This is a genomic window from Enterobacter cloacae complex sp. HYC042_NIDB (genome assembly GCF_056673315.1).
This window is the reverse complement of record NZ_CP109650.1, coordinates 686,605-744,067: the sequence shown is the minus strand read 5'-3', so window position 1 is coordinate 744,067 and position 57,463 is coordinate 686,605. Positions and strand designations below refer to the sequence as shown.

Genomic DNA, 57,463 nt, shown 5'->3' with positions numbered 1-57,463 from the left:
CGGCAACTGTTTCTTTTCGATGCCTTGAATCAACTCTTCAATTGCTCGCTTGTCTTCAGGACGCGGTGATTTCATTGTCGCGAGTTGGTTACGGAAGTAATCTATGGAGGCGGTCAAGAAACCGCCTGTTCCACAGGCTGGATCCATGACTGTCTCACGCTTGTCTAGACGCGGGCCGACCCTATCAACCATAAAAGCCGTGATGGCGCGCGGAGTGTAGAATTCTCCTGCATTACCTGCACCGCGTAGATCATTGAGCATTTGCTCGTACACATCACCAATATTGGCACGGATGGTAAAATCGTGAAAATTGATAGCCTCTTCCAGCTTCTCTATCACGGCCAGCATTTGCGGGCCGGATTTCATATAGTTATTAGCATCCTCAAAAACACTACGGATTACTTTGTGCTGAAGGCTCTTGTTGGCATCAATCTCTTTGAGAGTCGGGAATAACTCGTTGTTGACGAAGCTAATAAGTTCACTACCGGCAATCTGTGGTTTCTTTTTGCCATAAGCATCGACTATATAAGCAGCCCAGTTACGCCAGCGGTACTCTTCTGGCAAAGGGGATTTATACGTTGGGTTGTCGTCCGACCATTCATCCTCTCGTTGGTCGAAAACTTTGAGGAACAGCATCCATGTAAGCTGACCAAGACGCTGAGCGTCGCCATCGACGCCATCATCCTTGCGCATGATATCTTGAATGGATTTAATTGTACTGCTGAGATTCATCTTACTATTCGCTTGTCAAGGGCCTATTATTTGATTAAGCCTGTTTTGATTCAGAGATGTCGTAGAGTGCCAGTTCCAGCTCCTTTACGGCTTGAGTGTACTGTTCTAAGCCACCAAAAATGCCCCGTCGGATTTGTGTTTTACTACCAAATTGTTCAAAAGGTGGCAATTCAAGCACTTTAGCATCTTCTATGTCTTGCACACCGTGATCAGCAAACTTTTCAAGTAAGGCTTCGAGCACAGCCCTAGCTTGCTCACCGTACTTACCGAACACATCGCGCTTTTTGACGTTGTTGGCTCGTTCACGTCGAGTGAGAGGCTTCTGGTCAAAGGCGACGTGAGTTACCAGATCAAAAGCATCCAGTTCGCTGCCGTTAGCGACAGCCTGTTGTAACACCTTGAATGGTACGCCATGTTCGGCTAATTGCTCTAGCACTTCTTGTTTGCGCTCGGCGTTGCTCCAGCGGCGCAGAAAGTCGGTTAGGTTACCGAATTCAGCCTGTAGGGTACTTTTAATGTCATTTTTTAGTAGGACTCGATAATCATCAGTAATGAGCTTGCCGTCGACATCGAGGTACTGTGAGCGTTCTACTGCTAGACGCACATTGACGTCATCAATCACATACCTGATTCGGCCTGAGCTGCCACCAGCCTTATCTGTGAGGCTTGGATCATAATGTGGAGGTTCTGGCTCGTCTATACTAGGGGGCGTGACAACATCTGGCGGTAGCACTGGGTCATCAGGGCTAGGTTCGTAGATCACTACAGGTTCGCCATCGAATTCGGGATCAGCAAACAGCCGTGTAGCCCCTTTGAAATCCATGATGGTGAAGTAAAGTTTTTGATAGTCTTCACGCAGGCGAGTGCCGCGGCCAATGATCTGTTTGAACTCAGTCATCGAGTTGATATTCTGGTCCAAGACAATCAGCTTACAGGTTTTGGCATCTACCCCCGTGGTAAGCAGTTTTGAAGTGGTAGCAATAACCGGATATGGCTCATCGTTGTCAATAAAGTAGGAGAGCTGTGCTTTCCCTTCGTTATCGTCCCCGGTAATTCTCATGACGTAACGGCGATTATTTGCGGCAGCAGGTATAAGTTTTACCAGTTCTTGGCGCATCCGCTCAGCATGACCTTGATCATCACAAAAAACAATCGTCTTGGCCATCGGATCGGTTGCCTGAAGGTATTCCCATACCTTGTTGGCGACCAGAGCTGTGCGCTTCTCCAGTATCAGATTGCGATCAAAGTCTTTGGTGTTGTAGTGCCGTTGCTCAATGACCTGGCCTAGCTTGTCAATTTTTCCCTTCTCCGGTATGTAGCCAACAGCATCAACATCAGTTGCAATGCGGATAACCTTATAGGGGGCAAGAAAACCGTCTTCAATACCTTGTTTGAGCGAATAGGTATAAATAGGATCTCCGAAGTAGGTGATGTTGCTTATTTCTTTGGTTTCTTTCGGTGTGGCGGTCAGGCCAAGGTGGGTGGCAGTAGTGAAATAATCAAGTACATCGCGCCATGCCGAGTCTTCCGCAGCACTTCCACGATGGCACTCATCAATCACGACCAGGTCGAAGAAATCCGCTGGAAACTGGCGATAAACTTGCTTCCATTCTTCCTTCCCCGTTACCGCTTGGTAGAGAGCAAGGTAGATCTCGTAGTTCTTTTTTACTTCACGATTGGTTACCTTGTGCATCACTTCGCCGAAGGGGGAGAAATCCTGCTGCATGGTCTGGTCTATGAGGATATTACGATCAGCCAAGAACAAAATTCGTTTCTTGACTTTTGCCTTCCACAAACGCCAAATAATCTGAAAAGCGGTGTACGTTTTTCCCGTACCGGTGGCCATAACCAGCAACACTCGCTGCTGACCCTTGGCTACCTTTTCGATGGTGCGGTTAATCGCCACTCGCTGGTAGTAACGTGGTTCGCGGCCGCTGCCATCGGCATAACACGGTTGTTGAATCAGCTTTACAGCCTCAGGAGCATCTAATCCTTTCCATTGTTGATATACTGTCCATAAGTCGGCCAAGGTCGGGAACTGGGTAAGCTTAAGTTCTCGTTCAACAGGCAGAGAGAGACCAGTCCGGTCATGCAAAAGGAAACCCTCACCATTGCTACTGATGGCAAACGGCGCATCAAGCATTTCGGCATAGGATAGAGCTTGTTGCATACCATGCCCAATAGAGAACTTCGCCTGTTTGGCCTCTAAAACCGCGATCGGCACATTTGGACTTGCATAAAGCACATAATCAGCACGCTTGGGGCCGCCTTTAGCCTCAGGGTTTTTTACTCGAGAGGCCATCTTACCGCGTACCATCACACGACCGTCTGTGAGTTTTACCTCCTCCCGGAACTGATGCTGCTGCCAGCCAGACTGTTGAATAGCTGGTGTGATGAACTTGGTGCAGATATCACGCTCGCTGAGCTGATATTTATCCATAACAGTAAGCTCCTTCTAACGTTCCGGTGTATGTGTCTTAGGTACTATGAATATGCATCTAATGGCCAAGTTTAATAAATATCTACGCGGGCAAGAAGCTACGTCTCAATCCACGCAGAATAATTGTGTTGTTCGTGCAGATGCAGAATAGTACTCATCGTGTGCTAGAAACCATATCACGATAGTCAGCCTACTCAATTATATGATTAACCCTTTTCTAACTGACAGGTCTGCGTGGCTCGTTTTGCCGATGAGCCCCGATGGGGCTCAGCTATAACATGTCGATCTTCTACGCTGACCAACATCTGACATAAACTAGCCGTCAGATTTTAATTTAGAGACGAAAGTGCATTTATCAACAGCTCACTCGTCGTTCCCCTGATCGCTCCTCGCATTATCAAACGTCGTCATCATCTTCTCCCAGTTCGCATCCAGTAAATCAGTCCATCACTGCAACATCAGCTTACGTTCATCCATGTCTTCCGCGTTATGGTTATACTCCGCACGCACAGAGTTACGTGCCTGATGATTCATCTGCCGCTCTACCGCATTCCTCGAAATTCAGAGGACTACAAGCCATCGTCCTGAAACCACGCCCACATACTTCCGTTTTTGTGTCATGTTCCATCACTCGTAGAGCCTTGTTACCCGTAATTATACCCGCATCAGTAAGTTGATGTGATTGAATCAGGTTGACTTAGGTTGAGTGAAAAAAGCGAGGAAAGCCTAACCGATACTAGATTTCAGACACAAAAAAAGCCGCCCTTAAGCGACTTTGATTTGCATCTTATGGTGCCGAAGGCCGGACTCGAACCGGCACGTATTTCTACGGTTGATTTTGAATCAACTGCGTCTACCGATTTCGCCACTTCGGCACTGAAGGGGATGCGTAAACGTTGTGGATTATACCTGTCGCGCGCCGCCATGCAAGCGACGACGCGCTAAACCCGCGCTAAGTGCCCAAAAAACCAGCGCTACCGTCAGTCCAGCTCAGACACTGCCAGCCGAATCACTCTCGCCGCCTTCTGCTCCGGCAGCGCCAGCACCTTCGCCCACATCTCCTGCACCATATCGCAGGAGAGCTTCTCTTTACCCGCCGCCTTCTCCGGCATCTGCAGCAGCTGGATGTCCTCGCCGTACTTATCGGCAAGTTCCTTCATAATCGGCCGCACATCCTCGACGGCAGCCTCGCGCTCGGCCTGCGTCACGGTGTGGCGGTTTTTGCCGTAGGCCGCGCGCATCATGTCGGCGTCAGCCTGCATGCGCCGCGCCATCAGGTCTTTATCCAGCATGCGCATCGGATTGATGCCGCCCTTCACCATCGGGTAGAGGAAGCGGAAGCAGGCGTCGTCGCTCACCTTCTGGATGGCGGCGGTCTGCTCCATGTTGATGGTCATGTAGTTCACCACGTTGGCGTCCGGGGCGTTTTGCAGGCGCGTCATCTGCAAATGCAGGATCTGCGGCTGGATGGTGTCGATAATGTGCTGCTCCGGCTCGCCGGCCTTTTGCAGGGCGGCCATCTGGTCAAGGATGCGCTGATGCAGCACAGGCTCCTGCTCCTTGATCACCTGCCAGGCGGGCATCGCGTTGAGGGCGGTATCAATTTGCGCTTCCGGAGCGCGCTGCCTGTCGAAGAAGACCCAGAACGCCACGGCGGCAGCCGCGACAACAACAATGACCGTACTGATCAACGTTTTTTTCATCTCGCATCCTTATCCTTGCGTTATGCCGGTTTACACCGGCACGCCGCTGTGGAAGCGAAACTCGTGGTCCGGTGTCGAGATAAGTGTGGCTTCAATTTCGCCAAAATGCTGTATGCGCGGTGAGATATCGTCGTCGCTTACCTGCTGGGCCAGCGCCAGGTAGTCCTGATAGTGGCGCGCTTCCGAGCGCAGCAGCGAGAGATAGAACTTCTGCAAATCATCGTCGAGGAACGGAGCCAGCGCGGCGAAGCGTTCGCAGGAGCGGGCTTCGATGTAGGCGCCGCAGATGAGCTTGTCGATCAGCGTCAGCGGTTCGTGGGTGCGCACTTCCTTCAGCATCCCTTTGGCGTAGCGGCTGGCGGTGATTTTAACGTAGGGAATGTCGCGCGCCAGCATCGCCTCGCGCACCTGCCAGAAGTGGTGCAGCTCCTCTTTAATCAGCAGCACCATGCTGTCGATGAGCCCCTGGCCCCACGGGTCGTCGGTTTTGGGCATTACGCTTTTGCCAATCTGCTTATGCAGGGCGATGAAGTCCGGCTCCGGGCCGTCGCGGAAGGTGAACTGTTCGTAGGGCTTGAGCCACTCGAGCAGCGCGTCGGCACCGCTTTCGTCGGCGACGTATTTACGCACCAGAAGCAGCGCGGTCTGGGCGGCCTTGAGCTCGCACACCATGTGGTCGGTGAGCAGCAGCGGCAGGTTCGCCGGGTCGCGGGCTTTATCAATCCATGCTTGCGGGGTCGGGCACTGGAGGAAATTGAGTACGGGGGCGAGTATCTGCGGGTAATCCATGGTTCTGCCTTGAAAAAAGCGGTGGCGCGCGCCACCGCCTGAATCACTTAGTGACGCACGCCGTCGTCGTCTTCGTCGACGTAATCTTCGTCGTCGCCTTCTTCGCCGTCTTCACCGTTTGGATCTTCGAAGTAGGTTCCCCAGCCGTCGTACTCCACTTCAAACTTCTCGGCCAGGTTCATCAGCTGTTCTACCTGCGCGTCGATCAGCTCCGCCTTCAGCGCGCCTTCGCTCAGGATGTCGCAGCAAATGACGGTGTCGCCCTCTTCCACTTCCAGCTCTTCCGGCTCGGTCACTTCGTAACCCAGCTTGAAGGCTTCTACGGCCATTTTTTCCAGCGCGTCGAAATCATCCGCAGAGAAATGGTGCTCGATGGTGTACAGCGCGTCCGGATCGCTACCGTCTTCCAGCAGTTCTTCAATAATCAGACGCGTCTCTTCGCGTTGCTCTTCCAGTAATTCCGGGTTTGCCATGGCTCAATCCTCTTTAAAGTGCGGCAGATACTTCTATTTTCACACACGGACGGGTTTGCCTCCACCTTTGTTGGAAAGATTTGTGAAACGGGGTTGCAAATGAATAATTACACATATAAAGTGAATTTTAATTCAATAAGTGGCGTTCGCCATGTGAGGATAAAATGTCTGATTTGTACAAGAAACACTTTCTGAAATTGCTCGACTTTACCCCTGCACAGTTCACTTCTCTGCTGACCCTTGCCGCACAGCTCAAGGCCGATAAAAAAAAGGGCAAGGAAGTACAGAAGCTTACCGGTAAAAACATCGCGCTCATCTTCGAAAAAGACTCGACCCGTACCCGTTGCTCTTTCGAAGTTGCCGCATTTGACCAGGGCGCACGCGTCACGTATTTAGGACCGAGCGGCAGCCAGATTGGGCATAAAGAGTCAATTAAGGACACCGCGCGCGTACTCGGGCGGATGTACGACGGCATTCAGTATCGCGGCCACGGCCAGGAAGTCGTCGAGACGCTGGCGCAGTATGCGGGCGTCCCGGTGTGGAACGGGCTGACCAACGAGTTCCACCCGACCCAGCTGCTGGCGGACCTGCTGACCATGCAGGAGCACCTGCCGGGCAAGGCGTTTAACGAGATGACGCTAGTCTACGCGGGCGACGCGCGCAACAACATGGGCAACTCGATGCTAGAAGCGGCGGCGCTGACCGGGCTGGATCTGCGCCTGGTGGCCCCGAAGGCCTGCTGGCCGGAAGAGAGCTTGGTGGCGGAGTGCAGCGCGCTGGCGGAGAAGCACGGCGGCAAAATCACCCTGACGGAAGACGTGGCGGCGGGCGTGAAGGGCACGGACTTTATCTATACCGACGTCTGGGTGTCGATGGGCGAAGCCAAAGAGAAGTGGGCTGAGCGGATTGCGCTGCTGCGCGGGTATCAGGTGAACGCGCAGATGATGGCGCTGACCGGCAATCCGGACGTGAAGTTCCTGCACTGTCTGCCGGCGTTCCATGACGACCAGACCACGCTCGGCAAGCAGATGGCGAAGGAGTTCGACCTGCACGGCGGGATGGAGGTGACGGACGAGGTGTTTGAGTCGGCGGCGAGCATTGTGTTCGATCAGGCTGAAAACCGGATGCATACGATTAAGGCGGTGATGGTGGCGACGCTTGGGGAGTGATTGGGTCCTCTGCGGTCTGGTGCCCTCACCCCGGCCCTCTCCCACAGGGAGAGGGAGAAAACCCACCCCGTAGGCCCGTGCAAGCGAAGCGCCGCCGGGCAAACCGACTCCCCTTCATTGATTTTTCACCCCGAAAAAGGTACGTTTTCGCCTTCATTCCAGCGTGGACATGCCAGCATTATGCCGATTATTCAGTCTGTTGAACGTGCGTTGCAGATCCTCGACCTGTTCAACGAGCAGGCCACCGAGCTTAAGATCACCGACATCAGCAAACTGATGGGGCTGAGCAAGAGCACCCTCCACTCGCTGCTGAAAACCCTCCAGCTTCACGGCTATATCGATCAGAATCCGGAAAACGGCAAATATCGCCTCGGCATGAAGCTGGTCGAGCGCGGTCATTTTGTCGTGGGCTCAATCGATATCCGCCAGAAGGCGAAAGGCTGGCTGACGGAGCTGTCGCAGCGGACCGGGCAGACCACCCATCTGGGGATCCTGGACGGGCGTGAAGGGGTCTATATCGAGAAGATTGAAGGCAAGCTGGCCGCCATCGCCTATTCGCGTATCGGCCGCCGCCTGCCGGTGCACGCCACCGCCATCGGCAAGGTGTTGATTGCCTGGCTGGGCGAGGCCGAGCTGAACGCCCTGCTGGAGGGCTATCAGTACACCACCTTTACACCCGCTACCCTCGCCTCCCGCGAAGCGTTAATGGCCGCCCTGGCGCAGACCCGCGAGCAGGGCTACGCCCTGGACAGCGAAGAGAACGAGCAGGGCGTGCGCTGCGTGGCGGTGCCGGTGTGGAACCACGAATCCCGCGTGATTGCCGCCCTGAGCCTGTCGACGCTCACCTCCCGCGTGGATGACGCCGAGCTGGCCCGCTTCCGCGAGGAGCTTCAGCAGGCCGGGCTCGAGCTGTCACGCGCGCTGGGCTATACCGGCTCGTAGGTGAAGTAGTCGAAGTCCGCGTGACAGCCGTCGCCGCTGATGTCCTCGCAGTGCAGCCCCACAAACGCGCCGGTAAAGAAGCCGCGCCCTCCGATGTAGTCATCCGACAGCTTCCACGCTTCATAGGTCACCGGCACGGCGTGCCACGTCTCGCCGTCGAAGGAGTAGCTGTAGCGGTAGACCAGCGTATCCACGTCCACCCGCAGCCAGACACTCTCCGCATGTTCCGGCACCGGAATGGGCTGCTCGTGCAGCGGCCACGACGGCACGTTGTGGTCGAGCTGGATCACCTTGATGGTCCTCCCCTGCCCCTCCTCGAAATCCACAAAGCAGTAGCTCCAGTTTTTGCTGTTGTAGTAGCAGGTCAGCCCCGCGCTCTGCTGGAAGTGGACCGGCGAGAACTGCATCCGCGTCTCGGCCCGGAAGGTGAAGTGCTGCCAGCGGCGCGCCACGGTCGACTGGGTAAAGGTCGAGTTGAGCGAGTCGTTGCCGTAGAGCCGTAAGTAACCCGGGCGGGCGGTGAGCGAGCCGAGGGTGTCATCGAACGGAATGCGCAGGGTCTGCAGCTCCGGGTCAAGCGTACTGCCGTCGAAGTCATCCCGCCAGTTACCCTGAGCGGCTGCGGGCTGTTCCACCACCTGCGGGCCTTTCACGGTCAGCTGCGCGTGCTTGCCGCCCTCCACGTACGGCCAGCCGTCGCGCCATTCAATGCGGGCGATGCCGGTCTCGCGCCCCAGCGGGCAGTAGCCGCGCCCGCCGGAGGCCAGCAGCGGCACGCCGGGCAGGCGTAGCGGGCGGCTGGTGAGGTAGGCCATATACCATTCTCCGGTGTGGGTCTGCAGCAGCGAGCCGTGGCCGCTCTTTTGCAGCGGGTTCTCCGGCAGGTGCCAGCTGGTCATCATCGTTCCGTCCGGGTGCAGCTCGTACGGCCCGTCGATATTTTTGGAACGCAGTACCACGACTGCGTGCTCGTAGCTGGTGCCGCCCTCGGCAACCATCAGGTAGTACCAGCCCGCGTGGCGATAAAGATGCGCCCCTTCGGTGTAGCAGAGCGGTGTGCCGGTAAACAGCGTTTTGCGCTCGGGCGAGAGCGTGCCGGTCTGCGGGTCAAACTCCTGCATCACAATGGTGTTGTGCGGGTTGCTGTGGTGACGCGGCCCCCACGGACGGTAGAGGTAGTATTTACGCCCATCGTCGTCGTGGAACAGGGACGGATCGAACCCACCGTTGCCCATCGGGATCGGCTCGCTCCACGGCCCCTCAATGGACGGCGCGGTGACGAGGAAGTTGCGGCCATTTTTCCACGGCGAGTCGACAATCTTCACGTCGGTATAGAGCAGCCAGAATTTGCCGTCGGCGTAGCTCAGGCAAGGCGCCCAGATGCCGCCGGAGTCCGGGTTGCCCTTCATGTCCAGCATCGACACGCGGTCCAGCGGCGTGCTGACCAGCGACCAGTTTTTCAGGTCGCGGGAGTGATAGATGCGCACGCCCGGGAACCACTCGAAGGTCGAGGTGGCGATGTAGTAGTCCTCGCCCTGACGGCACAGGGACGGGTCCGGGTTGAAGCCGGTCAGGATCGGGTTGGTAATTTCCATGTTGCCTCCGGTTAATGGGATGCGGCTGTCGCGGCGTCGGGAACGGCCTCGCCCTGCGCCGCGCGGTGTTTGATCAGCTGCTGGCTGATGGCCTCCACGCGGTCGTCGGTGAGCTTGTAGAACGACAGCATGATGAACATGCCTGCGTAGAGCACCACCGGCACCACGCAGAACAGAATTTTGATGGTGGTGAGCACCTCAACCGGCTGCACGCTGCTGCTGGCGGAGTAGTTCACCCAGGCCAGGATCCAACCCACCACCGCCCCGCCAATCGCCAGGCCAATCTTCAGGCTGAACAGGTAAGTGGAGAACACCAGCCCGTCAAGGCGACGTCCGCTGCGGCTCTCCTCGTAATCCACCACGTCAGATGCCATCAGCCACTGTAGCGGCGTGGTGGTGTTGAAGACGAACAGGAACAGGATGTTGAGGGCGAAAATCAGCGCGATGTGCTCGGCCGGGGTGAAGAAAATCAGCAGGCTGATGAGCGAGTAAGCGACGATGATCCACCTGAAGGCGGTGACGCGGTCGAAGCGGCCCAGCAGGCGTGAGGAGCAGAGCGAGCCGAACATGGTGGCGAGGCTGCCGTAGAGTAAAAACTGGGTCGCCATCTCCGGGTGATCCATCACGTATTTCACGAAGTAGAGCGTCGCCCCGCCGCGCACCACGTTGGAGCAGGTCGCCATCATCTTGAACGCGCACATGATGCGCCACTGGCCGTTGCCCAGCAGCAGTTTGAGATCTTTCGCCACCGACGAGCCAGGCTGCACCTCAAAGGTGTAGCGCTCTTTGGTGGTGAAGAAGCAGACGTAGAGCAGCACCACGCCGGTCAGCCCCAGCACGCACATGGCGCCGAAATAGCCCACCTGCTCGTCCCCCTTGCCGATGATGCTGACCAGCGGCAGCGCGATGCCGCTGATGGCAAGCGAGCCCGCTGCGGCGAGGAAGAAACGCCAGGACTGAAGGGCGTGGCGCTCTTTCGGGTCGGCGGTGATCACCCCCGGCATGGCGCAGTAGGGCACGTTAACGAAGGTGTAAACCAGGGTCAGGAGAATGTAGGTCACGCAGGCGTAGATGATTTTGCCCTGCGCGGAGAAGTCCGGCGTGTAGAAGGTCAGCATGCAGACGATGCCAAACGGGATGGCGCCCCACAGCAGGAACGGGCGGAACTGGCCGTGCCGCGTGCGGGTGCGGTCTACCAGCAGCCCCATCAGCGGGTCGGTCACGGCGTCGAGCACGCGGGAGACTAAAAACAGCGTGCCCATAATGCCCGCAGAGAGACCAAACACGTCGGTGTAGAAATAGGCCAGCAGGAACATCGTGGCCTGCCAGACAAAGCCGCAGGCGGTGTCACCCAGCCCGTAGCCAATTTTGTCTTTCATGGTTAATTGCGTCATCAGAATTACACCCTTTGGTAGTGTGCTGAATTACAACATCGTGTTAATGGAGTGTAATGAGCTGTTCAATTAACCAGCAATGGTCATATCTTATTTCTGAATTACGTTATTTTGCTTTTGTGACGCCAACGATATATCGCAACTTATTGTTTAAATTAACAAATTACAGATACGAAAAAGCCGCCCACGGAATATATTCCGTAGACGACAATCGCGTGAAAAATAATTAAATGCCGAGCGCTTTTTTACCGGCGTTAATTACCTCAATAATTTTATCGGTGTCATAAATACAGCCTTTCCAGGTGCCGCCGCTCACCGACTGCAATGCCGCCCACAGCCGGGTATCGTCCGGCAAAAAGTCGTGGGCGTGCAGGTCCGGGTGCGTCTGCCGCAGCGCCAGCTCGCGCGCGCCCTCCTCCGGCGTCAGCGGGTTATCCGCCGTGCCGATAAAGTTCACGCTGCCTGTTAATGTCAGGCGGTCGACGGCAATCTCGATGATGTCGTTGTCGCGCAGCTTGCCAATCGGTCCCCCCGCCAGCGCCTCCGGCGACACGTGGCCGAAGCAGGCGCCCGTCGATACGCCCGAGAAGCGCGCATCGGTGATTAACGACACCGTCTTGCCCCACGAGATATGCTTCAGCGCGGAGGTAAGCTGGTAGGTCTCTTCCATACCGGTGCCGGACGGGCCGCCGCCGATCACCACCATGATATCCCCCTGCTTAATCTCTTCCCGCTTGATGGCCTTGATGGCCTGCGCTTCCGAGACAAACACCCGCACCCGGCCGGTGTGCCGGTAAACGCCATCGTCATCCACCACCGACGGGTCGATCGCCGTGGACTTGATCACCGAACCTTCCGGCGCGATGTTGCCCGTCGGGAAGCAGACCGTCGAGGTCAGCCCTTTCGCTTTTGCTTTCTCCGGCGGCAGGATCACGTCATCCGGCTCCACGCCGTCCTGCTCGCACAGGCACTGGCGGAAGCGCTTACGGCGCTCGGACGTCTGCCACCAGTCGAGGTTCTCGCCCACCGTCTGGCCGGTGACGGTCATGGCGTCCAGATGCAGCAGGCCGAGATCGCGCAGGTGGAGCATCACTTCCGGCACGCCGCCTGCGAGAAACGCCCGCACGGTCGGGTGGTAGTCCGGGCCGTTGGGCAGCACGCTCACCAGGCGCGGCACCCTGCGGTTGACGCGCGTCCAGTGCTCTACGTCCGGGATCGTGCAGCCCGCCGCGTGGGCGATGGCCGGGATGTGCAGCAGTAAGTTCGTGGAACCGCCGAACGCCGCGTGGATCACCATGGCGTTTTCGATGGCTTTATCGGTGAGGATATCGCGCGTGGTGATGCCGCGGTTATCCAGCTCGCTCACCGCCCGCGCCGACTGGCGGGCGATCTCCAGCCACACCGCCTGCCCGGACGGCGCCAGCGCGGAGTGCGGCAGCGCCAGCCCCAGCGCTTCCGCCACCACCTGCGAGGTGCCCGCCGTGCCGAGGAACTGGCACCCGCCGCCCGGCGACGCGCAGGCGCGACAGCCGAGCTCGGCGGCCTCCTGCAATGAGAGCTCGTGGTTGGCAAAGCGCGCGCCGATGGTCTGCACCTTGCCCGCATCTTCCCCCACGGTCGGCGGCAGCGTCGCCCCGCCCGGCACCAGAATGGTCGGCAGGTCGTGCATGGAGGCCAGCGCGATCATGGTGGCGGGTAGCCCTTTATCGCAGGTGGCCACGCCGATCACCGCCCGGCGCGTGGGCAGAGAGCGGATCAGACGGCGAAACACGATCGCCGCGTCGTTACGATACGGCAGGGAGTCGAACATGCCGTGCGTGCCCTGCGAGCGCCCGTCGCACGGATCGCTGACGAAGGCCGCAAACGGGATCCCGCCGTTGCGGGTGATCTCCTTCGCCGCCGCCTGCATCTGCATGCCGATTTCCCAGTGACCGGTGTGGTAGCCCAGCGCAACCGGGCGTCCGTCCCCGGCGCGAATACCGCCCTGGGTGCCGATAATCAGCACCTCTTTGCCGGTCAGCTTGTTGGCGTCCCAGCCCATCCCGGCGTTCTGCGTCATGCCGAACAGGTTGCCGCTGGGGGATTCCATCAGCATCTGCGGGGTCAGAGGCAGCGCGCCCTGCGGCCCCGCCGCGTGGGTGATCACCGCATAAAACGCATCGTCCTGTGGGGTGAAAATTTTCTCAATGGTCATCGTTATCGTCCGGCTCAGCAGAGCTTGAGCTGTTGCAGCAGGGTTTTCAGCTGCGCCTTACGCGGCTCGTCCAGCGGCGTGGCGGGCGGCAGCACGTGCGTGGAGACAGGACGACCACAAAGCACGATCGCCTCTTTAATGACGTTCACAAACGGCGTATCCAGCTGATACATCTGCGGGATTTGCAGCAGGGTCTGATGATACTCAGCCGCTTTCGCCACGTCTTTATCCCGCCAGGCTTTCAGAAGATTCACCGACACCTGCGGGGCAAAGTTGCCGCTGGCCGAAATCGCCCCGTCGCCGCCGAGCAGCAGGGTATTAAACAGATGATCGTCGTAGCCGCACAGCACGGTGAAGTGCGGATGAGCGGCTTTGACGGTGAGGATCATGCTGCGCAGGTGGGCGACGGAGTCGATGGTGTCTTTGATCCCGATAATATTGCTGCGCGAATCGGCCAGGGTTTTCACCAGCCCCGGGGTCAGATCCTGCCCGGTCAGCGCCGGGAAGTTATAGAGCATCACCGGCAGCGTGACGCTGTCGGCCACCTGTTCGAAATAGCGGATCAGGTTTGCTTCCGACACCTTCCAGTAGTAGGGGTTGATCACCACGATGCCGTCCGCGCCCGCCTGCTGCGCGTGCTGGCTGAGTTCAATGGTTTCCCGGGCGTTGGTGCCGCCGGTGCCGATCAGGACCGGCACCCGACGATCGACATGATCGATAGCAAAGCGGGCAATGGTCTTACGCTCTTCGGCGCTGAGCTGGGAGAACTCGCCGCCGCTGCCCAGGAAGAACAGGCCGTCAACGCCTGCTTTGATGAGATCGTCGATCAGCGCGGCGGTGCCCTGCTCATCAAGCTGGCCGTCGGCGGTAAAAATGGTGGAGACAGGGGGAATGATTCCCGTGAACAACGCGGACTGCGGCATAAGATCTCCTTGTTGAATCATTTTGTTCTACATTATAGAACAGCGTTCATTAATTTAACGATCATACTATGACGCAGAAAAAGGGGAGGTAAATGGGAGATGAGGAGGGAGTGCGGGAAGTTTAAGCTGGATCACATTATGCGTGGGTGCGGTCTGGTGCCCCAGCCCTCTCCCTGTGGGAGAGGGCTGGGGTGAGGGGAAATTACTCCACCAGCATTTTAACAACCACTTTTCTGACCTTAGCAGGCTCCCCCACCGCGCACAGCGGCTTATGCACTTCACCCGGCCAGAACACCACAAAATCCCCTTCGCTCAGCACCACGGTTTTCTCCTGCTCGCCTTCCGGCAGGAACGCGATGTCTTTATCCGCCAGCCAGTCGGTGTCCGGCGTGCCGTGCGGCAGGGTGCTGAACGTCATCCCTTCCTGGCCCTTCAGCACAATCTGGATATCCAGATAGCGCGCGTGGTACTCGGCGCGGCGCTCGGCGAACGGCTGGGTCATGTCTTCTGACACCAGATAAAACAGGCTGTTGCCGTTGATGTCGTGCTTGCCGTGCGGCGTGGCGTCGGTGACGTGGGCTTTAACGTGCTCAATGGCCTGGCGCAGCGCGTCAGGCAGCCAGGACTGCAGATGGTGAATGTTTCCAATAATCATGTTTCAATCCTCAATATAAAACAATGTTTCATTTTTACCTTTTATACGAGAATCTAGCCTGCCATACCAGCCCTTTTTCGACGAGGCTTGCGCGAGCGCATGTTTATTGGGAAAGGTGTTAACCCGCTGTTAATCCTGCCCAGGCAATTATGCAGCGGTTATGCATAACCTCATTTCGCGCACACTAAGGCTCTCACATAACCCACTGAAATAAAGAGCTTAATAACAAAACCCGCTGCCGTATCACATTTTACGACTTTGATAATTTCCGTTATAAGCCCATAATTATTTATGGATTTTCCTTAAGTCAAAAATAGTTAATTGTCATTATTGCATAGCCATTCCTTCCACTTTATTTAATCTTTTAAAATCAAATGGATAACTAATAATTACAAAATGTGTAATTCTACAAAATAATAACAACCTCAAATAATGCCACCGGATCCTGCTTAGCTATTCAACTCCCAATAATATGAAATTAATCATTATCTGATGCGAATCATGCAAATGAAAACAAACTCATTAATATCCATTTCCGCGTGAGCAATATCACATTACGGATTATTTAACTGCCTACTATAAATCACGAAATCAATTGAGCTTAGCCGCCATGTAATTAATCACACCACATGGCGCATGCCCTTTTTATTCTGAAAAACAGTTAAAGGAATAATTATGGAAAAGCATTACGTCGGTTCTGAAATTGGTCAATTGCGTAGCGTTATGCTGCACCGCCCTAATTTAAGCCTGAAGCGGTTAACGCCCTCAAACTGTCAGGAACTGTTATTTGATGATGTACTGTCGGTTGAACGGGCGGGTGAGGAGCATGACATCTTCGCCAACACGCTGCGCGAGCAGGGGGTGGAAGTCCTGCTGTTGACCGACCTGCTCACGCAAACCCTTGATATCGCAGAAGCGAAAGCCTGGCTTCTTGAAACACAAATTTCCGACTATCGCCTCGGGCCAACCTTTGCCGGCGACGTGCGCGGCTGGCTGGCGGATATGCCGCACCGCGAACTGGCGCGGCGATTAAGCGGGGGATTAACCTACGGCGAAATTCCGGCAGCCATTAAAAATATGGTAGTGGATACCCACACGGCGAATGATTTTATTATGAAGCCGCTGCCGAACCATTTATTTACCCGCGATACCTCCTGCTGGATTTATAACGGCGTCTCCATTAACCCGATGGCGAAACCCGCCCGCCAGCGTGAAACCAATAATCTGCGCGCGATATATCGCTGGCACCCGGCATTTGCCGACGGCGATTTTATTAAGTATTTCGGCGACGAGAATATTAATTACGACCACGCCACCTTAGAAGGCGGTGACGTACTGGTGATTGGCCGCGGGGCGGTATTGATCGGCATGTCCGAGCGCACAACGCCGCAGGGCGTGGAGTTCCTCGCCAACAGCCTGTTTAAACACCGTCAGGCCGAACGCGTGATTGCCGTTGAGCTGCCAAAACACCGCTCCTGCATGCACCTCGACACGGTGATGACCCACATCGACGTGGACACCTTCTCCGTCTATCCGGAAGTGGTGCGCAAAGACGCCCAGTGCTGGACGCTCACGCCGGACGGACGCGGTGGCCTGCTGCGCACCCAGGAAACCGAGCTGCTGCACGCCATCGAGAAAGCCCTCGGCATTAACCAGGTCCGCCTGATCACCACCGGCGGCGACGCCTTTGAAGCGGAACGCGAGCAGTGGAACGACGCCAACAACGTTCTGACCATCCGCCCGGGCGTAGTGATCGGCTACGAGCGTAACGTCTGGACCAACGAGAAGTACGACAAAGCGGGCATTACCGTGCTGCCGATCCCCGGCGACGAGCTGGGACGCGGTCGCGGCGGCGCGCGCTGCATGAGCTGCCCACTGGAACGCGACGGAATTTAAGGAGCCATCATGGAACGAAAACCCACTCTGGTTGTGGCCCTGGGCGGCAACGCGCTGCTCAAGCGCGGCGAGCCGCTGGAAGCGGATATCCAGCGCCAGAACATCGAGCAGGCCGCCCGCACCATCGCCGGGCTGACGGCGCAGTGGCGCGTGGTGCTGGTGCACGGCAACGGCCCGCAGGTCGGGCTGCTGGCGCTGCAGAACAGCGCCTACGACAAAGTGACGCCCTACCCGCTGGACGTTCTCGGCGCGGAAAGCCAGGGGATGATCGGCTACATGCTCCAGCAGGCGCTGAAAAACAATCTGCCGCAGCGTGAGGTGAGCGTCCTGCTCACCCAGGTGGAAGTGGACGCCGCCGATCCGGCCTTCAGCAACCCGACCAAATACATCGGCCCGGTGTACAGCGAAGCGCAGGCGAAAGCGCTGGCCGCAGAAAAAGGCTGGACGTTCAGGGCAGACGGCGCCTATTTCCGCCGCGTGGTGCCCTCTCCGCAGCCGAAGCGCATCGTGGAGAGCGACGCCATCACGGCGCTGATCCAGCGCGACCACCTGGTCATCTGCAACGGAGGCGGCGGCGTGCCGGTAGTGGAAAACGCCAACGGCTATCGCGGCGTTGAGGCGGTGATCGACAAAGACCTCTCCGCCGCCCTGCTGGCGCGTCAGATCGAGGCCGACGCCCTGCTGATCCTCACCGATGCCGACGCGGTGTACCTCGACTGGGGCAAGCCGACCCAGCGCCCGCTGGCGCAGGTGACGCCGGAACTGCTTAAAGACATGCCGTTCGACGCCGGATCGATGGGGCCGAAGGTCGCCGCCTGCCGCGAGTTTGTTGAGGCCTGCAACGGCATTGCCGGGATCGGCGCGCTGGCCGACGGCGCGGAGATCCTGGCGGGCGAGAAAGGCACGCTGATTCGTAACTGATCACTCATTTTAAAAAGGATTTAGCCATGACCATCAACCTGAAAAACCGCAACTTCCTCAAACTGCTGGACTACACCCCGGCGGAAATTCAGTACCTGATCGACCTCGCCATCGAGCTGAAGGCGGCCAAAAAAGCCGGGCGCGAAAAGCAGACGCTGGTCGGAAAAAACATCGCCCTGATCTTTGAAAAAACCTCCACCCGCACCCGCTGCGCCTTCGAAGTGGGCGCGTTTGACCAGGGCGCGCAGGTTACCTACCTCGGCCCAAGCGGGTCGCAGATCGGCCATAAAGAGTCGATGAAAGACACCGCCCGCGTGCTGGGCCGCATGTATGACGGCATCGAGTACCGTGGCTACGGCCAGGCCATCGTCGAGGAGCTGGGCGAGTACGCGGGCGTGCCGGTATGGAACGGCCTGACCGACGAGTTCCACCCGACGCAAATTCTCGCCGACCTGATGACCATGCTGGAGCATTCACCGGGCAAAACCCTGCCGGAGTTGAGCTTTGCCTATCTCGGCGACGCGCGGAATAACATGGGCAACTCCCTGATGGTCGGCGCGGCCAAGATGGGGATGGATATCCGCCTCGTGGCACCGAAATCGTTCTGGCCGGAAGCCGGGCTGGTTGAGCAGTGCCGCGCCATCGCCAAAGAAACGGGCGCGCGCATCACCCTCACCGACGACGTGGAAGAAGGCGTGCACGGTACCGATTTCCTCTACACCGACGTGTGGGTCTCCATGGGCGAGCCGAAGGAGGCCTGGGCCGAGCGCGTCAGCCTGATGAAGCCGTATCAAATCAACGCGGACGTCATGAAGGCCACCGGCAACCCGAACGTCAAGTTCATGCACTGCCTGCCCGCGTTCCACAACGAGCACACTAAAGTGGGCCGCGAGATCGAGATGGCGTACGGCCTGAAGGGGCTGGAGGTGACGGAAGAGGTCTTTGAATCACCGAACTCCATCGTCTTTGACGAAGCAGAAAACCGCATGCACACCATTAAGGCGGTCATGGTGGCGACACTCGGCGACTAATCACCGCCCGGCGCGCCGCGGGGTGCGCCGGGATTCAGGAGAACATCATGGGCAAGTTCAAGTTTCCCTCCGCTTACACCATTCTCTTTTTTCTGATTGCCGTGGTTGCCGTGCTGACGTGGATTGTTCCGGCCGGGCAGTACCATATGGCGATGAACGAGGCGCTCGGCAAAGAGGTGCCGGTTGCCGGCACCTATGCGCACGTGGCATCGCACCCGCAGGGGCTGGTGTCGGTGCTGATGGCGCCGATAGCCGGGCTGTACGATCCGGAGTCCGGCCAGGCTGGGGCGATCGACGTTGCGCTGTTTATCCTGATCATCGGGGGATTTCTCGGGATCGTCACCAAAACCGGGGCAATTGACGCCGGGATCGAGCGCGTCACCACTAAGCTGCGCGGGCGCGAAGAGTGGATGCTCCCGATCCTGATGGCGCTGTTTGCCGCAGGCGGCACGATTTACGGCATGGCCGAAGAGTCGCTGCCCTTCTATACCTTACTGGTGCCGGTGATGCTGGCGGCGCGGTTCGATCCGGTGGTTGCCGCGTCCACCGTACTGCTCGGGGCGGGGATCGGCACGCTCGGGTCCACCATTAACCCGTTCGCGACGGTGATCGCCGCCAACGCCGCCGGGATCCCCTTCACCAATGGGATCATGCTGCGCATCGCGCTGCTGGTCATCGGCTGGATCATCTGCGTGGCGTGGGTGATGCGCTATGCCCGTAAGGTGCGCAAAGATCCGTCGCTGTCGATCGTGGCGGATAAACAGGAGGAGAACCTCGCCCACTTCCTCGGCAACAAGGGCGAGCAGTCGCTGGAATTTACCCCGGTGCGCAAACTCATCCTGGTGATTTTCGCCCTCGCCTTCGCGGTGATGATCTACGGCGTGGCGGTGCTGGGCTGGTGGATGGCGGAGATCTCGGCGGTGTTCCTCGCCAGCGCCATTATCGTTGGGCTTATCGCCCGCATGAGCGAAGAGGAGCTGACGTCGACGTTTATCAACGGCGCGCGAGATTTGCTGGGCGTCGCGCTGATTATCGGCATCGCGCGCGGTATCGTAGTGATTATGGATAAGGGCATGATTACCCACACCATTTTGCACAGCGCGGAAGGGCTGGTCACCGGATTGTCGACGGTGGCGTTCATTAACGTGATGTACTGGCTGGAGGTGGTGCTGTCGTTTCTTGTGCCTTCTTCGTCCGGCCTGGCCGTTCTGACGATGCCGATCATGGCGCCCCTTGCCGATTTCGCTAACGTCAACCGCGACCTGGTGGTTACGGCTTACCAGTCGGCGTCCGGCATCGTTAACCTTATCACCCCCACCTCTGCCGTCGTGATGGGCGGGCTGGCTATCGCCCGCGTGCCCTACGTGCGCTATCTGAAATGGGTCGCGCCGCTGCTGGGGATTTTGACGGTGGTGATTATGGTGGCGTTAAGCCTGGGCGCGTTGTTGTGATTTGCCGGATGGCGCTGCGCTTATCCGGCCTACGGATCGGTGCGGTGCCACCGGTTATTTCGGGAACTGATATGGGAACTATGATGGATTACGAAGAGTACTCTTCCAAAGAGCAACTACAGCTAACGGTCTGCCAGCGTCTGATCGCGGAAAAGAGCTATCTCTCTCAGGAAGAGATCCGCCGCGACTTGCAGGAGCGGGGTTTTGAGACCATCAGCCAGTCCACCGTTTCACGTCTGCTCAAGCTGCTTGGCGTCATAAAAATTCGCAATGCCAAAGGGCTAAAGATTTATTCGCTGAATCCCCAACTGCGCCCTGCCCCCGACGCCGCGCGTACCGTCTCCGAAATGGTGGTGAGCGTGGAGCACAATAGCGAATTTATCCTTATTCATACCGTCGCCGGATATGGCCGCGCGGTGGCGCGTATTCTGGATTATCACCAGTTACCGGAAATTTTAGGCGTGGTGGCGGGAAGCAGTATTGTCTGGGTCGCGCCCCGGGTGGTGAAGCGTACCGCGCTGGTGCATAAGCAAATTAATTATTTACTCAGAATGCATTAATATTCATAAAGAACCGTTTGCATTGAGTAAAGCGTGCATTAAATCGCTTGATCCCAAAAACGAGCTGCGTATAATGCCCGACAATTTGCCGGGAGGAAGCATGGTCAAGCGTGTACGACATAACGTCTTACCGCGTCTGAAATCAGACGCTGGCCTGCCGTTTTCTTCCCGTTGCTAAACCTATTCCCAGAGCCCCTCATTTGAGGGGCTTTTTTTTGCCCGGCGTCAGGAGATAAACATGAATCCGCTTTATCAAAAACACATCATTTCCATAAACGACCTCAGCCGCGAAGAGCTGGAACTGGTTCTGGAAACCGCGGCAAAACTGAAGGCCAATCCGCAGCCGGAGCTGCTGAAGCACAAGGTGATCGCGAGCTGTTTCTTTGAAGCCTCGACGCGCACCCGCCTCTCCTTTGAAACCTCCATGCACCGCCTGGGCGCGAGCGTGGTGGGCTTCTCGGACAGCAGCAATACGTCGCTGGGCAAAAAAGGCGAAACCCTGGCGGATACCATTTCAGTGATCAGCACCTACGTTGACGCGATTGTGATGCGCCACCCGCAGGAGGGCGCGGCGCGTCTGGCCACCGAGTTTTCCGGCGGCATTCCGGTGCTGAACGCCGGTGACGGCGCCAACCAGCATCCGACGCAGACCCTGCTGGACCTGTTCACCATTCAGGAGACCCAGGGCACGCTTGAAAATCTGAACATCGCCATGGTCGGTGACCTGAAGTACGGCCGCACCGTCCACTCCCTGACCCAGGCGCTGGCGAAATTTAGCGGCAACCGCTTCTTCTTCATCGCCCCGGACGCGCTGGCGATGCCGCAGTACATCCTCGACATGCTGGACGAGAAAGGCATTACGTGGAGCCTGCACGCCAGCATCGAAGAGGTGGTGGGCAACGTGGATATTCTCTATATGACCCGCGTGCAGAAAGAGCGTCTGGATCCGTCCGAATACGCCAACGTGAAGGCGCAGTTCGTGCTGCGCGCCAGCGACCTCGACGGCGCGCGCGACAACATGAAGGTGCTGCACCCGCTGCCGCGCATTGATGAGATTGCCACCGACGTGGATAAAACGCCGCACGCCTGGTACTTCCAGCAGGCCGGGAATGGCATCTTCGCTCGCCAGGCGTTACTGGCACTGGTTCTGAATCGCGAATTAGCTCTGTAAGGGGAGACGACCATGACACACGATAACAAACTCCAGGTTGAAGCCATCAAGCGTGGCACCGTGATTGACCACATCCCTGCGCAGGTGGGCTTTAAGCTGCTGACGCTGTTCAAACTGACCGAAACCGACCAGCGCATCACCATCGGCCTGAACCTGCCGTCCGGCGAAATGGGCCGTAAAGATCTGATCAAGATCGAGAACACCTTCCTGACCGACGAGCAGGTCAACCAGCTGTCGCTGTACGCGCCGGACGCCACGGTTAACCGCATCGACGATTACGACGTGGTGGGCAAATCCCGCCCGAGCCTGCCGGAGCGCATCGAAAGCGTGCTGGTCTGCCCGAACAGCAACTGCATCAGCCACGCCGAGCCGGTTTCGTCCAGCTTTGCAGTGAAAAAGCGCGCCAACGACATCGCGCTCAAATGCAAATACTGCGAAAAAGAGTTTTCCCATTATGTGGTGCTGGCCAACTAATTGAGGTTGGTAATGAAATCCCGGCTGTTATAATGGCCGGGAACATTCTTAACGCTGTAATTCTGGAGAAAAAATGAGCAAAGCACTCGCGACGGAAAATGCACCAGCGGCTATCGGCCCATACGTTCAGGGCGTTGATCTGGGCAGCATGATCATCACCTCTGGCCAGATCCCGGTAAACCCGAAAACCGGTGAAGTACCGGCCGACGTGGCGGCGCAGGCGCGTCAGTCGCTGGAAAACGTGCAGGCTATCGTTGAATCTGCGGGCCTGAAAGTGGGTGATATCGTCAAAACGACGGTGTTCGTGAAAGATCTGAACGACTTCGCCACCGTTAACGCTACGTATGAAGCGTTCTTCACCGAGCACAACGCCACCTTCCCGGCGCGCTCCTGCGTGGAAGTGGCGCGTCTGCCAAAAGACGTGAAAATTGAAATTGAAGCGATCGCCGTACGTCGTTAATACATTTCAATAAACAGAAGGCAGCTCGGGCTGCCTTTTTTATTTCGGTTATTTTTACTCTCCGGGTAAAATGACACAGAGCCAGATCCATTATTAGACTCTCCCTCGCCTAGTAATATTCTCTAATAATGGATGAGTAATGAAACTTTCAAAAATTGCACTTGCCCTCGCAACAGTGACCGTTGCATCTTCGGCATTTGCTCACGGATATATTGAATCTCCTGCCAGCCGCGCCTATATGTGTAAGCTGGGTCAAAATATTGATTGCGGCTCCGTACAGTATGAACCGCAGAGCGTAGAGAAAACCTCCGGCTTCCCGACCGGGGCAGAGCCAGCAGACGGACACCTCGCCAGCGCGGGTATCTCTCAATATTCTCAGCTGGATAAGCAGAGCCTGAATGCGTGGACTAAAAACCCGATGACCGCGGGCCCGCATGAATTTGTCTGGCACCATACTGCGCCGCACAAAACCACCAACTGGCGTTATTACATTACCAAACAAAACTGGGACCCAAATAAGCCGCTAACTCGCGATCAGTTTGAATTAACCCCGTTCTGTACAATTAACGGAAATAGCCAGGCGCCAGCCGTAACTAAATCCATGACCTGTAATGTTCCTGAACGCACAGGCTATCAGGTAATTTACGGCGTATGGGAAATTGCAGATACCACAAACAGCTTCTATCAGGCTATCGACGTTGATTTCGGGAATGGCGGCAACGTTACCCCGGACGAAACGCCTGCGGTTGTGTCCGAGTGGAGCAAAACCCTGAGCGGCCAGATTGCCGGTAATAACCTGAACGTGGGCGATAAAGTTATCGCACGCTTCTTCGACGCCCACGGCGAAGTGACCGCCATGCGCACCGAGATGACCATCGGCTCTGCTGAACAAGGCGACGCTAACCAGTGGTCCTACGATCTGGCGCAGAAGATCAACACCGCGCAGCACGACGTGCGCGTCGGCGTGAAGGATGAAGCCGGTGACATCAGCCCGGTTCACGGCGCCAACAGCGTCTTCGTGAAAGACGGCAGCACCTTACAGTCCGTTGCTATCTCTTATGAAGAGCAGAAAGCGCAGGTGAGCGAAACCATCGCCGTTACCGATCTGCAATACAGCAAAATCGAACATGGCAACGCGACCGTGACCTTCCACGTGAATACGCAGGGTGACGTGAATTTTGAAGCACACGTGATGAACCACCACGGTGCGGAAAAAGGCTACCTGAAGCAGGACATGAACAACAGCAATCAGGACGTCACCATGACCCTGACCGACGTGACCGCCGGTCACCACATGCTGAAATACTACGCGACCAATAAAGACGGCACCCTGTTCGCGCAGGACGTCCTGAACCTGATGCTGGAAGGCGATGCCGCCGCGGATAGCACCGGCCACCACGACTTTACCTTCCCGGACAATATCGCGTCGTACAAGGCAGGTACCGTGGTGCTTCAGCCTAAAGACGGTAAGACCTACGAATGTAAGCCTTTCCCGTACAGCGGCTTCTGCGTGCAGTACAGCCCAACCGCAAACCAGTATGAGCCAGGCGTTGGCGCACACTGGAAAGAGGCGTGGGTTCTGAAGAACTGAGTGGCCTTTACGCCCGGCGGCACTGCGTTTGCCGGGCCTACACCACGTAGGCCCGGCAAGCGCAGCGCCACCGGGCATGCGTGTTACTGATTTCGCGTGGCGCGTAGCAGCGTCTCCAGCGGATAGACCGCCGCAATCACCACCTCATCCTGCACCTTCGCCGCGCTGTCCAGCTCGCTCTGGATCGACGCGATCTCTTTGTCGTCCAGCGTCCCCTGACGCGCCACCAGATCCGTCAGCCTCAGGCCAATCGAGGCCAGCTTATCCACCTCCAGAATGACCGGCTTAATGGCCTTCAGCTGATAGCTGTTTTCGCTCAAGGCCAGCACGTCGCTGATGTTGTTCTGCCAGCGGTTAAAGACGTGGCGCAGCGCCTCGGCGCTCTCCGTGTCTTCCGCGTCGCTCACCAGGCGGTCCGCCCACTTGTGCATCTGGCGCACGGTGGCGCTTTCGGCGTTCAGCGCATCTGCAAGTCTGTTAAGCGGCTCAAACTGATGGTAGTTTCCGGCCTGGAACTTCAGGTGCTGGCGGGTGTAATACTGGGCCGGCTCGAGCGCCTGGGCGAGGATTTGCAGCGGCAGGGTGTCGGCATTGTTAGCGAGGCGCGTGAACTGCACCTGCTGCTGGGTATGCTGCTGCAGCCCGACGGACACCGTCGACCAGCTGTCCATCGCCTGCAGGCGGGTATACATGTTATCGACGTCGTTGACGTCCTGCGCGGACCACAGCCGCTCCGCCACCGCAAAGGCGCGCGGCCACAGGCGGATGTCCAGCACCGGCGCGACCACGTTTTCCGCCCACAGCGCCGCTTCGCCGCCGAGCAGGTTGGCCTGATTCGCCACGTCCGGCACGACCGGAGGGGTACCTTTCGGCACGTCGTCCAGACGCGCGCCGCTAATCGGGTAGCGGGTGTTTCCCACCAGGAAATAGCCGGTGAGTTTGTCGTTATCAACGTTGACCACCGGGCGCGTTTCACCCATCCAGGTGTCGACGGTAAAGGTCACCTGGTTGTCGTCGCGCCACTGAATGTTATTCACCGCCCGACGCGATTTCCCGGCAAAATCAATAAAACCGCGCCACCCGGCGTCGCCTTTCACCAGCGTAAAGCTGCCTTCCACCGGCTTGCCCTTCAGGCGCGGCATGGAGAAAGCCCAGCTCTGGACGCTGTCGGTGTCCGCTATCACGTCCACGCCATTCAGCCCCTGCGGCACGATTTCGTTGCGGTAGTGATAGGCGGTGGATTGGGGCTGGTCGAGGTAGAAGCCGGTTGAGAGAATGCCCTTATAGCCGTTCTGCGCCACCTGCCCCAGTGCGTCCTGTCCCTGCCAGGACTGGATCAGAATGCTTTTCGGCAGATCGGGATGGTAGATCTCATCCCAGCCGACCATCTGCCGGTGGTGCTTCTCAAGGATCGTCTCCAGCTTGCGGTTGAAATACGCCTGCAGCGCGTGGCTGTCCGCCAGTTTGTTGTCGCGCATAAATCTCTGGATCGCCGCGTTTGCCTTCCACTGGCTGTCGTCCACCTCATCGCCGCCAATATGCAGATACGGATCGGGGAAGATCGCCGCCAGTTCGCTGACCATCGCGTCGGCAAAGGTGTAGGCCGCCTCTTTGGTGGGATCCAGCACCGGCTTCAGCACGCCCCAATGGCGCTCCATAGCGTACGGCCCCGGCGCGCTCATCAGTTCTGGATAGGCGACGGCAATCGCTGAGGCGTGGCCCGGCATATCGATTTCCGGCACCACGCGTATGCTGCGTTCGGCTGCGTAACGCACAATCTCGCGCATCTGCTCAGGGGTGTAGAACAGCCCGTCGCTGGCAAGCTGGGTTAATTTTGGATAACGCTTCGAGGTAAAGCGCCAGCCCTGATCGTCAGTCAGATGCCAGTGCAGGACGTTGAGCTTAGCCGCGGCCATACCGTCGATCTGGCGTTTGATATCGGGTAACGGGATGAAATGGCGCGCCGAATCGAGCAGCAGCCCGCGCCACGGGAAGCGCGGCGAATCTTCGATGGTTACCCACGGAATCGAGGTGTTTTCGGCACCGTTCTGCATCAGCTGGAGCAAGGTTTCCATTGCGCGCAATGCGCCAAAGCGGGTGTTAGCGGAGATGTTCACGCCGTTGGCATCCACTATGAGTTTGTAGCTCTCATCGCTGTCCGGCAGCGGCTGCGGCTTCACCTTTTTAGCGATGGCGATACGGATGGTTGGCTTGTCAGGTTTTTCGGCCTGTGGCTGTAGCGTCCAGCCGGTTTGCAGCGCAATGCGCTGGCGCAGGCGGTTGACCGCGTCCCCCAGATCGTCGCCGCTGACGCTCACGGAGAGTTGATTGTTAAGCACCAGCGCGCCCTGCGTCGTCGGGCGTTCAACCTTCGCAGGCCAGGGCATCAGGGGAAGGTCGCCTGCCGGCGCGGCAAAAGCGGAGGCGCCGAGCATAAGCCCGGCGGTTAAGAGACTGTACCGTAACATGAATGTTCCTTATCTGACGGGCCAAATACAGGCAAAACATTCTGTTAACATGCGTACAAATTGTCGTCAAGCGAATGCGCCGACGGAGATCACAGGTTGTTGAATTTGGGAGGAAAGCCAGATGCCGGGTGGCGGCTTCGCCTTACCCGGCCTACGTTTGGATTGTGGCAAAATGAGCTTACTGCCAGCCATATCGACGCGCATAGAATCCTTTCACCATCTGCGTCAGCACCATATAGCCCGCGAGGATCGCCACCAGCCACGGGAAGTAGCTCAGCGGCAGCGCCTGAAGTTGCAGGTAACCTGCAAGAGGCGAGAACGGCAGCGCGATACCCAGCGCCATCACAATGCCCGTCATTACAATCAGCGGCCACGCGGCACGGCTCTGGATAAACGGAATGCGCCGCGTGCGGATCATATGCACAATCAGCGTCTGGGACAGCAGCCCTACCACGAACCAGCCGGACTGGAACAGCGTCTGGTGTTCCGGCGTGTTGGCGTGGAACACAAACCACATCAGGCAGAAGGTCAGAATGTCGAAGATGGAGCTGATCGGCCCAAAGAACAGCATGAAGCGGCCCAGATCGGCCGGGTTCCAGCGCTGCGGCTTCTGGATCTGCTCGTCATCAACGTTATCAAACGGGATCGCTACCTGAGAGACATCGTACATCAGGTTCTGGATCAGCAGGTGCAGCGGGAGCATCGGCAGGAACGGCAGAAACGCGCTCGCCACCAGCACGCTGAAGACGTTACCGAAGTTGGAGCTGGCGGTCATTTTGATGTACTTGAGCATGTTGGCGAAGGTGCGACGCCCTTCAATGACGCCCTCCTCCAGCACCATCAGGCTCTTTTCCAGCAGGATGATATCCGCCGCTTCACGGGCGATATCCACCGCGCCGTCCACGGAGATGCCAATGTCCGCCGCACGCAGCGCGGGCGCATCGTTGATGCCGTCGCCCATAAAGCCCACCACGTGCCCTTCACGACGCAGCAGCGTCACAATGCGCTCTTTGTGCATCGGCGTCAGGCGGGCAAACAGCGTCGTGCGCTGGGCAAGCTGCGCCAGTTCGTCGTCGGTGAGGTGCTCAATGTCGCTCCCAACCACCACGTCGCCCGCGTCCAGCCCCACTTCGTGACACACTTTGGCCGCCACCAGCTCGCTGTCGCCGGTGAGAATTTTGACGGTGATGCCGCTCGCCTTCAGCGCCTTCAGCGCCGGTGCGGTGGTCTCTTTCGGCGGATCGAGGAATGCGATGTAACCCTCGAGGATCAAATCGGATTCGTCGATACGCTGATAGTCCCCCTCCCGCGCGGGCAGGAATTTGCTCGCCACCGCCACCACGCGCAGCCCCTGACGGTTCAGGTTGTCGGTGACGCGCTTGATGCGGCGCAGCATGGTGTCGTCCAGCGGCACGATCTCCCCGTTATGGCGAACCTGCGTGGAGACGTTCAGGATCTCCTGCAGCGCGCCTTTGCAGATCAGCTGGTGCACGTCCGGCTGCTCGCTCACCACCACCGACATGCGGCGGCGCTCGAAGTCGAACGGGATTTCGTCCACCTTCTGCCAGCGGCCGGAGAGCGTACGGGCGGCCTCCTCGTCCACGCCTTCCAGCACCGCCACGTCGAGCAGGTTTTTCAGCCCGGTCTGGTAGTGGCTGTTCAGCCACGCGCTGTGGAGCACGCGCTCGCTGGTTTTACCGGCGATGTCGGTGTGGTTCTCCAGCACGATTTTATCCTGCGTCAGGGTGCCGGTTTTATCGGTGCAGAGAATGTCCATTGCGCCAAAGTTCTGGATGGCGTCGAGATGTTTGACGATCACCTTTTGTTTAGAGAGTTTGACCGCCCCGCGCGCCAGCGTGGAGGTAACAATCATCGGCAGCATTTCCGGCGTCAGGCCGACGGCCACGGAGAGCGCAAACAGCGCCGCCTCCCACCAGTCGCCCTTGGTGTAGCCGTTGATCAGCAGCACGATTGGCGTCATAACCATCATAAAGCGGATCAGCAGCATGCTGACGCGGCCAATCCCTTTCTGGAACGCATTCGGCTCGCTCTCCTGCTCGCTGACGCGCCCGGCAAGCTGTCCAAACCAGGTATTGCCGCCGGTGGCGGTGACAATTGCCTGCGCGGTACCGCTGACCACCGTGGTGCCCATAAAGCACAGGGTGTCGCACTCGAGCGGGTTCATCTGCTGCGGGTCGCGGCTGCGCGATACCTTCTCAACGGGCAGGGACTCGCCGGTCAGGGAGGCCTGCGCCACGAACAGATCCCGCGCCTGGATGATGCGTAAATCCGCCGGGATCATGTCTCCCGCCGCCAGCTTCACCAGGTCGCCCGGCACCAGCTGGTCAATGGGCAGCTCAACCCAGGCGTTTTCGCCGAGGTCGTTAATCACGCGCGAGACGGTTGCGGTGTTGCTGACCATCGCTTTCAGGGCGTCCGCCGCTTTGGTGGAGCGGGCTTCCTGAATGAAGTTCAGCAGCGTGGAGATACCCACCATCAGGGCAATCACGCCCGCGGCAAAGAGATCTTCCGTCGCGTAAGAGATAATGCCGAGTACGGTCAGCAGCAGGTTGAACGGGTTGCGGTAGCAGAGCCACAGGTGCACCCACCACGGAGAGGGCTTCTGCGCCGGGATCTGGTTATCGCCGTGCACGGCGCGGATTTTTTCCACTTCAGACGCGTTCAGCCCTTCCGGATGGCCGCCAAAGGCGCGCCAGACTTCGTTTTCATCCATCGCCGCCACGTTCAGGCAGCGTTCGGTCAGGGACGCCGGGATCGCCGCTCCCGCCATGTTTTTGGCATTGGGCAGCGGATCGCGCTGAACAAGACGGTGTGGCAGATGGCGGCTCAGCAGCGCCTGCAGCTGCCGGGTGATATTTTTAAACATAGACATTCCTCCGCATCCGCCAGGCGGACGCAGCATTCCCTTCAGGCGTGGCAAAGCCGTACCTGTCAGGCACTCAATTTTTCAAGCAGGAACGTTTGGGACGTTGCTGCCTCACATTACCGGTGAGACAGCAAAAGCTGGCTTACCGGAAAGAACAAATTCTCCCGTTCAGGAGAGGTGCGGGATCGGGATCCATAAAGCCTCCGGTAAGTAAAAAAACAGGGTGTCGCCGCGCAGTATAAAGATTTAAGCGTACCCTTTGTGACGATTCGGGCGGTATTATACGCGCCTGCAAATAAACAGTACGTAAACCAGACTTTGCCCATAGCGAAATCGCGCTATAGCATTAGGCTCAATTGACCATTTTGTCGTTGTTACAGGGAATACAGCATGCAGAACCGCCTTACAATTAAAGACATCGCGCGTTTAAGCGGCGTGGGGAAATCAACCGTCTCACGCGTGCTGAACAACGAAAGCGGCGTCAGCGAACGCACCCGCGAGCGCGTTGAGGCGGTCATGAATCAGCACGGTTTTTCCCCTTCCCGCTCCGCGCGCGCCATGCGCGGGCAGAGCGATAAAGTGGTTGCGATCATCGTTTCGCGTCTGGATTCCCTCTCCGAAAACCTCGCCGTTCAAACCATGCTGCCTGCCTTCTACGAGCAGGGCTATGATCCGATCATGATGGAGAGCCAGTTCTCGCCACAGCTGGTGGAAGAACATCTCGGCATGCTCCAGCGCCGTAACATTGACGGCGTGGTGCTGTTTGGTTTTACCGGCATTGACGAGGAGATGCTGAAACACTGGCAGCCGTCTCTGGTGCTGCTGGCGCGCGATGCCCACGGTTTTGCCTCCGTCTGTTATGACGATGAGGGGGCGATTATCACCCTGATGCAGCGCCTGTACGAAGAAGGCCACCGCCACATCAGCTATCTGGGCGTGCCGCACGCGGACGTTACCACCGGCAAGCGCCGCCACGAAGCCTATCTGGCCTTTTGCAAAAAGCACAATCTCCCTGCCGTGGCCTCCCTGCCGGGGCTGGGCATGAAGCAGGGCTACGAGCAGGTCGCCAGCGTCCTGACGCCGCAGACCACCGCGCTGGTGTGCGCCACGGACACCCTTGCGCTGGGTGCCAGCAAGTATCTGCAGGAGCAGCGCATTGATAACCTGCAGGTGGCGAGCGTCGGCAGCACGCCGCTGATGAAGTTCCTGCACCCTGAAATTATCACCGTCGATCCGGGCTACGCCGAGTCCGGCAGACAGGCCGCCGCACAGCTGATCGAGCAGATCAACGGGCGGAGCGAGCCGCGCCAGATCGTTATTCCTGCCCGTCTCTCATAACCCCCCTGAATCGTTTATTGTGATCTTCGCCCGATTTCGGGAACGTTCCCATTTTCGCCGTCACGCTGAAGGAGTAGGCTTGCGCTCAGGTCATTACCCCCCTCAACATCTGTCATGAGGTTTCATGATGAGTAAAGTCAAACAAGCAGATATCGATCGGCTGATCGTCCTGGTCGGCGGCCGCGAAAACATCGCCACCGTCAGCCATTGCATTACCCGCCTGCGCTTCGTGCTGAACGATCCGGCCAAGGCCAACCCGAAGGCGATTGAAGAGCTTTCCATGGTGAAAGGCTGCTTCACCAACGCCGGACAGTTCCAGGTGGTGATTGGTACCGAAGTGGGCGATTACTATCAGGCTCTGCTGGCGACTACCGGACACTCTTCTGCCGATAAAGAGCAGGCGAAGAAGGCGGCGCGCCAGAATATGAAGTGGCACGAGCAGCTGATTTCCCACTTTGCAGAAATCTTCTTCCCGCTGCTGCCGGCGCTGATCAGCGGGGGCTTAATTTTGGGCTTCCGTAACGTCATCGGCGATGTGCCGATGAGCGACGGTAAAACCCTGGCGCAGATGTACCCGGCGCTGCAAAGCATCTATGACTTCCTGTGGCTGATTGGCGAAGCGATCTTCTTCTACCTGCCGGTCGGGATCTGCTGGTCCGCGGTGCGCAAGATGGGCGGTACGCCAATTCTCGGTATCGTACTGGGCGTCACGCTGGTCTCTCCGCAGTTAATGAACGCTTACTTACTTGGTCAGCAGGTGCCTGAGGTATGGAATTTCGGTCTGTTTACCATCGCCAAGGTGGGCTATCAGGCGCAGGTCATTCCGGCCCTGCTGGCGGGTCTGGCGCTGGGCTTTATTGAGACGCGTCTGAAGCGCATCGTGCCGGATTACCTCTACCTGGTGGTGGTGCCGGTCTGCTCGCTGATCCTGGCCGTCTTCCTGGCGCACGCTTTTATCGGTCCGTTTGGCCGCATGATCGGCGACGGCGTGGCCTTCGCGGTGCGTCATCTGATGACCGGCAGCTTCGCGCCAATCGGTGCCGCGCTGTTTGGCTTCCTGTATGCCCCGCTGGTGATCACCGGCGTGCACCAGACCACGCTGGCCATCGATATGCAGATGATTCAGAGCCTCGGCGGTACCCCGGTCTGGCCGATTATCGCCCTCTCTAACATCGCACAGGCCTCTGCGGTGACCGGCATCATTATCGTTAGCCGTAAGCACAACGAGCGTGAGATCTCCGTTCCGGCGGCCATCTCCGCCTATCTCGGCGTCACCGAACCGGCGATGTACGGCATCAACCTGAAGTACCGCTTCCCGATGCTCTGCGCGATGATCGGCTCTGGCCTGGCGGGCCTGCTGTGCGGCCTGAACGGCGTGATGGCGAACGGGATTGGCGTCGGCGGCCTGCCGGGGATCCTCTCCATCCAGCCTACTTTCTGGCAGGTGTTTGCCCTGGCCATGGCGGTGGCGATTATCGTCCCCATGGCGCTCACCACCGTGGTTTACCAGCGTAAGTTCCGTCAGGGCACGCTGCAGATTGTTTAACTTCATCTTTCGGGGCGCAGTTGCGCCCCTTCGCATTTGCAGGAACGCACTATGAATACCCTTCCTCACTGGTGGCAGAACGGCGTCATCTACCAGATTTACCCAAAGAGTTTTCAGGACACCACCGGCAGCGGCACCGGCGATCTGCGCGGCGTGACGCAGCGGCTGGATTACCTGAAAACCCTCGGCATCGACGCTATCTGGCTGACGCCGTTTTATATTTCCCCGCAGGTGGATAACGGCTACGACGTGGCGAATTACACCGCCATCGACCCGTCCTTTGGCACGCTGGATGACTTTGACGAGCTGGTTGCCGAAGCGCACGAACGCGGCATTCGCATCGTGCTGGATATGGTGTTTAACCATACTTCCACGCAGCACGCATGGTTCCGCGAGTCGCTGAACAAAGAGAGCCCGTACCGCCAGTTCTACATCTGGCGCGACGGTACGCCGGAGCAGCTCCCCAACAACTGGCGCTCCAAGTTTGGCGGCAACGCCTGGCGCTGGCACGCCGAGAGCGAGCAGTATTATCTTCACCTTTTCGCGCCCGAGCAGGCGGATCTCAACTGGGAAAACCCGGCGGTGCGCGCCGAGCTGAAAAAGGTATGCGAGTTCTGGGCCGATCGCGGCGTGGACGGCTTGCGTCTGGACGTGATTAACCTCATCTCTAAAGATCAGGATTTCCCGGACGACACCATTGGCGACGGTCGCCGCTTCTACACTGACGGCCCGCGCATCCACGAATATCTCCAGGAGATGAGCCGCGACGTCTTCACCCCGCGCAACCTGATGACAGTGGGCGAGATGTCGTCAACCTCGCTGGAGAACTGCCAGCAGTACGCGTCGCTCGACGGGCGCGAGCTGTCGATGACCTTTAACTTCCACCACCTGAAGGTGGACTACCCCGGCGGCGAAAAGTGGACGAAGGCAAAGCCGGACTTCGTGGCGCTGAAAACCCTTTTCCGCCACTGGCAGCAGGGGATGCACAACAAAGCCTGGAACGCGCTGTTCTGGTGTAACCACGACCAGCCGCGCATCGTGTCGCGCTTTGGCGACGAAGGGGAACACCGTGTTCACGCTGCAAAGATGCTCGGCATGGTGCTGCACGGCATGCAGGGCACGCCGTACATCTATCAGGGTGAAGAGCTGGGCATGACCAACCCGCACTTCAGCCGCATCACCGACTACCGCGACGTGGAAAGCCTGAACATGTTCGCCGAACTGCGGGCCAATGGCCGTGAGCCGGATGAATTACTGGCGATTCTGGCGAGTAAATCCCGCGATAACGGGCGAACCCCAATGCAGTGGGACGCGTCGCACAATGCGGGCTTTACCGAGGGCGAGCCTTGGATTGGGGTCTGCGATAACTATGAAACCGTGAATGCCCGTACGGCGCTGGACGACCCGGATTCAGTGTTCTACACCTATCAGTCGCTGATTCGTCTGCGCAAAACCCTCCCGGTGCTGACGTGGGGAGATTATGACGATCTGCTGCCGGAACACCCTTCCCTGTGGTGCTATCGCCGCCAGTGGCAGGGCCAGACGCTGATGGTGGTGGCGAACCTGAGCCGAGAGCGCCAGCAGTGGCAGCCGGACCCGGTACAGGGCGCATGGCAGGTCGCACTCAGCAACTATGAGGACGTCCCCTCTCGTCCCGATACGCTGCAACTGCGCCCGTTTGAAGCCATCTGGTGGGTGCAGGAATAAACGTCAGGAGATACAGCATGCTGTATCTCCTTTTTTTATGTTTAGCGATACGCTAAATGTACGACGATAACTTTTACATCACGGCGTACCGAAAATAAAAATAGTCCTGCCAATTAAATAACCTCGGCAGGACATGATGAAAAAGACAATTATTAAAGTAACGTGTATTAGCGCATTATTATTGAGCACACAGGGATGGTGCGGAAATACGTCCGTCGACCTTCGCTTTGGCCATAATACGCGCTCTGACGTAAATGATTCACGTATTAAGGTTATGCATCAGGCGGATAACGGTTTTTACTTCTCCGTTGAAGCCGCACAAAACCATAACGACACCTTTTTTGGTGATACCGACCGAAATAATCCCGATGACAAAGGATTAACGGAGGCGGCACAGGAGATTGAAACGCGCTGGCGCTTCAATCTGGGCAATGGCTTTGCCGTTGCGCCTGGCATGGTGACGGTTTTCACCCCCAGTAATACCCACTATCGCCCCTTCATTCAGGGCTGGAAAGCGTTTGATAACGGTCTGAATCTTTCCGCCCGTTACCGTTATAACACCATCAATGACACGCACAGCGACAAAGAACTCGACGGCAGCGGCTATACCCGCCGTCAGTCACACCAGTTCGACATTTGGTTCGCGTACAACATTGGCAAATTCGGTATGTCCTACAATCCGCGCTTCCGCTGGCAGGATAATGTCGATCAGGGAACCGGGGATGATACCTACTGGGAGCATACCGTTGCGTTCAACTACCAGCTCGACGATGGCTGGACGCCTTACGTCGAGCTGGTGTCACTGGATAAAACCTATATCAACAATGACGGCAACCATGAAAATGATTATGCCGTACGTCTGGGGATAGTGAAGCAGCTCTGACGGCCTGACTACACCGTATCGTGCTGCAGCAGCCTGCAGCCGATACGGTCCACGGCGCTTAACAGTTCAAGCTGTCCCTCCCGCTGATACAGCGATACCGCGTTAATGTCGATCGATAACGGCCAGCATAGCGTTGAGATCGACGCCAGCGTCGCCCCCTGACGGGTAATTGCAATAATCTTTAAGCCCTTGCGCAGCGCGTTTCGCGCCATTTCTATCAGCGACTGTGTCTCCCCGGATTTGCTGATCAGCACCAGCGTCCCCTTCGATACCCGTGTCAGCTGGTGCATGTCATTCAAAATAAGATGCGGCAGGCTCGCCAGCGATAAAAAGCGCGACAGGTAGTTGAGGCTGGTAAGCGAGGCGCCGCGTGCGTACAGATAGATATGGCTGGAATGGATGAGCAGCCTGGACACCTCCGCCACAATGTCGTCCGCCTGCGGACCCGCGTCGGGCACTGCAGGCGCAGGGGTAAAATGATCGCGTAAAAAACGATACCGAAGCTCGGTATAGCTTTTATACCCCATTTTTTTACACACACGATTAACGGATGTTGTCGTTGTAAAGGTATCACGGGCAATCTCTTTTGCCGAAATATTAGAAATATTACACGCGTGATGCTGAATATATTCAAATATCAAGCGTTCACTTCCCTGGAATGAATTCATATATTACACCCTGTTTAATCCCGGCATGATATTAACACAACAGAGAAATAGTCTCTGGAAGGCGCTTCACACATTGCATTTACGCGTATCGCGATACTTAATTAGTATTAGCAAACGTTAAAAACTGTTTTAGGTTCTCTTTATACTTTCCCTGTTTTCACATCCAGGGAATTATGACAATGACGAAACAGAAAGTTGTCGCGGTAACGGCCTGCCCGACGGGCATTGCACATACCTTTATGGCGGCGAATAAAATTATTGCATGGGCTAAAGAGCACAATATTGAGGTTAAGGTCGAAACGCAGGGCAGCGACGGCGTTAAAAACCGCTTAACGAAGCAGGATATCGCCTCCGCCACGGCCATTATTCTGGCAATCGACGTCCCCATTCAGGATGCCGAGCGCTTTGAAAACATTCCCCACCTTCAGACCCGCACGCAAGAGCTGATCAAGCATACCGATCGCTATCTGCGTCAGGCGCTTGCCATGGAAAAAAACGTCACGACTGTCGTACATGAAGACGAACTCCAGCCTTCGGCTTACCAGATTTTTATCGGCCATATCATGGCGGCCATCAGCTATATGCTGCCGGTGGTGGTCATGGGCGGGCTGATGATGGCAACGGCTAAAATTACCGGCCAGTTTATTAACATCGACCATTCGCCGTTCAGCGTGCTGGATAAAGTGGGCTTTATGACCATTAAGTTCATGTATCCGGTTTTCGCCATGTATCTGGCGTTTTCCATTGCCGGCAAACCGGCGCTGATCCCCGGACTTATCGGCGGCATCATGTCAGACGAGGTCTACAAGCGCTTCTTTGATATCGAAGGCTTTATGCCGTCCGGCTTTTTCGGCGCGATCGGCATTGGCTTTTTTGTGGGCTATCTGGTGCGCTGGCTGAATGATTCCATTCACGTCCGCCAACAGCTCACCACCATCAAGACCATGCTTGTCGTCCCGCTCATCACCGGCATTACGCTGGTGATGGTCATGGAATATTTGATTAACCCGATTTTTGGCTCGCTTAACCAGCTGATGGTGCTCTTTTTTACCTCGGCAGGTGACACCGGGCGCGGATTCTATTCCGCGATGATCGCCGCAGGCACCGCGTTCGATCTGGGCGGCCCGGTCAACAAGGCGGCAGGCTCAGTCGCGCTCGGCCTGAATGGCATGAGCGAAACGTTTGATCTCACCGCCCGCGAACTCTCCATCGTGATCCCCTCTATTGGCGTCGGCTTTGCCGCGTTCCTCAACGGCCGCTTTGGACTACCGGATGTTTTTAGCCGGGAAGAGAAAACCGTTGGCAGCACCTCGTTGCTGTTGGGCGTGATTGGGATCTCCGAAGGCGCGATCCCGTTCATCCTGAAAAACCCACGTCTGATCCCGGTGTTTATGACCGGTGCCGTCGCCGGCGCGCTGGTCGCCATTGCACTCGGCGTGAAGCAGACGCTGCCGCTGCCGGCCATCTGGGGCTGGCCGCTGGCAACCAACGTGGCGGGCTACCTGGCGAGCGTCTTTATTGGCGCACTGATTTGCGCCCTGGGCGTGCTTTACGTCAGCCCAAAGAACGCCAGCTAAGGGGAAGGTCATGAATCAGATCCACGTCATTGCCCATACGCACTGGGATCAAGAGTGGTATTTCACCCGTCAGGACAGCATGGTGCTGGCGTCATATAACTTTGCGGACGTCATCGACACGCTGGAGCACGACCCGGCTTACAGCTGCTATCACCTTGACGGACAGATGGCGGTGGTAGAGGACTTTCTCGCCATCAATCCCGAGTATCGCACCAGGCTGGAGACGCTGGTCAGAGCGAAAAGGATTTTTGTGGGGCCGTGGTATACCCAGACGGATACCTACAACGTGCATGGCGAATCCATTATCCGCAACCTCAAATACGGCATCTTCTCTGCCCGTAAGCTGGGGCACGCCATGCAGGTTGGGTATCTTCCGGATACCTTCGGCCACAATGCGCAGATGCCCACGATTTTGCAGGGCTGCAATATCGACAACATCGTCTTCTGGCGCGGTATCGATCACGACAGACAGGCGAAAAGCAGCCAGTTCCTCTGGCGCGCGCCGTCAGGGGCGACCGTTATCGCCTGCGCGATGGCGCTCGGTTATGGCGCGGCTAAAAACATCTCTTCAGACGCGAGCCATTTGCAGGGAAAAATCTATCCGATGGTCAATCTCCTGCGCTCGCGGGCCGGAATAAATGACCTGCTGCTGCCCTGCGGTGGCGATCAGGTCAGCATCGACCCGGCGCTGCCGAAAATCCTGCAGGTCGCCAGCGCACGCTCCCCGGATGAGGACCGGTACGTCATCAGTTCGCTGGAGCGCTACGTCGACATTCTGCGCGCGCAGCGTGAGCAGTTTGAATTCTGGGAAGGAGAGCTGAAATCGCCGCGCTACACCCGCATCCATAAAACGATCGGCTCCGTGCGCTACGACATTAAAAAGAAAAATGATGCAGTTGAGCAGTTCATCCTGCGGCAGCTGGAGCCGACAATCGCCATGGCGCGTCATCAGGGGCTGCCGGTCAACCTCTCGGTGGTCGATACGCTCTGGAAGAAGCTGTTGCGAAGCCATGCCCATGACTCCATCGGCGGCTGTAACAGCGATGCCACCAACCGCGATATTTTGCATCGACTGGAGCAAACCGAACAGCTGTGCCATAGCCTGTGGAACCTGGTGGTGAAAACCCTAGCCGCCGCCTGCGCTCGGGAAGGCGATCTGCTGATTTTTAACCCGCTGGCCACGCAAACGCAGCGCGTGGTGAAAACCACTCTCTATAGCCGCGCTGAAAATATCGCCCTGATGTATCAGGGGCAGGCCATCCCCTTCGACGTCCTGGAAAGAGACGTGTTGCCCGGCGGAACGGCGATCTCCCTTAACGCCGAAGGCGAGTGTGAAACACCCCTTCCCCCTTATTACCGCTGGCACGTTGCTGTGAAAACACCGGTTCTGCCGCCGGTCGGCTATCTCAGCGTTAACGTTGAAGATGACCCGGCGCCTTTCCGGCAGCCTCAACAGACAACGGGCAGCGAGATAGAGAATGCACATTATCGATTAACGCTGGACGACGGAACGCTAACCCTGCACGACAAACGCAGCGGCAGATGCATCCCCTCGTTCTTTACCCTTGAAGACTGTGCGGATGCGGGCGACAGCTACGATTTCTCACCGCTTGCGGGCGATACCCCGACGCGATGCGACCATTTCACGCTCGTCGGCTGCCTGAAAACGCCGCTTGTCGAAAAGCTGATCGTTGAAGCCACCCTGTTTCTTCCGCCAGATCTCGCCAGACGCCAGGATACTGCCCGAACGCCGTTATCCATTCGTCTGGAGTGCACATTACGCGAAGACGATCCGAACCTGTACGTCGAGGCTTCGCTGGAAAACAGCCACTGCGATCACCGGCTACGTTTACTGATCGGCAGCGATATTCGCACCCGTCACGCTATCGCCTCCCAACCCTTCGCGATAATCCAGCGCGATACGGGGTGTGAGAGTGGAAACTGGCAGGAGCGCTATCGCGAGATGCCCGTCGATATCGAAACCACCGAAGGTATTATCGCTGTCGCGGAAGCGGGCAAAGCGCTGGTGGTGAATAGTCGCGGTATGAAGGAATTTCAGATTATCGGCAGCGAACCCGCGACGATTGCCCTGACGTTATTTAAAGCGACGGGCGTGCTCGGGCGCAACGATCTCGACTGGCGACCGGGCCGGGCGTCCGGCATTAATAATACGGTGGTTGAGACCCCCGACGCCCAGTTACTGAAACCGCTGCACTTTTCATTTACCGTCGCGCTGGCCGACAGCGCCGATCATCTCACGCTTCGCCAACTGGAAAATCAGGCGGCCGGACAGCCCTTCACCTATCAGCGGCAAACGCTACATACGCTCGATCACCGACTTGAGCGCTTTGCGTTGCGTCTGCCCGAGCATCAGCTTCCGGCACAATTCTCATTATTGACCCTGCCGGAGCCGCTAGTCCTTTCTGCCCTGCCCCATGCGCAACGATCGAATGGCACCGTCGTCCGGGTGTTTAACGCCGGGACGCAGCCGGTTCCCGTCCCGGAAAGTCTGGCGGGGCTACGTCAGATCAACTATCTGGAAGAGCCTGTGCCGCCGGTAACGGCAATCCCCGCTTTCGCAACCTGCGATTTTTTGATGGAGGCTTAATATGAACTTGCTTGCATTGACGCACCCCGATCTGGTTTTTATCAACCCGCCGCACCGTACGCCTGAAGCGCTGATCCGCTGGCTCGCCGAACCGCTCGCCAGGCGAAAAATCATCTGCGATAAAGAAACATTCATCCAGAGCGTGTTACAGCGCGAAAGCGAAGGCCCTACCGCGCTGGGTGAAGCGCTCGCCGTTCCGCACGGTAAAACCGAGGCGGTGCAGCAGGCGGCGTTTTGTGTGGCACTCTTTGACGATCCGATACGCTGGCCGGGGCTGGACGGTGATGAAGAGGTCAGAATGGTTTTCCTGCTCGCCATTCCGCCCGCGGAAGCAGGCAGTACCCACATGCAGCTGCTGACGACGCTGACCAGTTTATTGACAGAAGATCGAGTGCGCGCGCAGCTTCTGGCGGCGCGCACCCGGGAAGAGGCGATGTCCGCCCTGAGTGCTGAAGAACCTCAAAAACAGGATGCGGCCCCTGACCGCTCCCTTCTCATTCCGGTGATACTGGGCAGTATCGCTACCGCAGCCTTTTTACAGGCAGGATTGAGCTGGGCCTGCGCGGTGAGTTAACCGAACGGCGCTCAGCATGTACCACGTTGAGCGCTTGTTTTTGTTGAATAATTAATCGGATTTTTCCTTCGCGTCTTTACAAAGGCTGAAGCGCCCGCCGTTTGTACTCTCGTCTTTTTACTTTGTTCTGCGTCAAATAAATCGCAAACTTGTTTGATGCAAATCACTATATGTAGAACTTAAAATGCACGCCGACCCAACATCTTGTATTAATCGTCTACTATTCCAACAACAAGACGGCGCTTACGCTGGCCGGAATTGTGGATAACACGAGCTGGGAACGGGGGAAGTCTTTGGCCTGGCGGGGAATATGTCCGGTGAATACTTCTCCACCTCTGTGGATAACCTGTTTTTAAAAATGGAGTGATCATGACACCGCATGTGATGAAACGTGATGGCTGTAAAGTGCCGTTTAAATCAGAGCGCATCCAGGAAGCCATTCTGCGTGCAGCTAAAGCAGCGGGAGTCGATGACGCAGATTACTGCGCCACCGTCGCAGAAGTCGTTAGCAGCCAGATGACTGAACGCAGCCAGGTCGATATCAACGAGATCCAGACCGCGGTTGAAAACCAGCTGATGGCTGGCCCCTACAAACAGTTAGCCCGCGCCTACATTGAGTATCGCCACGATCGCGACGTGCAGCGTGAGAAGCGCGGTCGCCTGAATCAGGAGATCCGTGGCCTGGTGGAGCAGACCAACTCTGCCCTGCTCAATGAAAACGCCAACAAAGACAGCAAAGTGATCCCGACCCAGCGCGATCTGCTGGCCGGTATCGTCGCCAAACACTATGCCCGCCAGCATCTGCTGCCGCGCGACGTGGTCTCGGCACACGAGCGCGGCGAGATCCACTATCACGACCTCGATTACTCGCCGTTCTTCCCGATGTTCAACTGCATGCTGATCGACCTGAAAGGCATGCTGACCCAGGGCTTTAAAATGGGTAATGCCGAGATTGAACCGCCTAAGTCGATCTCCACGGCGACAGCGGTAACGGCACAGATTATCGCTCAGGTGGCGAGCCACATTTATGGCGGGACCACCATTAACCGCATTGACGAAGTGCTGGCCCCGTTCGTGACGGCGAGCTTCAACAAGCATCGGAAAACTGCCGAAGAGTGGCAGATCCCGGACGCGGACGGCTATGCGCGCTCCCGTACCGAAAAAGAGTGCTACGACGCGTTCCAGTCGCTGGAATATGAAGTGAACACGCTGCATACCGCCAACGGGCAGACGCCGTTTGTGACCTTCGGTTTTGGCCTGGGCACCAGCTGGGAATCACGCCTGATCCAGCAGTCCATTCTGCGCAACCGTATTTCCGGCCTCGGCAAGAACCGCAAAACCGCGGTGTTCCCGAAACTGGTGTTCGCCATCCGCGACGGCCTGAACCACAAGTTTGGCGATCCGAACTACGACATCAAACAGCTGGCGCTGGAGTGCGCGAGCAAGCGCATGTACCCGGACATTCTGAACTACGACCAGGTGGTAAAAGTCACCGGCTCGTTTAAAACGCCTATGGGCTGCCGCAGCTTCCTCGGGGTGTACGAGGATGAAAACGGCGAGCAGATCCACGACGGGCGTAACAACCTGGGCGTCATCAGCCTGAACCTGCCGCGCATCGCGCTGGAGGCCAAAGGCAATGAAGCTGAATTCTGGAAACTGCTGGATGAGCGCCTGCAGCTGGCGCGTAAGGCGCTGATGACCCGTATCGCACGCCTTGAAGGGGTGAAAGCCCGCGTGGCGCCCATCCTCTATATGGAAGGGGCCTGCGGCGTGCGCCTGAAGGCGGACGATGACGTGTCCGAGATCTTCAAAAACGGCCGCGCGTCGATTTCGCTGGGCTATATCGGCATCCACGAAACCATCAACGCCCTGTCTGGCGACGCGCATATGTACGACAGCGAGGCCCTGCGCGAAAAAGGCATTGCGATTGTCCAGCGCCTGCGCGACGCGGTTGACCAGTGGAAAGAGGAAACTGGCTACGGGTTTAGCCTTTACAGTACGCCGAGCGAGAACCTGTGCGACCGCTTCTGCCGTCTGGACACCGCCGAGTTCGGGATTGTGGAAGGCGTGACCGACAAAGGGTACTACACCAACAGCTTCCACCTCGACGTGGAGAAAAAGGTAAACCCGTACGACAAGATCGACTTCGAAGCGGCCTATCCACCCATCGCCAGCGGCGGCTTCATCTGCTACGGCGAGTACCCGAACATCCAGCACAACCTGAAGGCGCTGGAAGACGTGTGGGATTATAGCTATCAGCACGTGCCGTATTACGGGACCAATACGCCAATCGACGAATGCTACGAGTGTGGCTTTACCGGTGAGTTCGAGTGTACGAGCAAAGGCTTTACCTGCCCGAAATGCGGCAACCACGATGCAGCCCGTGTCTCCGTGACCCGCCGCGTGTGCGGCTATCTCGGCAGCCCGGATGCCCGTCCGTTTAACGCCGGCAAGCAGGAAGAGGTGAAGCGCCGGGTGAAACATCTGGGGAATGGGCAGATCGGTTGAGCCACTGCCACATTTATGCCCGGTGGCGCTACGCTTACCGGGCCTACAATCCGCACTCACACTGTACCCGGCTTGGTTAACCGCTATGAACTACCATCAGTACTACCCCGTCGATATTGTCAACGGCCCCGGCACCCGCTGCACCCTGTTCATTTCAGGCTGCGTACATGAGTGCCCCGGCTGCTACAACAAAAGCACCTGGCGCGTAAATTCCGGCATGCCGTTTACCGCTGAAATGGAAGACCGCATCATCAACGACCTGAACGACACGCGCATCAAACGCCAGGGGATTTCGCTCTCCGGCGGCGATCCGCTCCATCCGCAAAACGTGCCGGAGATCCTGAAGCTGGTGAAACGCATTCGCCGCGAGTGCGCGGGAAAAGATATCTGGGTCTGGACGGGATATAAGCTGGAAGAGCTGAATGCTGCTCAAAGGGAAGTCGTGGATTTGATTAACGTGCTGGTGGACGGCAAGTTCGTGAAGGATTTGAAAGACCCGGCCCTGATCTGGCGCGGCAGCAGTAACCAGGTTGTACATCATTTACGGTGAATGAAGGCGGATAACCTCTATCCGCCTGGCCTCAAAACCGGCTCAAACTCTCCATCGCCTCAGCCTTAAACGCCGCAAAATCCTCGCACTGGCACAGGCGCGCCATCGCGCGTTCTCGCAGGAAAGTGACGAAGATGTCATAAATCGCCATCGCCTCTTCGTACTCGCTTTTGCTGATGGCGAGCAGGAAGATGACGTGCGCCGTTTCATCCCCCCACTGAATACCCTGCGGAGCCAGCACCGTATAGACCACCGTTTTCTGTGCCAGCAGGCCGAGGGAGTGCGGCAGCGCGATACCGTCGCCGAGCATGGTGCTGACGATAGCTTCACGCTCAACGACCGAATCCAGAAACTCCGCGCCGACAAAGCCTTCGGCCTCAAGCTGTTCACACAGCTCGCGGAACAGCGTTTGCTGGTCAACAGGCTTGTCGAGAATGCGAAAATGGGCCGCGTCGAAGTATTTCTCCAGCATCCACGGGCGGGTGCGGTCCACCAGCACCAGCTTGCCGATCTGCTCCAATTGATAATCGGTCGGGAACGGGGCGATCGTCACCACCGGTTTAGATTTTTCACTCACGCGGGCGGTGGAGATGACAAAGTCTTCACCGATGGCATCCGCAAGCTCGTATTCGCGCAGAGTGAGCGTGCGCGTCACCTCGATCTGCGGGTATTTGCGCTGGAGCACCGCCTCGATCATGCGCACCATCGCATTACCGGCGTCGCACACCAGCAGCACGCGCGGCTGGCGCTGGTAGCCGATGTTGTAGTGGCGCTCCAGCCCCACGCCGATGTGCAGCACCAGAAAACCAATCTCGTTCTCGCTGATCGCATACGGGGTGTATTTCCCCCAGCTCGACACCGCCGCGAGTGTCATATCCCACGCCATCGGATAGTGCTGCTTGATGTTGTCCAGCAGCGGATTGGGGATCATGATTTGATAGCGCACGCGGGTGATCATGGTTTTGATGTGCGTGAGCAGATCGGCGTGCAGCTGCGCGTCGCTGAGCAGGTTGTAGTTATAGTGGGTGTTGATGTAGCGCAGGATATAGTTGACCAGCGCTTCGTCGTCGTCGGCGTTAATCGCGCTGGGGGCAATCTCCTGAATCTGCCGCGCCGCGATGTGGACGCACAGCCAGCTCTCTTCCGATGGCGCAAGCGCCTTGCCCGCCAGCTCCTGAATGGCCACCGCGATATCCTTCGCCGCCTCGCGCACGTTCTCTTCCACGTCTTCCGCGTGGAATTCCGGCAGCGGATACCCCTCGCTGATGCGCCGCACCGACACCGCGCAGTACAGGCGCAGGAACAGTTCGCCTTCGTCGGTCAGACGAATGTGATGGCGGGTGAGCGCGTCGTGAAGCACGACCACCATCTGCTCCGGTACCCCGGCGTTGAGCGCGACCTCCGTCACCAGCGGGTTAAGGCTGTCCTGCTGCGCCAGCTCCCACAGAAGATCGGTCAGGCAGGCGCGGACCGACATCTCGCTGCCAAACAGCTTCATGCCGTGGCGCGGGCGGGTTTCCAGCGTCAGGTTATAGCGCTGGAACCACTCGCGCACTTCCACCATGTCGCTCTGCAAGGTGGCGCGGCTGATAAACCACTCGTCGGCCAGATCTTCAAGCTTAAGTGAAAACGCCGACGTCAGGAAACGCACCACCAGATAGTGCACGCGCTCCGGTCCCGTTCGGGGAATACGCAGCGCGCGCGGGTGCGATGCCTGCAGCTGCTGATAGCGCTCGGCATCGTCAATTTTAAGCTGGTAGCCGTTACCCCGGCTCAGAATAAACTGCGCGCCGTGGCTCGCCAGCAGCGCGTTCAGGGCGGTGATATCTGCGCGGACGGTTCGCGTGGAGACCGACAGCCGCTGCGCCAGCTCGTCCTGCGGCAGCGTCTCGTTTTGCAACAGATCGAAAAGTTGCGCTAAACGTTGGTTCGGAAATCGCACGTCGTTGTCCTCTTACTGCTCAGGGTGAAATGACCATCTGGGATGGGCTGCCGACCGGGGTATAGTCTGGCTCGAAGCTCAGCTTGCCGTCCTGCGCCACGCGGAAACGGGTAATGTTGTCGCTGCGCTGGTTCATGACGTACAGCCAGCGGCCCTGCTGATCGAGCGTCAGGGTGCGCGGGTAGTCGCCGCGCGTCCAGACATCCTCCTGATGTGTCAGCGTGCCCTCCGCTGTTACGGTAAAGTGCCCGATGCTGTTATGCAAACGGTTCGCCACGTACAGCTGTTTACCATCGGCGCTTAGCGCCAGCCCGGCAGCAAAACTGGTGCCTTTATAGCCGTCCGGCAGGGCAGAGACCGTTTTGCCCTCTTTCAGTCTGCCGCTGCTGTCCAGCGCATAATGGGTGAGCGTCGACGCCTCTTCGTTAATCAGCCACAGGGCATCGCCTTTCGGCGTAAAAACAAAATGACGCGGGCCGGCGCCTTTTGAGGAGGCGCTGATAAACGGCGGATCGTTCGGCGTGAGCTTTCCGGTTCGATCGTCAAAGCGGTACTGATAGATACGATCCAGCCCAAGATCGGTGGAAAAAACGTATTTCCCGCTCGGATCGGCGGCGATCATGTGCGCATGCGGGCCGTTGTGATCGCTGATGGCAAAGCTACCTTCGACAGCCGCTTCCGGCTTCGCCGCGCCCGGTTCGCCCTGGTCCTGATGCCTGTCCGTCGCGTCACCCAAGCTGCCGTCCGCGTTGACGGGCAAAACGGCAATCGATCCGCTGACGTAGTTCGCCACCAGCAGATGCTTGCCGTTTGGCGTTAGCGAAAGATACACCGGCCCGGCGCCGCCGGAGGCCACCTGATTCAGCTCGCTCAGCTCACCGTTATCGCCGACGCGCAGCGCCTGCACCACGCCCTGCTCCACTTCGCTTGCCAGATACAGCGTTTTACCGTCTTGCGAAAGGGTCAACTGCGCCGCGTTCGGCAGTTTGCTCACCAGCGTTTTGTTATCGAGCGCGCCGGTTTGCGGGTCAACGGTAAAACGGTACAGCCCTTCACCGTTCGGATTATAGGTGCCTACCCAGGCGTATTGCGTCTGGGCGATAGCGGCGGTGGCGAGCATTGAGAGTGAAGCGACAAGCAGGTTACGGGTGTGCATGGTGGCTCCTTTATATGTGTGAGTTCTACTTCACCAGCTTCTTCGTCATCGCCAGCAGTGTACGCACATCTTCGGGACGCGTATCGCCGCTGGCTTTGTCGATAATCGAGCTGTAGATATGCGGGATGATTTTGCTCACGCCCGCGTCGAGGGCGATCTGCAGGATCGCCTCATAGTTTTCCAGATCGATACCCCCCGTCGGCTCCAGCCAGAAGTCGTGACGGGCGCAGGCTTCCGCCACCGCCTGGTATTCGTCACGGCACTTGAGGCCGCCCATCGGGAAGTACTTAATCGAACTGCCGCCGAAGTCTTTCAGCAAGGCAATCGCCGTTTCAACCGGCACGATGCCGTCCGGCGCTTTGCTGCTCAGCGGGCCGGTGGAGATTTTCACCATACCGACGGTACCGGTCGGAGAGACCAGACCATTGACCACCGATTCATTCTGCCCCAGCAGCGCGCGGCTCGCGGCCACGCCGGTGAAGACCTGATTAACGTGCTGCGGCTGCACCTGGCGGGAGATCTCGCTCACCATCGCCGACTGGTTCGGATCGCCCGCGCCCAGCCCTACGGAGAGCGCGTTATCAATCAGCGCCGCGTATTCACGCATATCCGCGACCGCGCTCGCCACGTCCGGGTAATTTTTGGAGAGCACGCCCACCAGCACATGACCTTCCGCCGCCTCGTAAATGGCGCTGGCGTTGGCTTTCGAGCCGGCCAGCACGTTCAGGCAGACGCGGTCACGGTAAAAGTTGGGGGTCAGTTTCATGCGTTTTTCTCCTGTCCTAATACTTCGCTAATGCGGCGGTAGACGATGTTCAGCTGGTCAGCACTTACGCTGCGCACGTCCGCTTCGATAATCCCTTCGTTGGCCTTGTAGCCACGGAAATAGATGGCGTATTCGCCCTGCTTGAGCGCGTTCACCAGGTCACCCGTGCCGACGCCAGTGGTGGCTTCGTCGAACTTAATTTCGGTGCGGGCGATATCGCGACCCGCGCTGTCCCAGACCACGCGCGCGGTGACGCCGTTCAGGGTGTTGAGCGCGTCGATAAACGGTGTCATCTTCGCCACCATCTCGGCACCGCTCTCTTTGGTGGCCGTCAGGTAGTGTTCGATGGCGCAGGTCAGGCCGAGGATCCCCTCTTTACCCACCTTCATGGCGCGGCCAATGCCCGCCGTCTGGCGCTTCACCCACTCGACGTACTGGGTTTTGCCGATTACCAGGCCGCTGGTTGGCCCCTCGATCGCCTTCGCGCCGCTGTAAATCACCAGATCCGCGCCGGAGCGGTAGTACACGTGCAGATCTTCTTCCGCCGCAGCATCAACGATCAGCGGCAGGGAGTGTTTACGTGCGACGACTGCCGCCTGCTCGACGCTGAGCATGCTTTTCTGCACGCAGTGGTGCGATTTGATGTAGAGGATCGCCGCCGTGCGCGGGGTGATGGCCGCCGCCAGCTGGTCGGCGGAGCATTCGTTGGCGTAACCCGCTTCCACCAGCTTGCCGCCGCCCAGCGCCACCATGGTGCCGACCGGCGCGCCAAAGTTAACGTTGTGGCCTTTCGGCAGGACGATTTCATTGTTCTCGATTGGCGTGACGTGCAGGTTTTCCAGCAGCCAGTCGCTGTCTTTTACCAGCACCGCCGCCACGGACTGGGCGATGCCCGCCGACGCGCAGGAGACCACCGTCGCGCCTTCCACATCCAGCAGCTTCGCGATGTATTCCCCGGTTTTGTTAACCAGATCCTTCATCTCGAAGTAATGATTCATGCCGTCCATCGCCGCCTGCACTACTTCCGGGCGCGGCGTGGAGACGCCCAGCGCCGTCATGCGGCCAGAGGTGTTGATAACCTGCTTTAAATTATACTTCTCATAAATCGAAGGCATGTTCCGTGCTCCCTTGTTCGGTCATGTAGCCCTTGCCCGCGCGGATCGCGGCAAGCGGCACCAGAATGTGTTCAGCCTGCAGGCTGTCGTTTTCAGCGTCCGTCAGCACCGTTGGCTGGCGTTTAATCGTGAACAGCGTCAGGTCGGCGTCGAGACCCGGCTGGATGCGACCCTTGCGCGTCAGGCGCAGGCCGTCGGCGGCGTTCGAGGTCACGCAGTCAATCACCTGCGGCAATGACATGCCGATGGCGAGAAACTTCGACATCACGCTTGCCAGCGAGCCAACCGGGCCGTTGATGCGGTTGCGGCAGTAGATATCCGAGCTGATGGTGTGCGGCAGAATGCCCATCGCGATGGCGCGTTTCGCCACCTCAAAGCTGAAGCTCGCCGTACCGTGGCCGACGTCCAGACGCACGCCGCGCTTAAGGGCGGAGGTGATGGAGGCGCGCAGCTCGCCGGACGGCGTCAGAATGCGGTTAGGCTTGCCGTTGTAGCAGTGGGTAATGATGTCGCCGGAGCTTAACAGCTCGGCGATTTCATCGAGGTTCGGCGGGTTATTGCCGATGTGCACCATCAGCGGCAAATCGCCATTCTCTTTCTGGATGGCTTTGGCGCGCTCCAGCGGCGTGATGCCGTTTTCACCGACCACGCTGCTGCTCATGCGCGCCTTCAGGCCGACAATAAAATCCGGGTGGCGCTTCACCGCCTGCTTCACCGCATCGGCGTCAATATTTGCCATGTTGGCCAGCTCGTTCTGGGCAATCAGCCCCACGCGGGAGATATTCAGCAGGGCAAAGACGTCGGTGGAGGCTTTGCGGGTGATTTCATAAAAATCGTCCACGTCGTCGGCCCCGGTACTGCCCGCGTCCACCACGGTAGTGACGCCGGTGGCAATACCCACGCTGTCCGGCTCGTCGTGGTAAATCGGTGAGTTCGGGTAGCAGTGAACGTGGGAGTCAATCCAGCCCGCGCTAACGTACACGTCACCGTTAAGCTCAACCGTTTTACGGGCGGGAGCGTCAATTTCGCCCGTCGCGGCGATCTTCCCGTCCTGAATGGCGATATCGGTCAGGGTATCGTCGGCGAGGCGCGCACGGCGCAGGAGTAAATCAAACATGAGGATCTCCTGATAGGGCGGGCGCCGGAGCGCCCGCGGGTATTAAAGGGCGACCGGGAACAGCCATCCCAAAATCATTGCGCCGAGGATGGCGCCACCGGTAATCGGCTTCTGCCAGATGTAGAACAGCAGCGCGCCCACCAGCGAACCGACGCCGATTGGAATGGAGGCGGTCATCGCGCTGAGGATAATCAGCGGCCCGAGGAAGCGGCCGGAGGCGTTACCCGCGCCCATCATCACGTCTGCGCCGTAGGTGGAGTTGCTCTGGTTGATGGTGAACTTACGCGCCAGGATGATGACGTAGCCAATCGCCAGACCAATCACCAGGCCGGTAATCAGCGAGGCAATGAAGTTGGTCACCGGGAACATGATCCCCGCGCCCAGCAGCAGCGCCGGTACGCCGAGGCCCACGCCGGTCTGGATCGCCCCACCGATGTCGAGAATACCCACCAGCGACCCTTCAATAATGCGGGCGAACAGGAAGCTCGCGCCGAACGCCGCCACCGCGCCGTAGACGCCGGTATCGATGCCCGCTTTCAGCATCGCCACGAAGGCCACTTCGTTAAACGCGCCGATGCCGTAGAGGTAGTACATGTGCGTCCCGGCGAAGACGCCGGAGGAGAGCAGGCCAACGAAGATCGGGAACGACCAGTCGGCATACCAAAAACCTTTATTCTGTTCCATTTAGAGGCTCCTGTTATTTACCGCTGAGCGAGTTGTGGATCATGTCGAGCCAGTTCGGCACGGTCAGATGGAAGGATTCGATCATCTTCATGTCGAAGCCGCGGAAGAAGCCGCTCAACACGAACAGCAGGACGATCGCCGCCATCATCACTTTGGTGACGTGGTTCCAGCCGCTCTCCTCAACGCCTTTACCGATCAGGATGCCGAGAACCAGACCCGGTACGGCGTTCCCCATGATCAGCTGCGCCGCGCCGCCAAAGATGGTGGCCCAGAAGCCCGATTTTTTACCCGCGTCGATGGCCGCCAGCCAGAAGATCACCGGCATCACGGTGTTAACCAGCAGGTTCGCGGCAGGCACCAGCACCTTCACGGCGGTGACCTGCAGCGCTGCCGGCACGGAGGAGGCGGTCAGGTTCAGGAAGGTGACGACGAGCATGCCAATCACGCCGCAGGCAATCGCCATTTTGCGGGGATCGTGCAGCGTTTCGCCGACGTTACGGTTTTTGATCATCAGTGCAGCAGCACCCCAGTTCGGGATGATGCGGTGGTCAACGTCCTGTGTGAAGGCACCTGCAGCCACGGAAGAGGCCCAGGCGTTAAAGAAGAAACCTAACCCAAAGGAGAAGTGGGACGCCGGATCCCCTTCACAGGAGTTCAGTTCCCCCAACGTACGAAACGCGCCCATACCCTGAGTGGTAGGCGCATGAAACATGCGTGCAGCCCCGGCTCCGACACCGACGCCAACCAGGCCGCCAATGATGAGCGATTTTATTAATATAATTAAGAACATCAGTCTGCCCTTTTATGAATAATCAGCGTTGCGTGACGAAATCCACCCGGTCAAGATTGATGGCGGTCACGTTGACGGTCACATCCAGCTCCACGCTGTAGGTGCGTCTTTCCCGGCGCAAAAAGAAGAACAGAAACGCTTCTTTACGCACCGCTTCTTGCGCCTGAACAACCTGCACATCCTGTGGCTCAATACGCAGTAAGATATGCGGTGAGGCTTTCATCACCGCGGCCTGAACGTGGTTGAGCGCGTCGGCAAAGGCGCGCGCTTTGGCGTCGCCCTTCCCCTTCACTCTCACCGTGGTTGTGAACTGTTCTTTCATGCTTATGCGCCGTATTTCTTCTGCCACGCCTGCACCAGACGCTCGCCCAGCTCTTCTTTATCCATAAAGCCAAAGCCCAGCACGTTGCAGCCTTCGTTGATGGCGGTCACGCCCTCTTCCACGGAACGCATGCCGTATTTGGCCTTGTAGCCATATTTGGTTTGGGCGGTGATGGCACCCGCGCCGCCGCTGCCGCAGAAGGAGATGCCGAAGGTGGCGTTTTCCGCTTTCATTACGTCGCCGAGCTTCATGTCCGCCGCCATGCCCGGCACAACCACTGCGCGTCCACCTGCTTTTTCCACACCCGCAGCCACTTTCTGACCTTTACCCAGGCGATCGCCAATCACGACTGTAATCTGTTCCATGTGTTGCTCCTTAAAGGTTGTCTTTCGCGACTTCAAAGTGAACGGAGAGCAGCCAGGCCTCTTCATCAGGAAGGTTGCCAAACTGCGCCACCACTTCACGGGCAAGCTGCATTGAATCTGGTGAAATTTCGTCGAACAACTCTGCTTCAACCTCCGGCAGCGGCTCGCCGGTCACGGACCGGTGCGCCATTGCGCGAACGTGGGAGGTGAGCATCTGCTCCTGTACCGCATTGGGGATGATGTTGTGCCGGGCCAGCAGGGCATAAACCTGCTGCAGCATGGTGTTCGCGAGCTGTTCTGTTTGCACCGCCTGTTCCCCAACGTCGTTCATTACCGCTCCGTTAATCACTCGTCTTACCCCGTTAATGGCTCTGGAATAAAACTAACGTTGGGCGTGGAGGGTTTGTAGCGAGTTGTTTTCCACTTCGAAGTGGAAAGGCGAGCCGCAGCAGTGATCTGTGCCACATAAATATGGTGAATCTGGATTAACGGCCGCATTTGCGTGATGAATATCACGCTATTAAGCGGCACTAAACAGGTAAGCGGAGTGGAAAAGTTTACGAGCAGGCTCGTAGAAATGTGACGTGGATAAGGTTTTCTTATGGGGATTCGCTAGAGTGGCTGCGGGTGCTTGAGACTGACCGTCTCAGGCATGGGACGGAAAGTGGAAAGCCCCGCCTGATAGAAAATCAGGGCGGGGGCTCGAAACGACACGTCACGACCGTGGAGTTCGCTACCTCGCCCGCTTTACAGCAAGGAGGCATCCATGAAACGCCGATCCCCAATTATCCGGGTTTCGATGATTGTTGCTTTGACAATAATCATCTTAACGCTGGTGACGAGGAAAACACTGTGCGAGATCCGTTTTCGAAACGGCTCGCTTGAAGTGACAGCGCGGATGGATTGTCGCTCCGGCCAGTAGGGAGCAAGGATGCGGGGGCGCTTAGTGCGCCTCCGCATACGGAGGAAGGACGTACAGCTCAGGCACCCAATTAACGGTATTTCTTGTGGTACGTGTTGCGCGTCGCCACAAACTGGTCGGCCGCCGCCTGGGCTTCCTTCACTTTGCCTTCGTTAGCCAGCTTCAGCGCGCCGTCGATCTGACCGACCAGCACGTCAAAGCCGTGGCGATAGTCTTTCATCTCTGCGCTGTCTGCCGCTTTGCTTTCCAGCTTTGGCGGCGTCGCTTTTTGCGCGTCCAGCGCCGCTTCACGCATTTTGGTCAGTGCGCCTTTCATTTCCGCCGCATTGTCCGTTTTCTGCACTACCTTCAGGTTTTGACTGAGGATGTCCATGTTGTCTTCGAGATCGGCAGCAAACGCAGAAGAGCCAAGAACCAGCGTTGAAGCCGCGACGATCGCTAACAGGTGTTTACGCATTGCTCACTTCCTTTTTTATTATTAAAACGCTTTTCGGGTATTACTGGCCGGCGATTTTCATTTCCGGCAGTAATACAGAACCACACTGTATATTGCTACGTGTTTCAATATCGTTACCGACCGTAACGATATTGCGCCACATGTCCTTCAGGTTACCGGCGATGGTAATTTCGCTCACCGGATACTGAATTTCGCCGTTTTCGACCCAGAAGCCTGCCGCACCGCGAGAATAGTCGCCGGTGATGCCGCTTACGCCCTGGCCCATCAGCTCGGTGACCACCAGACCGGTGCCCATCTCTTTCAGCATCTGCTCGAAGTTCAGGCCCTGACCGGCAATGCGCCAGTTGTGGATCCCGCCCGCATGTCCGGTGCTTTTCAGCCCCAGCTTGCGCGCGGAGTAGTTGGTCAGCAGCCACTGGGTCAGAATGCCGTCTTTAACGATATCGCGGCGTTCCGTGCGCACGCCTTCGCTGTCGAATGGCGTGGAGGCCAGCCCTTTCAGCAGGTGCGGATGTTCCTCGATAGTCAGCCACTCCGGCAGGATCTGCTTGCCCAGCGAGTCGAGCAGGAAGGTCGATTTACGGTACACCGAGCCGCCCGCGATAGCGCCCACCAGATGACCAAACAGACCGGTCGCCACTTCATTGGCAAAAATGACCGGGGCCTTCATAGTGGAGAGCTTACGCGGCGACAGGCGAGACAGCGTGCGTTCGGCACACTCTTTGCCCACCCACTCAGGAGACTGCAAATCCCCCAGCGCGCGGCCAATGGTGTAGGCGTAGTCACGCTCCATATCGCCGTTCTCTTCGGCAATTACGCAGCTTGAAAGCGAGTGACGGGTGGAGCAGTAGCCCTGCAGCATGCCGTGGCTGTTGCCGAAAACTTTGATGCCGTAGTGGCTGTTGAAGCTGCCGCCTTCGGTATTCGTGATGCGCTTGTCAGCCTGCAAAGACGCCTGCTCGGCGCGCGCGGCCAGTTCAATCGCTTCATCCGGCGTGACTTCAGCCGGATGGAACAGATCGAGATCCGGCGCGTCAAACGCCAGCAGATCTTTATCCGCCACGCCTGCGTAAGGATCCGGAGAGGTGTAACGGGCGATATCCAGCGCCGCCTGCACCGTGCGGGCGATGGCATCCGGGCTGAGATCGGTGGACGACGCGCTGCCTTTGCGGTTCTGGTGATACACCGTGATCCCAAGCGCGCCATCGCTGTTAAATTCTACATTCTCCACTTCGCCATAGCGGGTGCTCACGCTAATGCCGGTGGTTTTGCTGACCGCCACTTCGGCGCCATCTGATTTACCTGAAGCGAGCGTCAGCGCGGTGGAGACGGCTTCTTCCAGAATCTTACGCTGCGCTTCAACTTGTGAGGTTACTTTCATCGCAAATGCCATACTGTAAGAGAGAGTTAAGTGAAGTCTAACAGAGAACCGTTTTTCAGTGCGCGTCTTAACTGGTAACATTAGCCTCTTTTTTTAAGGAGCCTGACATGACTAAGCAGCCCGAAGACTGGCTCGACGACGTTCCCGGTGATGACATCGAAGACGAAGATGATGAGATCATCTGGGTCAGTAAAAGTGAAATTAAACGTGACGCCGAAGAGTTAAAACAGCTTGGCGCTGAAATGGTAGAACTGGGTAAAAACGCGCTGGATAAGATCCCGCTCGACCAGGATCTGCGTGATGCCATTGAACTGGCACAGAAAATCAAGAAAGAAGGCCGTCGTCGCCAGCTTCAGCTTATTGGTAAAATGCTGCGTCAGCGCGACGTGGATCCGATCCGTCAGGCGCTGGACAAGCTGAAAAACCGCCACAACCAGCAGGTTGCGCTGTTCCATAAGCTGGAGCAGATCCGCGATCGTCTGATTGAACAGGGTGATGATGCGGTACCGGAAGTGCTGAACCTGTGGCCGGATGCCGACCGCCAGCAGCTGCGTTCTTTGATCCGCAACGCGAAGAAAGAGAAAGAGGGGAATAAGCCGCCGAAATCCGCGCGTCTGATTTTCCAGTATCTGCGCGAGCTGTCTGAGAACGCAGAGTAATCCCCTCACCCCAAAGGGGAGAGGGAGAAGAGATAATGTAAGCCCGGTAAGCGCTAGCGCCACCGGGCTTTTTTTTACTCTGTGGCCGCGGCTTTCTTCGCCAGACCGTCCAGCAGCTTCTGATGGATCCCACCGAACCCGCCGTTGCTCATCACCAGAATGTGGTCGCCAGGCTGTGCGGCTTTCACCACCATATCCGCTAAGACATCCACGTCCGCGCTCCAGTGCGCAGGCTGAATGCAGGCGTCGGCCACTTCAGCCACCTGCCACGGAATATGCTGCGGCTGCAGCAGGAAGACTTCGTCGGCACGTCCCAGGGACGGCGCGAGGTCGTCTTTGCAGATGCCCATTTTCATGGTGTTCGAGCGCGGTTCCAGCACCGCCAGAATGCGCGCGGTGCCGCCAACCTTGCCACGCAGGGCGGCAAGCGTCGCCAGAATGGCCGTTGGGTGGTGCGCGAAATCGTCATACACCGTCACGCCGTTCGCTTCGCCGCGCAGCTCCAGGCGGCGGCGGGCGTTGATAAACGTCCCCAGCGCATTGGCCGCATCCGCAGGCAGCACGCCCACGTGGCGCGCCGCGGCGATCGCCATCAGGCCGTTGTGCATGTTGTGCTCGCCCACCAGGCCCCACTTCACCTCGCCCACTTTCTCACCGTCGAGCAGTACTTCCCACTCGGAGGCATCAGCGTTGAGTTTTTTCGCCTGCCAGTGGCCCTGCTCGCCCACCAGCTCCTGCTCGCTCCAGCAGCCCATCGCCATGGTCTGCTTCAGGTTGATGTCGTTCTCCGGCAGGATAATGCGGCCCTGGCCCGGAACAATGCGCACCAGGTGGTGGAACTGTTTCTGAATGGCTTTCAGGTCGTCAAAGATATCCGCGTGGTCAAACTCAAGGTTGTTGAGGATCAGCGTGCGCGGGCAGTAGTGCACGAATTTGGAACGCTTGTCGAAGAATGCGCAGTCGTATTCATCCGCTTCAATCACAAAGAACGGGCTGTCGCCGAGACGCGCAGAGACGTCGAAGTTACCCGGCACGCCGCCGATCACGAAGCCCGGCTTGTAGCCGCAGGCTTCGAGGATCCAGGTCGCCATGCCGGCGGTGGTGGTTTTGCCGTGGGTACCGGCTACGGCAACCACCCAGCGGTCGCGCAGCACGAAATCATGCAGCCACTGCGGGCCGGACATGAACGGAATATTGCGTTCCAGCACCGCTTCAACGCACGGGTTACCGCGGGTCATGGCGTTGCCAATGATGACCAGATCCGGCTCGGGATCCAGCTGGCTGGCATCGTAGCCCTGAATTAAAGAGATGCCCTGTTTTTCCAGAAGCGTGCTCATCGGCGGATACACATTGGCGTCCGAACCTGTCACTTCATGGCCCAGCGAGCGCGCCAGCATTGCCAGTCCGCCCATGAAAGTGCCACAAATCCCCAATATATGAATGCGCATACGTCACTATCCTTCTTTAATGTGGCGCACATTTTACTCACATGTTAGCGGCTGTGAAACGCATTTCAGGTAAATCCGTATGTTGCTGGCGCGATTCACCTCTGCGCTACTATTTGAATATTTGTTAAGATTGTTGGGCTTTAGTCGTTTTAGTGAACATACAATCGCTCTACTCACAAAGATGCAGGGAAAGTGTTATGAAAACGTTAGGTGAATTTATTGTCGAAAAGCAGCACGAGTTCTCTCATGCTACGGGTGAACTCACTGCTTTGCTGTCGGCAATAAAGCTGGGCGCTAAGATCATCCACCGTGATATCAACAAGGCCGGTCTGGTCGATATCCTGGGTGCCAGCGGTGCCGAGAACGTTCAGGGCGAGGTTCAGCAGAAACTCGATCTGTTCGCAAATGAAAAACTGAAAGCTGCACTGCGCGCGCGCGACATCGTTGCGGGTATCGCCTCC

The 57,463-nt window shown here is 57.7% G+C and carries 50 protein-coding genes, 1 tRNA gene and 3 pseudogenes (2 of these 54 running past the window's edge); 25 read left to right on the top strand and 29 right to left on the bottom strand.

Annotation, left to right across the window (positions count from 1 at the left end; genetic code table 11):
* The 7 genes and pseudogenes from OKF39_RS03565 to rraB form a co-directional block, all read right to left on the bottom strand.
* Positions 1–732: the 5' end (the start) of an N-6 DNA methylase gene (locus OKF39_RS03565; protein WP_303569707.1), read on the bottom strand. 1,050 nt of this gene lie to the left of the window's left edge; the window shows 732 of its 1,782 coding nt (coding positions 1–732); its start codon is at positions 730–732; its stop codon lies beyond the left edge, outside the window.
* Positions 733–766: 34 nt separating this feature from the next.
* A complete protein-coding gene (gene hsdR / locus OKF39_RS03560) occupies positions 767–3,172 on the bottom strand; it encodes an EcoAI/FtnUII family type I restriction enzme subunit R (protein WP_479983481.1) in 2,406 nt (801 codons plus the stop codon).
* Between the two features lie 363 nt (positions 3,173–3,535).
* Positions 3,536–3,824, bottom strand: a pseudogene (locus tag OKF39_RS03555) (integrase); the annotation flags it as partial.
* A 138-nt stretch (positions 3,825–3,962) separates the two neighbouring features.
* Positions 3,963–4,047, bottom strand: a tRNA-Leu gene (locus tag OKF39_RS03550).
* 105 nt (positions 4,048–4,152) lie between these two features.
* A complete protein-coding gene (locus OKF39_RS03545; protein ID WP_479983480.1) occupies positions 4,153–4,875 on the bottom strand; it encodes a topoisomerase II in 723 nt (240 codons plus the stop codon).
* A 30-nt stretch (positions 4,876–4,905) separates the two neighbouring features.
* A complete protein-coding gene (gene miaE / locus OKF39_RS03540) occupies positions 4,906–5,664 on the bottom strand; it encodes a tRNA isopentenyl-2-thiomethyl-A-37 hydroxylase MiaE (RefSeq protein ID WP_479983479.1) in 759 nt (252 codons plus the stop codon).
* Positions 5,665–5,711: 47 nt separating this feature from the next.
* Complete coding sequence (gene rraB / locus OKF39_RS03535; protein ID WP_003862940.1) at positions 5,712–6,137, bottom strand: ribonuclease E inhibitor RraB; 426 nt, start codon at positions 6,135–6,137, stop codon at positions 5,712–5,714.
* Between the two features lie 99 nt (positions 6,138–6,236).
* On the opposite strand from rraB, the gene argL reads away from it, so the two are divergent.
* From argL to xynR, 3 genes are all read left to right on the top strand, one after another.
* Positions 6,237–6,332, top strand: a complete 96-nt coding sequence (gene argL / locus OKF39_RS03530) for a putative translational regulatory protein ArgL (RefSeq protein ID WP_213014347.1) — start codon at positions 6,237–6,239, stop codon at positions 6,330–6,332.
* Positions 6,302–7,306 (top strand): ornithine carbamoyltransferase, encoded by a 1,005-nt coding sequence (argF, locus tag OKF39_RS03525; protein ID WP_479983478.1) that lies wholly within the window; start codon positions 6,302–6,304, stop codon positions 7,304–7,306. Before argL ends, argF (OKF39_RS03525) begins: the two co-directional genes overlap by 31 nt.
* A 180-nt stretch (positions 7,307–7,486) precedes the next feature.
* The gene (gene xynR, locus OKF39_RS03520) at positions 7,487–8,248 is read left to right on the top strand and encodes a DNA-binding transcriptional repressor XynR (RefSeq protein WP_063154889.1); all 762 of its coding nucleotides are present in this window, start codon (positions 7,487–7,489) and stop codon (positions 8,246–8,248) included.
* Here the strand turns inward: xynR and OKF39_RS03515 are convergent.
* The 5 genes from OKF39_RS03515 to OKF39_RS03495 form a co-directional block, all read right to left on the bottom strand.
* Positions 8,233–9,843, bottom strand: coding sequence for a glycoside hydrolase family 43 protein (locus OKF39_RS03515; RefSeq protein WP_479983477.1), 1,611 nt, complete (start codon positions 9,841–9,843; stop codon positions 8,233–8,235). The two genes, xynR and OKF39_RS03515, sit on opposite strands and share 16 nt — an antisense overlap.
* Positions 9,844–9,854: 11 nt before the next feature.
* The gene (locus OKF39_RS03510; protein WP_479983476.1) at positions 9,855–11,237 is read right to left on the bottom strand and encodes an MFS transporter; all 1,383 of its coding nucleotides are present in this window, start codon (positions 11,235–11,237) and stop codon (positions 9,855–9,857) included.
* Between the two features lie 226 nt (positions 11,238–11,463).
* The gene (gene yagF, locus OKF39_RS03505; protein ID WP_479983475.1) at positions 11,464–13,431 is read right to left on the bottom strand and encodes a xylonate dehydratase YagF; all 1,968 of its coding nucleotides are present in this window, start codon (positions 13,429–13,431) and stop codon (positions 11,464–11,466) included.
* A gap of 14 nt (positions 13,432–13,445) precedes the next feature.
* Positions 13,446–14,354 (bottom strand): 2-keto-3-deoxygluconate aldolase, encoded by a 909-nt coding sequence (yagE, locus tag OKF39_RS03500; RefSeq protein ID WP_479983474.1) that lies wholly within the window; start codon positions 14,352–14,354, stop codon positions 13,446–13,448.
* Between the two features lie 202 nt (positions 14,355–14,556).
* Positions 14,557–15,009 (bottom strand): YhcH/YjgK/YiaL family protein, encoded by a 453-nt coding sequence (locus OKF39_RS03495; protein WP_248207640.1) that lies wholly within the window; start codon positions 15,007–15,009, stop codon positions 14,557–14,559.
* A 675-nt stretch (positions 15,010–15,684) separates the two neighbouring features.
* Between OKF39_RS03495 and arcA the strand changes: the two genes are divergently transcribed.
* The 5 genes from arcA to OKF39_RS03470 all read left to right on the top strand — a co-directional run bounded on the left by arcA (position 15,685) and on the right by OKF39_RS03470 (position 20,868).
* Positions 15,685–16,905: an arginine deiminase gene (gene arcA, locus OKF39_RS03490; RefSeq protein WP_479983473.1), complete on the top strand. Its 1,221-nt coding sequence runs from the start codon at positions 15,685–15,687 to the stop codon at positions 16,903–16,905.
* 9 nt (positions 16,906–16,914) lie between these two features.
* Positions 16,915–17,826, top strand: coding sequence for a carbamate kinase (gene arcC, locus OKF39_RS03485; RefSeq protein WP_047367009.1), 912 nt, complete (start codon positions 16,915–16,917; stop codon positions 17,824–17,826).
* A 26-nt stretch (positions 17,827–17,852) separates the two neighbouring features.
* Positions 17,853–18,857, top strand: a complete 1,005-nt coding sequence (gene argF / locus OKF39_RS03480; protein WP_041911441.1) for an ornithine carbamoyltransferase — start codon at positions 17,853–17,855, stop codon at positions 18,855–18,857.
* A gap of 47 nt (positions 18,858–18,904) precedes the next feature.
* The gene (locus tag OKF39_RS03475; protein WP_479983472.1) at positions 18,905–20,308 is read left to right on the top strand and encodes a YfcC family protein; all 1,404 of its coding nucleotides are present in this window, start codon (positions 18,905–18,907) and stop codon (positions 20,306–20,308) included.
* Between the two features lie 80 nt (positions 20,309–20,388).
* Positions 20,389–20,868 (top strand): arginine repressor, encoded by a 480-nt coding sequence (locus OKF39_RS03470; RefSeq protein ID WP_479983791.1) that lies wholly within the window; start codon positions 20,389–20,391, stop codon positions 20,866–20,868.
* A gap of 3 nt (positions 20,869–20,871) precedes the next feature.
* On the opposite strand, the pseudogene OKF39_RS03465 reads toward OKF39_RS03470, so the two are convergent.
* A pseudogene (locus OKF39_RS03465) lies at positions 20,872–20,989 on the bottom strand (hypothetical protein).
* Here OKF39_RS03465 and OKF39_RS03460 point away from each other — a divergent pair.
* The 5 genes and pseudogenes from OKF39_RS03460 to gbpA all read left to right on the top strand — a co-directional run bounded on the left by OKF39_RS03460 (position 20,969) and on the right by gbpA (position 24,564).
* Positions 20,969–21,104 (top strand): annotated as a pseudogene (locus tag OKF39_RS03460) (pyrBI operon leader peptide). The pseudogenes OKF39_RS03465 and OKF39_RS03460 overlap by 21 nt on opposite strands.
* 2 nt (positions 21,105–21,106) lie before the next feature.
* Positions 21,107–22,039, top strand: a complete 933-nt coding sequence (gene pyrB, locus OKF39_RS03455; RefSeq protein WP_028015316.1) for an aspartate carbamoyltransferase — start codon at positions 21,107–21,109, stop codon at positions 22,037–22,039.
* Positions 22,040–22,051: 12 nt separating this feature from the next.
* Positions 22,052–22,513, top strand: coding sequence for an aspartate carbamoyltransferase regulatory subunit (gene pyrI / locus OKF39_RS03450; protein WP_010427352.1), 462 nt, complete (start codon positions 22,052–22,054; stop codon positions 22,511–22,513).
* A gap of 73 nt (positions 22,514–22,586) precedes the next feature.
* Positions 22,587–22,973, top strand: a complete 387-nt coding sequence (ridA, locus tag OKF39_RS03445; RefSeq protein WP_023305331.1) for a 2-iminobutanoate/2-iminopropanoate deaminase — start codon at positions 22,587–22,589, stop codon at positions 22,971–22,973.
* Between the two features lie 139 nt (positions 22,974–23,112).
* Positions 23,113–24,564, top strand: a complete 1,452-nt coding sequence (gene gbpA / locus OKF39_RS03440) for an N-acetylglucosamine-binding protein GbpA (protein WP_028015315.1) — start codon at positions 23,113–23,115, stop codon at positions 24,562–24,564.
* 83 nt (positions 24,565–24,647) lie between these two features.
* Here the strand turns inward: gbpA and OKF39_RS03435 are convergent, their stop codons facing one another.
* Entirely contained in the window at positions 24,648–27,032 is a 2,385-nt protein-coding gene (locus OKF39_RS03435; protein WP_479983471.1) for a beta-N-acetylhexosaminidase, read from the bottom strand.
* A gap of 178 nt (positions 27,033–27,210) precedes the next feature.
* Positions 27,211–29,919, bottom strand: a complete 2,709-nt coding sequence (mgtA, locus tag OKF39_RS03430) for a magnesium-translocating P-type ATPase (protein ID WP_045259608.1) — start codon at positions 29,917–29,919, stop codon at positions 27,211–27,213.
* Positions 29,920–30,309: 390 nt separating this feature from the next.
* On the opposite strand from mgtA, the gene treR reads away from it, so the two are divergent.
* The 4 genes from treR to OKF39_RS03410 all read left to right on the top strand — a co-directional run bounded on the left by treR (position 30,310) and on the right by OKF39_RS03410 (position 35,393).
* Positions 30,310–31,257: a trehalose operon repressor TreR gene (treR, locus tag OKF39_RS03425; protein ID WP_028015312.1), complete on the top strand. Its 948-nt coding sequence runs from the start codon at positions 30,310–30,312 to the stop codon at positions 31,255–31,257.
* A gap of 127 nt (positions 31,258–31,384) precedes the next feature.
* Positions 31,385–32,803, top strand: a complete 1,419-nt coding sequence (gene treB / locus OKF39_RS03420) for a PTS trehalose transporter subunit IIBC (protein ID WP_045259643.1) — start codon at positions 31,385–31,387, stop codon at positions 32,801–32,803.
* A gap of 51 nt (positions 32,804–32,854) precedes the next feature.
* Positions 32,855–34,510: an alpha,alpha-phosphotrehalase gene (treC, locus tag OKF39_RS03415; RefSeq protein ID WP_047364049.1), complete on the top strand. Its 1,656-nt coding sequence runs from the start codon at positions 32,855–32,857 to the stop codon at positions 34,508–34,510.
* A gap of 136 nt (positions 34,511–34,646) precedes the next feature.
* A complete protein-coding gene (locus tag OKF39_RS03410) occupies positions 34,647–35,393 on the top strand; it encodes an oligogalacturonate-specific porin KdgM family protein (RefSeq protein WP_402740795.1) in 747 nt (248 codons plus the stop codon).
* Between the two features lie 8 nt (positions 35,394–35,401).
* On the opposite strand, the gene OKF39_RS03405 is transcribed toward OKF39_RS03410, so the two are convergent.
* Entirely contained in the window at positions 35,402–36,061 is a 660-nt protein-coding gene (locus OKF39_RS03405) for a MurR/RpiR family transcriptional regulator (RefSeq protein WP_041911449.1), read from the bottom strand.
* A gap of 179 nt (positions 36,062–36,240) precedes the next feature.
* Between OKF39_RS03405 and OKF39_RS03400 the strand changes: the two genes are divergently transcribed.
* The 5 genes from OKF39_RS03400 (at position 36,241) to nrdG (ending at position 43,878) form a co-directional block, all read left to right on the top strand.
* A complete protein-coding gene (locus tag OKF39_RS03400) occupies positions 36,241–37,638 on the top strand; it encodes a PTS fructose transporter subunit IIC (protein ID WP_402740794.1) in 1,398 nt (465 codons plus the stop codon).
* Positions 37,639–37,648: 10 nt separating this feature from the next.
* Positions 37,649–40,246: a glycoside hydrolase family 38 N-terminal domain-containing protein gene (locus OKF39_RS03395; protein ID WP_479983470.1), complete on the top strand. Its 2,598-nt coding sequence runs from the start codon at positions 37,649–37,651 to the stop codon at positions 40,244–40,246.
* A 1-nt stretch (position 40,247) separates the two neighbouring features.
* Positions 40,248–40,820 carry a fructose PTS transporter subunit IIA gene (locus OKF39_RS03390; protein WP_395278172.1) on the top strand — a complete coding sequence of 191 codons (573 nt, stop codon included), beginning with the start codon at positions 40,248–40,250 and terminating at the stop codon, positions 40,818–40,820.
* 369 nt (positions 40,821–41,189) lie between these two features.
* Entirely contained in the window at positions 41,190–43,328 is a 2,139-nt protein-coding gene (gene nrdD / locus OKF39_RS03385) for an anaerobic ribonucleoside-triphosphate reductase (RefSeq protein WP_028015304.1), read from the top strand.
* A gap of 85 nt (positions 43,329–43,413) precedes the next feature.
* Complete coding sequence (gene nrdG, locus OKF39_RS03380) at positions 43,414–43,878, top strand: anaerobic ribonucleoside-triphosphate reductase-activating protein (RefSeq protein WP_479983469.1); 465 nt, start codon at positions 43,414–43,416, stop codon at positions 43,876–43,878.
* Between the two features lie 31 nt (positions 43,879–43,909).
* Here the strand turns inward: nrdG and OKF39_RS03375 are convergent, their stop codons facing one another.
* The 10 genes from OKF39_RS03375 to OKF39_RS03330 are packed head-to-tail and all read right to left on the bottom strand — an operon-like array spanning position 43,910 to position 52,484.
* Entirely contained in the window at positions 43,910–45,820 is a 1,911-nt protein-coding gene (locus tag OKF39_RS03375; RefSeq protein WP_479983468.1) for a BglG family transcription antiterminator, read from the bottom strand.
* A gap of 19 nt (positions 45,821–45,839) precedes the next feature.
* Positions 45,840–46,976 carry a lactonase family protein gene (locus tag OKF39_RS03370; RefSeq protein WP_063942969.1) on the bottom strand — a complete coding sequence of 379 codons (1,137 nt, stop codon included), beginning with the start codon at positions 46,974–46,976 and terminating at the stop codon, positions 45,840–45,842.
* 25 nt (positions 46,977–47,001) lie between these two features.
* Positions 47,002–47,742 carry a 2-dehydro-3-deoxy-phosphogluconate aldolase gene (gene dagF, locus OKF39_RS03365; RefSeq protein ID WP_041911457.1) on the bottom strand — a complete coding sequence of 247 codons (741 nt, stop codon included), beginning with the start codon at positions 47,740–47,742 and terminating at the stop codon, positions 47,002–47,004.
* On the bottom strand, positions 47,739–48,857 hold the full coding sequence (locus tag OKF39_RS03360; RefSeq protein ID WP_028015299.1) for a DgaE family pyridoxal phosphate-dependent ammonia lyase: 1,119 nt from the start codon (positions 48,855–48,857) through the stop codon (positions 47,739–47,741). The genes dagF and OKF39_RS03360 overlap by 4 nt, the downstream gene beginning before the upstream one ends.
* On the bottom strand, positions 48,841–49,974 hold the full coding sequence (locus tag OKF39_RS03355) for an amidohydrolase/deacetylase family metallohydrolase (RefSeq protein WP_028015298.1): 1,134 nt from the start codon (positions 49,972–49,974) through the stop codon (positions 48,841–48,843). The genes OKF39_RS03360 and OKF39_RS03355 overlap by 17 nt, the downstream gene beginning before the upstream one ends.
* A 42-nt stretch (positions 49,975–50,016) precedes the next feature.
* A complete protein-coding gene (locus OKF39_RS03350; RefSeq protein WP_003856081.1) occupies positions 50,017–50,658 on the bottom strand; it encodes a DUF4310 family protein in 642 nt (213 codons plus the stop codon).
* A 13-nt stretch (positions 50,659–50,671) separates the two neighbouring features.
* On the bottom strand, positions 50,672–51,448 hold the full coding sequence (locus OKF39_RS03345; RefSeq protein ID WP_023310182.1) for a DUF4311 domain-containing protein: 777 nt from the start codon (positions 51,446–51,448) through the stop codon (positions 50,672–50,674).
* 22 nt (positions 51,449–51,470) lie between these two features.
* On the bottom strand, positions 51,471–51,770 hold the full coding sequence (locus OKF39_RS03340) for a DUF4312 family protein (protein ID WP_008501409.1): 300 nt from the start codon (positions 51,768–51,770) through the stop codon (positions 51,471–51,473).
* Between the two features lie 2 nt (positions 51,771–51,772).
* Positions 51,773–52,135: an SFCGS family glycine-rich protein gene (locus OKF39_RS03335; RefSeq protein ID WP_023293430.1), complete on the bottom strand. Its 363-nt coding sequence runs from the start codon at positions 52,133–52,135 to the stop codon at positions 51,773–51,775.
* Between the two features lie 10 nt (positions 52,136–52,145).
* Positions 52,146–52,484 carry a PRD domain-containing protein gene (locus OKF39_RS03330; RefSeq protein WP_026080657.1) on the bottom strand — a complete coding sequence of 113 codons (339 nt, stop codon included), beginning with the start codon at positions 52,482–52,484 and terminating at the stop codon, positions 52,146–52,148.
* A gap of 417 nt (positions 52,485–52,901) precedes the next feature.
* Here OKF39_RS03330 and OKF39_RS03325 point away from each other — a divergent pair, with 417 nt between their 5' ends.
* The gene (locus OKF39_RS03325; protein ID WP_072032036.1) at positions 52,902–53,057 is read left to right on the top strand and encodes a Hok/Gef family protein; all 156 of its coding nucleotides are present in this window, start codon (positions 52,902–52,904) and stop codon (positions 53,055–53,057) included.
* A 70-nt stretch (positions 53,058–53,127) separates the two neighbouring features.
* On the opposite strand, the gene cybC is transcribed toward OKF39_RS03325, so the two are convergent.
* Both cybC and pmbA read right to left on the bottom strand, forming a co-directional pair.
* Positions 53,128–53,514: a cytochrome b562 gene (gene cybC, locus OKF39_RS03320; protein ID WP_028015297.1), complete on the bottom strand. Its 387-nt coding sequence runs from the start codon at positions 53,512–53,514 to the stop codon at positions 53,128–53,130.
* Positions 53,515–53,554: 40 nt separating this feature from the next.
* Positions 53,555–54,907: a metalloprotease PmbA gene (pmbA, locus tag OKF39_RS03315; RefSeq protein ID WP_032644960.1), complete on the bottom strand. Its 1,353-nt coding sequence runs from the start codon at positions 54,905–54,907 to the stop codon at positions 53,555–53,557.
* A 95-nt stretch (positions 54,908–55,002) separates the two neighbouring features.
* Here pmbA and yjgA point away from each other — a divergent pair, with 95 nt between their 5' ends.
* Complete coding sequence (gene yjgA / locus OKF39_RS03310) at positions 55,003–55,554, top strand: ribosome biogenesis factor YjgA (RefSeq protein WP_028015295.1); 552 nt, start codon at positions 55,003–55,005, stop codon at positions 55,552–55,554.
* Between the two features lie 74 nt (positions 55,555–55,628).
* On the opposite strand, the gene mpl is transcribed toward yjgA, so the two are convergent.
* Positions 55,629–57,002 carry a UDP-N-acetylmuramate:L-alanyl-gamma-D-glutamyl-meso-diaminopimelate ligase gene (mpl, locus tag OKF39_RS03305; RefSeq protein ID WP_069733187.1) on the bottom strand — a complete coding sequence of 458 codons (1,374 nt, stop codon included), beginning with the start codon at positions 57,000–57,002 and terminating at the stop codon, positions 55,629–55,631.
* Positions 57,003–57,199: 197 nt separating this feature from the next.
* On the opposite strand from mpl, the gene fbp reads away from it, so the two are divergent.
* On the top strand, positions 57,200–57,463 hold the beginning of the coding sequence (fbp, locus tag OKF39_RS03300; RefSeq protein WP_028015293.1) for a class 1 fructose-bisphosphatase. The gene runs 735 nt beyond the window's last position; only the first 264 of its 999 coding nucleotides appear in the window; the start codon lies at positions 57,200–57,202; the stop codon falls past the right edge of the window.

Bases quoted from the DNA above. Each gene is read 5' to 3' on its own strand.
- hsdR (WP_479983481.1), bottom strand. From the start codon at position 3,172: ATGGATAAATATCAGCTCAGCGAGCGTGATATCTGCACCAAGTTCATC.
- OKF39_RS03545 (WP_479983480.1), bottom strand. From the start codon at position 4,875: ATGAAAAAAACGTTGATCAGTACGGTCATTGTTGTTGTCGCGGCTGCC.
- miaE (WP_479983479.1), bottom strand. From the start codon at position 5,664: ATGGATTACCCGCAGATACTCGCCCCCGTACTCAATTTCCTCCAGTGC.
- rraB (WP_003862940.1), bottom strand. From the start codon at position 6,137: ATGGCAAACCCGGAATTACTGGAAGAGCAACGCGAAGAGACGCGTCTG.
- argL (WP_213014347.1), top strand. From the start codon at position 6,237: ATGAATAATTACACATATAAAGTGAATTTTAATTCAATAAGTGGCGTT.
- argF (WP_479983478.1), top strand. From the start codon at position 6,302: ATGTCTGATTTGTACAAGAAACACTTTCTGAAATTGCTCGACTTTACC.
- xynR (WP_063154889.1), top strand. From the start codon at position 7,487: ATGCCGATTATTCAGTCTGTTGAACGTGCGTTGCAGATCCTCGACCTG.
- OKF39_RS03515 (WP_479983477.1), bottom strand. From the start codon at position 9,843: ATGGAAATTACCAACCCGATCCTGACCGGCTTCAACCCGGACCCGTCC.
- OKF39_RS03510 (WP_479983476.1), bottom strand. From the start codon at position 11,237: ATGACGCAATTAACCATGAAAGACAAAATTGGCTACGGGCTGGGTGAC.
- yagF (WP_479983475.1), bottom strand. From the start codon at position 13,431: ATGACCATTGAGAAAATTTTCACCCCACAGGACGATGCGTTTTATGCG.
- yagE (WP_479983474.1), bottom strand. From the start codon at position 14,354: ATGCCGCAGTCCGCGTTGTTCACGGGAATCATTCCCCCTGTCTCCACC.
- OKF39_RS03495 (WP_248207640.1), bottom strand. From the start codon at position 15,009: ATGATTATTGGAAACATTCACCATCTGCAGTCCTGGCTGCCTGACGCG.
- arcA (WP_479983473.1), top strand. From the start codon at position 15,685: ATGGAAAAGCATTACGTCGGTTCTGAAATTGGTCAATTGCGTAGCGTT.
- arcC (WP_047367009.1), top strand. From the start codon at position 16,915: ATGGAACGAAAACCCACTCTGGTTGTGGCCCTGGGCGGCAACGCGCTG.
- argF (WP_041911441.1), top strand. From the start codon at position 17,853: ATGACCATCAACCTGAAAAACCGCAACTTCCTCAAACTGCTGGACTAC.
- OKF39_RS03475 (WP_479983472.1), top strand. From the start codon at position 18,905: ATGGGCAAGTTCAAGTTTCCCTCCGCTTACACCATTCTCTTTTTTCTG.
- OKF39_RS03470 (WP_479983791.1), top strand. From the start codon at position 20,389: ATGATGGATTACGAAGAGTACTCTTCCAAAGAGCAACTACAGCTAACG.
- pyrB (WP_028015316.1), top strand. From the start codon at position 21,107: ATGAATCCGCTTTATCAAAAACACATCATTTCCATAAACGACCTCAGC.
- pyrI (WP_010427352.1), top strand. From the start codon at position 22,052: ATGACACACGATAACAAACTCCAGGTTGAAGCCATCAAGCGTGGCACC.
- ridA (WP_023305331.1), top strand. From the start codon at position 22,587: ATGAGCAAAGCACTCGCGACGGAAAATGCACCAGCGGCTATCGGCCCA.
- gbpA (WP_028015315.1), top strand. From the start codon at position 23,113: ATGAAACTTTCAAAAATTGCACTTGCCCTCGCAACAGTGACCGTTGCA.
- OKF39_RS03435 (WP_479983471.1), bottom strand. From the start codon at position 27,032: ATGTTACGGTACAGTCTCTTAACCGCCGGGCTTATGCTCGGCGCCTCC.
- mgtA (WP_045259608.1), bottom strand. From the start codon at position 29,919: ATGTTTAAAAATATCACCCGGCAGCTGCAGGCGCTGCTGAGCCGCCAT.
- treR (WP_028015312.1), top strand. From the start codon at position 30,310: ATGCAGAACCGCCTTACAATTAAAGACATCGCGCGTTTAAGCGGCGTG.
- treB (WP_045259643.1), top strand. From the start codon at position 31,385: ATGAGTAAAGTCAAACAAGCAGATATCGATCGGCTGATCGTCCTGGTC.
- treC (WP_047364049.1), top strand. From the start codon at position 32,855: ATGAATACCCTTCCTCACTGGTGGCAGAACGGCGTCATCTACCAGATT.
- OKF39_RS03410 (WP_402740795.1), top strand. From the start codon at position 34,647: ATGAAAAAGACAATTATTAAAGTAACGTGTATTAGCGCATTATTATTG.
- OKF39_RS03405 (WP_041911449.1), bottom strand. From the start codon at position 36,061: ATGAATTCATTCCAGGGAAGTGAACGCTTGATATTTGAATATATTCAG.
- OKF39_RS03400 (WP_402740794.1), top strand. From the start codon at position 36,241: ATGACGAAACAGAAAGTTGTCGCGGTAACGGCCTGCCCGACGGGCATT.
- OKF39_RS03395 (WP_479983470.1), top strand. From the start codon at position 37,649: ATGAATCAGATCCACGTCATTGCCCATACGCACTGGGATCAAGAGTGG.
- OKF39_RS03390 (WP_395278172.1), top strand. From the start codon at position 40,248: ATGAACTTGCTTGCATTGACGCACCCCGATCTGGTTTTTATCAACCCG.
- nrdD (WP_028015304.1), top strand. From the start codon at position 41,190: ATGACACCGCATGTGATGAAACGTGATGGCTGTAAAGTGCCGTTTAAA.
- nrdG (WP_479983469.1), top strand. From the start codon at position 43,414: ATGAACTACCATCAGTACTACCCCGTCGATATTGTCAACGGCCCCGGC.
- OKF39_RS03370 (WP_063942969.1), bottom strand. From the start codon at position 46,976: ATGCACACCCGTAACCTGCTTGTCGCTTCACTCTCAATGCTCGCCACC.
- dagF (WP_041911457.1), bottom strand. From the start codon at position 47,742: ATGAAACTGACCCCCAACTTTTACCGTGACCGCGTCTGCCTGAACGTG.
- OKF39_RS03360 (WP_028015299.1), bottom strand. From the start codon at position 48,857: ATGCCTTCGATTTATGAGAAGTATAATTTAAAGCAGGTTATCAACACC.
- OKF39_RS03355 (WP_028015298.1), bottom strand. From the start codon at position 49,974: ATGTTTGATTTACTCCTGCGCCGTGCGCGCCTCGCCGACGATACCCTG.
- OKF39_RS03350 (WP_003856081.1), bottom strand. From the start codon at position 50,658: ATGGAACAGAATAAAGGTTTTTGGTATGCCGACTGGTCGTTCCCGATC.
- OKF39_RS03345 (WP_023310182.1), bottom strand. From the start codon at position 51,448: ATGTTCTTAATTATATTAATAAAATCGCTCATCATTGGCGGCCTGGTT.
- OKF39_RS03340 (WP_008501409.1), bottom strand. From the start codon at position 51,770: ATGAAAGAACAGTTCACAACCACGGTGAGAGTGAAGGGGAAGGGCGAC.
- OKF39_RS03335 (WP_023293430.1), bottom strand. From the start codon at position 52,135: ATGGAACAGATTACAGTCGTGATTGGCGATCGCCTGGGTAAAGGTCAG.
- OKF39_RS03325 (WP_072032036.1), top strand. From the start codon at position 52,902: ATGAAACGCCGATCCCCAATTATCCGGGTTTCGATGATTGTTGCTTTG.
- cybC (WP_028015297.1), bottom strand. From the start codon at position 53,514: ATGCGTAAACACCTGTTAGCGATCGTCGCGGCTTCAACGCTGGTTCTT.
- pmbA (WP_032644960.1), bottom strand. From the start codon at position 54,907: ATGGCATTTGCGATGAAAGTAACCTCACAAGTTGAAGCGCAGCGTAAG.
- yjgA (WP_028015295.1), top strand. From the start codon at position 55,003: ATGACTAAGCAGCCCGAAGACTGGCTCGACGACGTTCCCGGTGATGAC.
- mpl (WP_069733187.1), bottom strand. From the start codon at position 57,002: ATGCGCATTCATATATTGGGGATTTGTGGCACTTTCATGGGCGGACTG.